The 56,753-nt window shown below is 60.7% G+C and carries 53 protein-coding genes and 1 tRNA gene (2 of these 54 running past the window's edge); 30 read left to right on the top strand and 24 right to left on the bottom strand.

The features are described from left to right. Both BM416_RS23325 and BM416_RS23320 read left to right on the top strand, forming a co-directional pair. Positions 1-711 carry the 3' portion of a peptidoglycan DD-metalloendopeptidase family protein gene (locus BM416_RS23325; protein ID WP_092489594.1) on the top strand. The gene continues 708 nt to the left of window position 1, outside the view, so the window shows 711 of its 1,419 coding nt (coding positions 709-1,419); its start codon lies off the left edge, out of view; it ends in the stop codon at positions 709-711. Positions 712-714: 3 nt separating this feature from the next. Then, entirely contained in the window at positions 715-1,806 is a 1,092-nt protein-coding gene (locus BM416_RS23320; RefSeq protein ID WP_092489593.1) for an anhydro-N-acetylmuramic acid kinase, read from the top strand. A gap of 91 nt (positions 1,807-1,897) precedes the next feature. On the opposite strand, the gene erpA is transcribed toward BM416_RS23320, so the two are convergent. Both erpA and argC read right to left on the bottom strand, forming a co-directional pair. Beyond that, complete coding sequence (gene erpA, locus BM416_RS23315; protein ID WP_003176443.1) at positions 1,898-2,248, bottom strand: iron-sulfur cluster insertion protein ErpA; 351 nt, start codon at positions 2,246-2,248, stop codon at positions 1,898-1,900. Between the two features lie 165 nt (positions 2,249-2,413). Next, on the bottom strand, positions 2,414-3,448 hold the full coding sequence (gene argC / locus BM416_RS23310) for an N-acetyl-gamma-glutamyl-phosphate reductase (RefSeq protein ID WP_065938249.1): 1,035 nt from the start codon (positions 3,446-3,448) through the stop codon (positions 2,414-2,416). Positions 3,449-3,583: 135 nt separating this feature from the next. On the opposite strand from argC, the gene hemJ reads away from it, so the two are divergent. The 6 genes from hemJ (at position 3,584) to coq7 (ending at position 8,031) form a co-directional block, all read left to right on the top strand. Further along, a complete protein-coding gene (hemJ, locus tag BM416_RS23305; RefSeq protein ID WP_027605887.1) occupies positions 3,584-4,012 on the top strand; it encodes a protoporphyrinogen oxidase HemJ in 429 nt (142 codons plus the stop codon). A gap of 23 nt (positions 4,013-4,035) precedes the next feature. Next, positions 4,036-4,998 (top strand): NAD(P)H-dependent flavin oxidoreductase, encoded by a 963-nt coding sequence (locus BM416_RS23300; RefSeq protein WP_092489592.1) that lies wholly within the window; start codon positions 4,036-4,038, stop codon positions 4,996-4,998. 69 nt (positions 4,999-5,067) lie between these two features. Further along, the gene (locus tag BM416_RS23295) at positions 5,068-6,030 is read left to right on the top strand and encodes a DUF805 domain-containing protein (RefSeq protein ID WP_092489591.1); all 963 of its coding nucleotides are present in this window, start codon (positions 5,068-5,070) and stop codon (positions 6,028-6,030) included. A gap of 62 nt (positions 6,031-6,092) precedes the next feature. Further along, positions 6,093-6,881, top strand: coding sequence for an SDR family NAD(P)-dependent oxidoreductase (locus BM416_RS23290; protein ID WP_065938247.1), 789 nt, complete (start codon positions 6,093-6,095; stop codon positions 6,879-6,881). 46 nt (positions 6,882-6,927) lie between these two features. Next, positions 6,928-7,266, top strand: a complete 339-nt coding sequence (locus BM416_RS23285) for a histidine triad nucleotide-binding protein (protein ID WP_005792015.1) — start codon at positions 6,928-6,930, stop codon at positions 7,264-7,266. Between the two features lie 117 nt (positions 7,267-7,383). Continuing rightward, the gene (gene coq7 / locus BM416_RS23280; RefSeq protein ID WP_027605891.1) at positions 7,384-8,031 is read left to right on the top strand and encodes a 2-polyprenyl-3-methyl-6-methoxy-1,4-benzoquinone monooxygenase; all 648 of its coding nucleotides are present in this window, start codon (positions 7,384-7,386) and stop codon (positions 8,029-8,031) included. Between the two features lie 61 nt (positions 8,032-8,092). Here coq7 and BM416_RS23275 read toward each other — a convergent pair whose 3' ends face one another. Further along, the gene (locus BM416_RS23275) at positions 8,093-8,515 is read right to left on the bottom strand and encodes an OsmC family protein (protein ID WP_005792019.1); all 423 of its coding nucleotides are present in this window, start codon (positions 8,513-8,515) and stop codon (positions 8,093-8,095) included. A gap of 245 nt (positions 8,516-8,760) precedes the next feature. Here BM416_RS23275 and crp point away from each other — a divergent pair, with 245 nt between their 5' ends. Beyond that, a complete protein-coding gene (crp, locus tag BM416_RS23270; protein ID WP_027605892.1) occupies positions 8,761-9,405 on the top strand; it encodes a cAMP-activated global transcriptional regulator CRP in 645 nt (214 codons plus the stop codon). Here the strand turns inward: crp and BM416_RS23265 are convergent. From BM416_RS23265 to BM416_RS23200, 14 genes are all read right to left on the bottom strand, one after another. Further along, complete coding sequence (locus tag BM416_RS23265; protein ID WP_065938246.1) at positions 9,402-10,097, bottom strand: lipoate--protein ligase family protein; 696 nt, start codon at positions 10,095-10,097, stop codon at positions 9,402-9,404. The two genes, crp and BM416_RS23265, sit on opposite strands and share 4 nt — an antisense overlap. A 143-nt stretch (positions 10,098-10,240) precedes the next feature. After that, positions 10,241-11,077 (bottom strand): indole-3-glycerol phosphate synthase TrpC, encoded by an 837-nt coding sequence (gene trpC, locus BM416_RS23260; RefSeq protein WP_065925374.1) that lies wholly within the window; start codon positions 11,075-11,077, stop codon positions 10,241-10,243. Then, positions 11,074-12,123 (bottom strand): anthranilate phosphoribosyltransferase, encoded by a 1,050-nt coding sequence (trpD, locus tag BM416_RS23255; protein ID WP_027605895.1) that lies wholly within the window; start codon positions 12,121-12,123, stop codon positions 11,074-11,076. The genes trpC and trpD overlap by 4 nt, the downstream gene beginning before the upstream one ends. Positions 12,124-12,132: 9 nt before the next feature. Next, positions 12,133-12,726, bottom strand: coding sequence for an aminodeoxychorismate/anthranilate synthase component II (locus BM416_RS23250; RefSeq protein ID WP_092489590.1), 594 nt, complete (start codon positions 12,724-12,726; stop codon positions 12,133-12,135). A gap of 10 nt (positions 12,727-12,736) precedes the next feature. After that, positions 12,737-14,218: an anthranilate synthase component I gene (gene trpE, locus BM416_RS23245; RefSeq protein WP_092489589.1), complete on the bottom strand. Its 1,482-nt coding sequence runs from the start codon at positions 14,216-14,218 to the stop codon at positions 12,737-12,739. A gap of 70 nt (positions 14,219-14,288) precedes the next feature. Beyond that, positions 14,289-15,107 carry a phosphoglycolate phosphatase gene (locus BM416_RS23240; RefSeq protein WP_092489588.1) on the bottom strand — a complete coding sequence of 273 codons (819 nt, stop codon included), beginning with the start codon at positions 15,105-15,107 and terminating at the stop codon, positions 14,289-14,291. Beyond that, positions 15,104-15,778, bottom strand: coding sequence for a ribulose-phosphate 3-epimerase (gene rpe / locus BM416_RS23235; protein WP_065938240.1), 675 nt, complete (start codon positions 15,776-15,778; stop codon positions 15,104-15,106). Before rpe ends, BM416_RS23240 begins: the two co-directional genes overlap by 4 nt. 84 nt (positions 15,779-15,862) lie before the next feature. Then, positions 15,863-17,011 (bottom strand): iron-containing alcohol dehydrogenase, encoded by a 1,149-nt coding sequence (locus tag BM416_RS23230; RefSeq protein ID WP_065925379.1) that lies wholly within the window; start codon positions 17,009-17,011, stop codon positions 15,863-15,865. A 117-nt stretch (positions 17,012-17,128) separates the two neighbouring features. Continuing rightward, a complete protein-coding gene (locus BM416_RS23225; protein ID WP_092489587.1) occupies positions 17,129-17,953 on the bottom strand; it encodes an ABC transporter permease in 825 nt (274 codons plus the stop codon). A 12-nt stretch (positions 17,954-17,965) separates the two neighbouring features. Next, the gene (locus BM416_RS23220; RefSeq protein ID WP_027605900.1) at positions 17,966-19,213 is read right to left on the bottom strand and encodes an ABC transporter permease; all 1,248 of its coding nucleotides are present in this window, start codon (positions 19,211-19,213) and stop codon (positions 17,966-17,968) included. Positions 19,214-19,308: 95 nt separating this feature from the next. Beyond that, on the bottom strand, positions 19,309-20,349 hold the full coding sequence (locus tag BM416_RS23215; RefSeq protein ID WP_065925381.1) for an ABC transporter substrate-binding protein: 1,041 nt from the start codon (positions 20,347-20,349) through the stop codon (positions 19,309-19,311). 43 nt (positions 20,350-20,392) lie between these two features. Then, a complete protein-coding gene (locus BM416_RS23210; protein WP_092489586.1) occupies positions 20,393-21,505 on the bottom strand; it encodes an ABC transporter ATP-binding protein in 1,113 nt (370 codons plus the stop codon). 225 nt (positions 21,506-21,730) lie between these two features. Then, positions 21,731-22,360, bottom strand: coding sequence for a response regulator (locus tag BM416_RS23205; RefSeq protein ID WP_027605903.1), 630 nt, complete (start codon positions 22,358-22,360; stop codon positions 21,731-21,733). Positions 22,361-22,378: 18 nt separating this feature from the next. Beyond that, on the bottom strand, positions 22,379-24,373 hold the full coding sequence (locus tag BM416_RS23200; RefSeq protein ID WP_092489585.1) for a PAS domain-containing sensor histidine kinase: 1,995 nt from the start codon (positions 24,371-24,373) through the stop codon (positions 22,379-22,381). 77 nt (positions 24,374-24,450) lie between these two features. Between BM416_RS23200 and BM416_RS23195 the strand changes: the two genes are divergently transcribed. Next, positions 24,451-25,425 carry an alpha/beta hydrolase family protein gene (locus tag BM416_RS23195; RefSeq protein WP_092489584.1) on the top strand — a complete coding sequence of 325 codons (975 nt, stop codon included), beginning with the start codon at positions 24,451-24,453 and terminating at the stop codon, positions 25,423-25,425. A 140-nt stretch (positions 25,426-25,565) separates the two neighbouring features. Here the strand turns inward: BM416_RS23195 and BM416_RS23190 are convergent, their stop codons facing one another. Genes BM416_RS23190 through BM416_RS23180 form a run of 3 tightly spaced genes read right to left on the bottom strand, consistent with a single transcriptional unit; the run spans position 25,566 to position 28,031 of the window. After that, on the bottom strand, positions 25,566-26,333 hold the full coding sequence (locus tag BM416_RS23190) for a TerB family tellurite resistance protein (RefSeq protein WP_027605906.1): 768 nt from the start codon (positions 26,331-26,333) through the stop codon (positions 25,566-25,568). A 1-nt stretch (position 26,334) separates the two neighbouring features. Beyond that, complete coding sequence (gene murU, locus BM416_RS23185; RefSeq protein WP_027605907.1) at positions 26,335-27,009, bottom strand: N-acetylmuramate alpha-1-phosphate uridylyltransferase MurU; 675 nt, start codon at positions 27,007-27,009, stop codon at positions 26,335-26,337. Beyond that, a complete protein-coding gene (locus BM416_RS23180) occupies positions 27,006-28,031 on the bottom strand; it encodes an aminoglycoside phosphotransferase family protein (protein WP_092489583.1) in 1,026 nt (341 codons plus the stop codon). Before BM416_RS23180 ends, murU begins: the two co-directional genes overlap by 4 nt. Before the next feature lie 130 nt (positions 28,032-28,161). Here BM416_RS23180 and BM416_RS23175 point away from each other — a divergent pair, with 130 nt between their 5' ends. The 11 genes from BM416_RS23175 (at position 28,162) to BM416_RS23125 (ending at position 42,209) form a co-directional block, all read left to right on the top strand. Beyond that, complete coding sequence (locus BM416_RS23175; RefSeq protein ID WP_092489582.1) at positions 28,162-30,975, top strand: LPS-assembly protein LptD; 2,814 nt, start codon at positions 28,162-28,164, stop codon at positions 30,973-30,975. Continuing rightward, a complete protein-coding gene (locus tag BM416_RS23170) occupies positions 30,950-32,290 on the top strand; it encodes a peptidylprolyl isomerase (RefSeq protein ID WP_027605910.1) in 1,341 nt (446 codons plus the stop codon). The genes BM416_RS23175 and BM416_RS23170 overlap by 26 nt, the downstream gene beginning before the upstream one ends. After that, positions 32,287-33,276 carry a 4-hydroxythreonine-4-phosphate dehydrogenase PdxA gene (gene pdxA / locus BM416_RS23165; protein WP_065947457.1) on the top strand — a complete coding sequence of 330 codons (990 nt, stop codon included), beginning with the start codon at positions 32,287-32,289 and terminating at the stop codon, positions 33,274-33,276. Before BM416_RS23170 ends, pdxA begins: the two co-directional genes overlap by 4 nt. Continuing rightward, positions 33,273-34,085: a 16S rRNA (adenine(1518)-N(6)/adenine(1519)-N(6))-dimethyltransferase RsmA gene (gene rsmA / locus BM416_RS23160; protein ID WP_092489581.1), complete on the top strand. Its 813-nt coding sequence runs from the start codon at positions 33,273-33,275 to the stop codon at positions 34,083-34,085. Before pdxA ends, rsmA begins: the two co-directional genes overlap by 4 nt. 103 nt (positions 34,086-34,188) lie before the next feature. Further along, the gene (gene apaG / locus BM416_RS23155) at positions 34,189-34,569 is read left to right on the top strand and encodes a Co2+/Mg2+ efflux protein ApaG (protein WP_027605913.1); all 381 of its coding nucleotides are present in this window, start codon (positions 34,189-34,191) and stop codon (positions 34,567-34,569) included. Continuing rightward, positions 34,569-35,420: a symmetrical bis(5'-nucleosyl)-tetraphosphatase gene (locus tag BM416_RS23150; protein WP_092489580.1), complete on the top strand. Its 852-nt coding sequence runs from the start codon at positions 34,569-34,571 to the stop codon at positions 35,418-35,420. The genes apaG and BM416_RS23150 overlap by 1 nt, the downstream gene beginning before the upstream one ends. Before the next feature lie 9 nt (positions 35,421-35,429). After that, a complete protein-coding gene (glpE, locus tag BM416_RS23145; protein ID WP_092489579.1) occupies positions 35,430-35,759 on the top strand; it encodes a thiosulfate sulfurtransferase GlpE in 330 nt (109 codons plus the stop codon). Between the two features lie 284 nt (positions 35,760-36,043). Continuing rightward, positions 36,044-37,966 carry a PrkA family serine protein kinase gene (locus BM416_RS23140; protein ID WP_003194732.1) on the top strand — a complete coding sequence of 641 codons (1,923 nt, stop codon included), beginning with the start codon at positions 36,044-36,046 and terminating at the stop codon, positions 37,964-37,966. Between the two features lie 113 nt (positions 37,967-38,079). Beyond that, the gene (locus tag BM416_RS23135) at positions 38,080-39,351 is read left to right on the top strand and encodes a YeaH/YhbH family protein (protein ID WP_065925392.1); all 1,272 of its coding nucleotides are present in this window, start codon (positions 38,080-38,082) and stop codon (positions 39,349-39,351) included. Continuing rightward, the gene (locus BM416_RS23130; protein WP_092489578.1) at positions 39,348-40,913 is read left to right on the top strand and encodes a SpoVR family protein; all 1,566 of its coding nucleotides are present in this window, start codon (positions 39,348-39,350) and stop codon (positions 40,911-40,913) included. The genes BM416_RS23135 and BM416_RS23130 overlap by 4 nt, the downstream gene beginning before the upstream one ends. 63 nt (positions 40,914-40,976) lie before the next feature. Further along, positions 40,977-42,209: a multifunctional CCA addition/repair protein gene (locus tag BM416_RS23125; RefSeq protein ID WP_092489577.1), complete on the top strand. Its 1,233-nt coding sequence runs from the start codon at positions 40,977-40,979 to the stop codon at positions 42,207-42,209. On the opposite strand, the gene folK is transcribed toward BM416_RS23125, so the two are convergent. Together folK and folB are read right to left on the bottom strand one after the other, a co-directional pair. After that, a complete protein-coding gene (gene folK / locus BM416_RS23120; RefSeq protein WP_092489576.1) occupies positions 42,192-42,722 on the bottom strand; it encodes a 2-amino-4-hydroxy-6-hydroxymethyldihydropteridine diphosphokinase in 531 nt (176 codons plus the stop codon). The two genes, BM416_RS23125 and folK, sit on opposite strands and share 18 nt — an antisense overlap. After that, positions 42,713-43,066 carry a dihydroneopterin aldolase gene (folB, locus tag BM416_RS23115; protein WP_046069798.1) on the bottom strand — a complete coding sequence of 118 codons (354 nt, stop codon included), beginning with the start codon at positions 43,064-43,066 and terminating at the stop codon, positions 42,713-42,715. The genes folK and folB overlap by 10 nt, the downstream gene beginning before the upstream one ends. 72 nt (positions 43,067-43,138) lie before the next feature. Here folB and plsY point away from each other — a divergent pair, with 72 nt between their 5' ends. Beyond that, positions 43,139-43,708: a glycerol-3-phosphate 1-O-acyltransferase PlsY gene (gene plsY / locus BM416_RS23110; RefSeq protein ID WP_027605921.1), complete on the top strand. Its 570-nt coding sequence runs from the start codon at positions 43,139-43,141 to the stop codon at positions 43,706-43,708. Between the two features lie 33 nt (positions 43,709-43,741). On the opposite strand, the gene tsaD is transcribed toward plsY, so the two are convergent. Further along, positions 43,742-44,767 carry a tRNA (adenosine(37)-N6)-threonylcarbamoyltransferase complex transferase subunit TsaD gene (tsaD, locus tag BM416_RS23105; RefSeq protein ID WP_027605922.1) on the bottom strand — a complete coding sequence of 342 codons (1,026 nt, stop codon included), beginning with the start codon at positions 44,765-44,767 and terminating at the stop codon, positions 43,742-43,744. A gap of 203 nt (positions 44,768-44,970) precedes the next feature. Between tsaD and rpsU the strand changes: the two genes are divergently transcribed. From rpsU to BM416_RS23080, 5 genes are all read left to right on the top strand, one after another. After that, the gene (rpsU, locus tag BM416_RS23100) at positions 44,971-45,186 is read left to right on the top strand and encodes a 30S ribosomal protein S21 (protein WP_002551877.1); all 216 of its coding nucleotides are present in this window, start codon (positions 44,971-44,973) and stop codon (positions 45,184-45,186) included. A gap of 445 nt (positions 45,187-45,631) precedes the next feature. Next, complete coding sequence (gene dnaG / locus BM416_RS23095) at positions 45,632-47,602, top strand: DNA primase (protein ID WP_027605924.1); 1,971 nt, start codon at positions 45,632-45,634, stop codon at positions 47,600-47,602. A gap of 67 nt (positions 47,603-47,669) precedes the next feature. Then, positions 47,670-49,520 carry an RNA polymerase sigma factor RpoD gene (rpoD, locus tag BM416_RS23090; protein ID WP_065925398.1) on the top strand — a complete coding sequence of 617 codons (1,851 nt, stop codon included), beginning with the start codon at positions 47,670-47,672 and terminating at the stop codon, positions 49,518-49,520. Positions 49,521-49,641: 121 nt separating this feature from the next. Then, positions 49,642-53,385: an EAL domain-containing protein gene (locus BM416_RS23085; RefSeq protein WP_092489575.1), complete on the top strand. Its 3,744-nt coding sequence runs from the start codon at positions 49,642-49,644 to the stop codon at positions 53,383-53,385. Positions 53,386-53,400: 15 nt separating this feature from the next. Continuing rightward, positions 53,401-53,477, top strand: a tRNA-Ile gene (locus BM416_RS23080). A gap of 74 nt (positions 53,478-53,551) precedes the next feature. Here the strand turns inward: BM416_RS23080 and BM416_RS23075 are convergent. Further along, positions 53,552-53,977 (bottom strand): VOC family protein, encoded by a 426-nt coding sequence (locus BM416_RS23075; RefSeq protein ID WP_027605927.1) that lies wholly within the window; start codon positions 53,975-53,977, stop codon positions 53,552-53,554. Positions 53,978-54,088: 111 nt separating this feature from the next. Here BM416_RS23075 and BM416_RS23070 point away from each other — a divergent pair, with 111 nt between their 5' ends. The 3 genes from BM416_RS23070 to BM416_RS23060 all read left to right on the top strand — a co-directional run. After that, positions 54,089-54,958 (top strand): LysR family transcriptional regulator, encoded by an 870-nt coding sequence (locus BM416_RS23070; RefSeq protein ID WP_092489574.1) that lies wholly within the window; start codon positions 54,089-54,091, stop codon positions 54,956-54,958. A gap of 36 nt (positions 54,959-54,994) precedes the next feature. Next, on the top strand, positions 54,995-55,441 hold the full coding sequence (locus BM416_RS23065; RefSeq protein ID WP_032883895.1) for an Lrp/AsnC family transcriptional regulator: 447 nt from the start codon (positions 54,995-54,997) through the stop codon (positions 55,439-55,441). Positions 55,442-55,609: 168 nt separating this feature from the next. Beyond that, a protein-coding gene (locus tag BM416_RS23060) for a flavin monoamine oxidase family protein (protein ID WP_092489595.1) crosses the window boundary here: on the top strand, positions 55,610-56,753 show its 5' portion. Its footprint extends 539 nt past the window's final position; 1,144 of the gene's 1,683 nt are visible here — the first part of the coding sequence; the start codon lies at positions 55,610-55,612; its stop codon lies off the right edge, out of view.

Below are 56,753 nucleotides of genomic sequence, written 5' to 3'. Positions count from 1 at the left end.
GACTTCGCTCAGGACATCCGCCAGGGTGATGAATTCGACGTGATCTACGAGCAGAAAGTCGCCAACGGCAAAGTGGTCGGCACCGGCAACATTCTCTCCGCACGCTTCACCAACCGTGGCAAGACCTACACCGCAGTGCGTTACACCAACAAGCAAGGCAACAGCAGCTACTACACCGCCGACGGCAACAGCATGCGCAAGGCCTTCATCCGCACTCCAGTGGATTTCGCTCGTATTAGCTCGCGTTTCTCCATGGGTCGCAAGCATCCAATTCTGAACAAAATCCGCGCCCACAAAGGCGTCGACTATGCCGCCCCGCGCGGTACGCCTATCAAGGCGGCTGGCGATGGCAAGGTCCTGCTCGCAGGGCGCCGCGGTGGCTACGGCAACACGGTGATCATCCAGCACGGCAACACCTACCGCACCCTGTATGGCCATATGCAAGGTTTCGCCAAGGGCGTGAAAACAGGCGGCAATGTGAAGCAAGGCCAAGTAATCGGTTATATCGGCACCACTGGCCTGTCCACCGGACCGCACTTGCACTATGAGTTCCAGGTCAATGGTGTGCACGTCGACCCATTGGGACAGAAGCTGCCGATGGCCGACCCGATCGCCAAGGCCGAGCGCGCACGCTTTATGCAACAAAGCCAGCCGCTGATGGCGCGCATGGACCAGGAGCGCTCCACCCTGCTTGCTTCGGCGAAGCGTTAAGGTATGCCGTTCTATATAGGTGTAATGTCCGGGACCAGCCTCGATGGCCTGGACATCGCCCTGATCGAACAAGGTTCGGCGGTCAATCTGATCGCCACCCACTACACACCGATGCCGGACACCCTGCGTGCAGAGCTGTTAAGCCTGTGCGCCAGCGGCCCGGATGAGATTGCCCGCTCAGCGATAGCCCAGCAGCACTGGGTCACACTCGCCGCCCACGGCATTCACACATTGCTCGACCAGCACAACCTCAAGCCTCAAGACATACGTGCGATCGGCAGCCATGGCCAGACCATCCGTCATGAACCCGCCCGAGGCTTTACCGTGCAGATCGGCAACCCGGCACTGCTTGCGGAGCTGACGGGCATCAGCGTAGTCAGCGACTTCCGTAGCCGCGATGTTGCCGCTGGCGGCCAGGGCGCGCCTCTGGTGCCCGCCTTTCATGAAGCGTTGTTTGGCGAAAGCACCGGCAACCGTGCAGTGTTGAATATTGGAGGCTTCAGCAATCTCAGCCTGATCGAAACCGGCAAGCCCGTAGCCGGCTTCGACTGCGGCCCAGGTAATGTGCTGCTGGACGCCTGGATTCAACAGCAGCGCGGCGAACACTTTGACCGTGACGGGCAGTGGGCGGGTAGTGGCAAGGTCGAGCCTCAACTACTCGCCGCACTACTCAGCGATCCATTCTTCCTGACCAAAGGCCCGAAAAGCACCGGCCGTGAAGTGTTCAACCTCGGGTGGCTGCACCAGCATCTTGGCCGCCTGCCCGCCTTTGAACCCCAGGACGTACAGGCCAGCCTGCTGGAACTGACCGTCCTGACCATCGTCGAGGCCCTGCAAACAGCGCAGCCCGAGACAGAAACGTTACTCGTCTGTGGCGGCGGCGCCCATAACACCACAATGATGAATCGTCTGGCCGCGTTGTTGCCATCCACTCAAGTCAGCAGCACCGCCACCCACGGCGTAGACCCGGACTGGGTCGAAGCCATGGCCTTCGCCTGGCTGGCTCACTGCTGCCTGGAAGGCATTGCCGCCAACCGGCCCAGTGTCACCGGCGCACGCGGGCTAAGGGTACTTGGCGCGATCTACCCTGCCTGACGAACACCTCGCCAGAATCGCAGACAGCAAAACGCCGCTTGGCCGATCAAAGCCAAGCGGCGTTTTTATTCGTTGTAGATCAGGCTGTCGATCAGATCGAGAACGAAGAGCCGCAACCACAGGTGGTGGTCGCGTTAGGGTTCTTGATCACGAAACGCGAACCCTCCAGACCCTCCTGGTAATCCACCTCGGCGCCTGCCAAGTATTGGAAGCTCATCGGGTCCACGACCAGGCTAACGCCTTCGCGCTCAACGATGGTGTCATCGTCAGCCACATCTTCATCGAAGGTGAAACCGTACTGAAACCCTGAACAACCGCCGCCCGTAACGAATACGCGCAGCTTCAAGCGATCATTACCCTCTTCATCGACCAGGCTCTTCACCTTGTGCGCAGCACCGTGGGTAAATTGCAAAGCCGTGGGGGTGAAGGATTCAACGCTCATGCTGATAATCTCCCGGCGTAGCGCCGCCATATGCGTAATGGCGGGTATTATCCGCTTCTCCTAGAAAAGCGGTCAACTATTGTTACGGTATATCAATCTGCATCGCCGCCATTAGAAACCCAAAAGGCCCGATCAACGGGCCTTTTGCGCAGTCAGTAAATCGTTTTAAGGCAGCATGCCGGCGTGGGACAGACCCAGCTTTTCATCCAGGCCAAACAGGATGTTCATGTTCTGCACCGCCTGGCCCGACGCGCCCTTGACGAGGTTATCGATCACCGACAACACCACCACCAGGTCACCATCCTGCGGACGATGCACCGCAATCCGGCACACGTTGGCGCCTCGCACGCTGCGGGTTTCCGGATGGCTGCCGGCAGGCATCACATCGACGAACGGCTCGTTGGCATAACGCTTTTCAAACAACGCCTGCAGGTCTACCGAACGATCGACCACGGTGGCGTACAACGTGGAATGAATGCCACGAATCATCGGCGTCAGGTGTGGCACGAAGGTCAGGCCTACGTCTTGGCCGGCGGCGCGCCGCAGCCCCTGACGAATCTCTGGCAGATGGCGATGCCCTTTTACTGCGTAAGCCTTCATGCTTTCCGATGTCTCGGAGTACAAGGAACCTACCGCTGCTCCACGACCGGCGCCGCTGACACCCGACTTACAGTCTGCGATCAGGCGCGAAGCATCCGCCAGCCCGGCCTCGAGCAACGGCAGGAAGCCCAGTTGCGTCGCCGTCGGATAGCAACCCGGCACGGCGATCAGGCGCGCCTGCTTGATCTGCTCCCGATTGACTTCCGGCAGGCCGTACACCGCCTCTTCCAACAGTTCCGGTGCACCGTGAGGCTGGCCGTACCACTTGGCCCATTCGTCGGCGTCTTGCAGGCGGAAGTCCGCCGACAGGTCGATGACCTTGGTGCCAGCGGCCAGCAGTTCGCCAGCCAACGCATGGGCAACGCCATGGGGAGTGGCAAAGAACACCACATCGCAGGCGCCAAGGGTGTTGATGTCCGGAACGCTGAACGCCAGGCCGTCGTAGTGGCCTCGCAGGTTCGGGTACATATCGGCCACGGCCAGACCGGCCTCGGATCGAGAGGTAATGACCACGACCTCAGCTTGCGGATGCTGAGCCAACAGACGCAGCAATTCGACACCGGTGTAACCCGTGCCGCCGACGATACCGACCTTGACCATAAACCTGCCCTCAACGAACCCACTGGAAAGCCGTCGATAATAGGGGCCGTATCGTCCTGCGACAACCGTCAACGTGACGTATGGGCGCATGAGCCACTACTATCTGCGCTACCGTGAACCTGGGAATAACTAAAAATGCTTTATCTATGGGTCAAAGCCTTCCATATCGTCAGCATCGTCTGCTGGTTTGCCGGGCTGTTCTACCTGCCGCGCCTGTTCGTCTACCATGCTCAAAGCGAGGACACTGTCAGCAAGGAACGCTTCAGCGTCATGGAGCGCAAGCTGTACCGCGGCATCATGGGCCCGGCGATGCTGGCCAGCCTGGTGTTCGGTATCTGGCTGATAGCCCTTAACCCCGGCATCTTTCAATCGGGCGCCTGGATCCACGCCAAGTTGACCCTGGTAGTGTTCCTGATTGGCTACCACCATATGTGCGGCGCGCAGGTAAAACGTTTCGCCCGTGGCGAAAACACCCGCAGCCATGTCTTTTATCGCTGGTTCAATGAAGTCCCGGTTCTGATATTGCTGGCTATCGTAATTTTGGTCGTGGTCAAACCGTTCTAACTTCATTACTCGGGGTACCTCCAATGTCGCTGCCCGCTCTGCTTGAACAACGTCTGCGCCTGCCCGTGGTGGTGGCGCCGATGTTTCTGATTTCCAACCCGCAATTGGTGCTGGCCTGCTGCCGCAACGGCGTGGTCGGCAGCTTCCCGGCGCTCAACCAGCGCGAGAGCAGTGGCTTCAAAGCCTGGCTGGAGGAAATCGAAGCGGGCTTGGCGCAGCTGGACAATCCTGCGCCCTACGCCGTCAACCTGATCGTGCACAACAGCAACCCTCGCCTGCAGGCGGACCTGGCGATCTGCGTCGAGCACAAGGTGCCAATCGTGATCACCAGCCTGGGCGCAGTGAAAGAACTGGTAGATGCCGTGCACAGCTACGGCGGCCTGGTGTTTCATGACGTCACTACCCGGCGCCATGCCGAAAAAGCCGCTGAAGCCGGTGTCGACGGCCTGATCGCCGTGGCCGCAGGCGCCGGTGGCCATGCCGGTACCTGGAGCCCGTTTTCGCTGATCGCAGAAATTCGCCAATTCTTCGACAAGACCCTGCTGCTGGCCGGCTGCCTTAACCACGGCCATGAGATACTCGCCGCCCAGTTGCTGGGGGCAGACCTGGCGTATTTCGGCACACGGTTTATAGGTACCACCGAAAGCCACGCCCCGGATGCGTATAAAGAGATGCTGCTCACATCACGCGCCGCCGACATCGTGCACACTCCCGCTGTCTCCGGCGTGCCCGCAAGCTTTATGCGCCAGAGCCTGGAAAATGCCGGTTTCGACCTCGCTGCCCTGCAGGGCAAAGGCGAAGTAAACTTCGGCTCCAAGCTCAAGCCGCTGAGCGACGAAGCCAAGGCCTGGAAGACCGTATGGTCTGCAGGCCAAGGTGTCGGTGAGATTAATGATTTACCCGGCGTCGATGAACTCGTTGCCCGCCTGGATGCCGAATACCGCAAGGCGCGCGAACAGGCGACACAGTTGCGCTGGCCACGCTGACCCAACCGCAAGGCCTGCCGATCGAGCAGGCCTGCACTACCCCACTGATTCAGTGACAAGGATGCCCGCATGAGCGACAACCGTTTCAAGATTGTGTTTGATGGGGCCTTGCTCCCGGGTGTCGAAAGCACCACAGCCAAGCTGAACCTGGCTGAACTGTTCAAGAGCACGGTCGAGGACATCGAGAAACTCTTCACCGGCCGCGTTGTTGCACTGAAACGCGACCTTTCCCGCCCCGACGCCGAAACCTACCTCACCGCGCTGAAAAACGCCGGGGTGGACGCACGTATCGAGGCCGAACAGCCCGTAGCCTTCAGCCTTGCCGAAACCCACGAAACAGATTCCGGCGCAGCTGACCTCTCCCGCCCTGCCGCTTCGCCGTATGCACCGCCGCGTGCCGCCGTAGGTGAAAGCCTGCCGGAATACGCCACCCTCAAGGTCTTCACCATCAATGGCCGTATTGGTCGTCTGCGGTACCTGGCATGGACGCTGGTACTGACCGTCGCCATGCTCGTCGCAGCCGGCATCCTCAGTACTGTGGGCTTTGCCATCGCGACCGCGTCACCGACCATAGCCATTATCCTCGGCTCGCTGCTGGGCTTCGCGCTGTTCGTCGCGGTTGTGGTCGTGAGCGTGCAGATCGGCGTGCAGCGCCTGCACGACCTGGGCTGGTCCGGCTGGTTGTACCTGCTGAACCTGGTACCGCTGGTGAACAGTATTTTCCCGCTGCTGCTGTTGGTCATGCCAGGTAACACCGGCGCCAACCAGTACGGCGCACCGCCACCGCGCAACTCCACCGCGGTGAAGGTCCTGGCCTCACTGTGGCTGGCATTCATCCCGCTGATGCTCATCATCGTGGTGTCGCTGGGCATGAACGGCTACCTGGATCAACTCGAAACCAACGTGGACAGCAGCTACGAGAGCAGCTCCATCACCTCCGATGAAGACGCCGACCAAAGCGTGATCGTCGATGAGGAAGACGCGCAAAGTGCTGACGACGCGGCCGAACCTGTAGACTCTCCAGAACAGTAAAGAAACGCGCCGCGCCTGAGATGCCTCCATCCCAGGCGCGGCGTGTTGCGATGGAGAAAGGCATGACCCGTTACGCTCTGATCACCGGTGCCTCCAGCGGCATCGGCCTGGCTTTGGCCGAAGCCCTGGCCCGTCGCGGCCGCAGCTTGATTCTGGTGGCCCGCCAGCGTGATCAGTTGGAAAGCATTGCAATCGAATTGACCCAACGCTTCGGCGTCGAGGTGCTGTTTCGGGCATGCGATCTCGGCGAGCCATTGCGCTTGTCCGGGTTCCTGCTGGAGCTGGAAGAAGGCGAGCGGCAGATCGATTTGCTGGTGAACTGCGCCGGCATTGGCACCAGCGGGCCATTCCTGGCCCAGGACTGGATGACCGAACAAGACCTCATCGAAGTCAACATCCTTGCCCTCACCCGCATGTGTCACGCCTTGGGCAATACCATGGCGCTGCACGGTGGCGGGCAGATTCTCAACGTTGCCTCGGTCGCCGCGTTCCAACCCGGCCCGTGGATGAGCAGCTACTACGCCAGCAAGGCCTATGTGCTGCATTTCTCCGAAGGCTTGCGCGAAGAACTCAAGACCTGCGGCATCAAGGTCTCGGTGCTTTGCCCCGGTCCTACGCGCACCGCCTTCTTCGGTACGGCGCAGATGGACACCGCCAGACTCGAACGCAGCGAACAATTGATGAGTCCGGAAGAAGTGGCGCTCTATACCGTGCGCGCACTGGAAAAGAACAAAGCCATCATCATTCCTGGACGACGTAATCGCTGGCTGGCCTTCAGCCCGCGTTTCAGCCCGCGCTGGCTGACTCGCAAGATCGCCGGTGCGATCAACAAGGCCTATTGCCCGCGCTGATCGCCTGGGTACACTCACCTTGCACTTTCATAATGGAGAAACAGCTGTGGATACTCTGTTCACCAAGATCATCAACAGAGAAATACCCGCGAAGATTATCTACGAAGATGATCAAGTCCTCGCCTTTCACGATATTGCCCCACAGGCGCCGGTACATTTTCTGGTTATCCCGAAGAAACCTATCCGTACATTGAATGACTTGACCGAAGAGGATAAGGCCCTGGCCGGCCATATTCTGTTCACCGCCCAGCGCTTGGCGGTGGAGCAAGGCTGCGAGAAAGGTTTCCGCGTAGTGATGAACTGCAACGAAGACGGCGGGCAGACCGTTTACCACATCCATATGCATGTGCTGGGCCAGCGCCAGATGAACTGGCCGCCGGGCTGAAATAGCCCGCTACAAGGGGCGCAGCCCAAGGCTGCGACCCCATGCCCTTGACTCAGGGCAAACGCGTTCCTCTCTCTTGCGGTAAACTGGCCGCCGAGATTCTTCCCGGAGGTCAGCATGACTACCCAACGTCACTACTCGCCCATTGACCGTCTGTTGCTGCAAGCCGACATGGCCATGCGCACACTGCTGCCCTTCAGCGGCCAACCGTACCGCCCGTCGCCCGCCATCGTGCAGCCTGACGCGCAGATGAGCGAGACCGAGACCCGCCATGTCGCAGGCCTGATGCGTATCAACCATACCGGTGAGGTCTGTGCCCAGGCGCTGTACCAGGGCCAGGCCCTGACCGCCAAGCTGCCGCAGGTGCGCGCAGCCATGGAGCATGCGGCCGAGGAAGAAATCGATCACCTGGCCTGGTGCGAGCAACGTATTCGCCAGTTGGGGAGCCATCCCAGCGTGCTCAACCCGCTGTTCTACGGCTTGTCATTCGGCATCGGCGCGGCTGCGGGCCTGATCAGCGACAAGGTCAGCCTCGGCTTTGTCGCCGCGACGGAACATCAAGTGTGCAAGCACCTGGATGAACATCTGGAGCAACTGCCGGCCGATGACGAAAAGTCCCGGGCGATTCTTGAGCAGATGCGTATCGATGAGGAGCACCACGCCGAAAGTGCGCTGGATGCCGGCGGTTTCCGCTTCCCGGCGCCAGTACGATTCGGCATGAGCCTGCTGGCCAAGGTCATGACCAAAAGCACCTACCGCATCTGACTAAACCTGCGGCTGCAAAAAAGGGCGCTATCCAGCGCCCTTTTCTTTTGTCGACTGGCGATCAACCCAATTCGATGATCTCGTAGTCATGGGTGATGGCCACACCGGCCGCGCCGAGCATGATCGACGCTGAGCAATACTTCTCGGCCGACAGCTCAATGGCGCGCTTGACCTGGGCCTCTTTCAACGCCCGGCCCTTCACCACGAAATGCATGTGGATCTTGGTGAACACCTTGGGATCTTCAGTGGCGCGCTCGGCTTCCAGGAAGGCTTCGCAGCTTTCCACGGCCTGGCGGGATTTTTTCAGGATGCTGACCACGTCGAAATTGCTGCAACCGCCCACACCAAGCAGGAGCATTTCCATCGGGCGTACGCCCAGGTTACGGCCACCGGCTTCCGGCGGGCCATCCATGACCACAACATGGCCACTGCCCGACTCACCGAGGAACATGGCTTCGCCCGCCCATTGGATGCGTGCCTTCATCGCCCAGACTCCACTGCTAAAAAAGGGTCGCCAGCTTAGCACAGGGCCCGGGCGCAACCGCGCTTCCCATCAAAGCGATCAATAACGGAGCTGACTCGGAAAATTCGCTAATCGAGTCAGAATGTGTCTGTTAAGCTGGCGCCAAAGGAGTGGCGTATTGCCACCCTTTATACAACGTGTATCAATGCCGATACCGCTAAGTACAACAACTCCAACCACCTCGCGCTGCCTTTCGGGATACAACCATGGTTGCTCTTACGCCCATACCCAAGATCAAGAATCTCGACAAGTTGCTGATGCACTGCCAGCGCCGGCGCCATCCCGCCAAGCACAACATCATCTGCGCCGGTGAGCGCTCCGAAACACTGTTTTTCATTATCAAGGGCTCAGTCACCATCCTGATCGAGGATGAAGACGGCCGCGAAATGATCATCGCCTACCTGAACACCGGGGATTTTTTCGGCGAGCTGGGGCTGTTTGAACAAGCAGGCAAGGAGCAGGAGCGCAGCGCCTGGGTGCGGACCAAGGTCGAGTGCGAAGTGGCCGAGATCAGTTACGCAAAGTTTCGCGAACTCGCCCAGCAGGACCCCGACATTCTCTACGCCCTCAGCGGTCAAATCGCCCAGCGCCTGCGAGACACTACGCGCAAGGTTGGCGACCTGGCGTTCTTCGACGTCACCGGACGTGTGGCCCGTTGCCTGCTGGAGCTGTGCAAGCAGCCCGATGCAATGACTCACCCCGACGGCATGCAGATCAAGATCACCCGCCAGGAAATCGGGCGCATTGTCGGTTGTTCACGGGAGATGGTCGGCCGCGTGCTCAAGGATCTTGAAGAGCGCAACCTGGTGCACGTCAAAGGCAAGACGATGGTGGTGTTCGGTACCCGTTAAGCCGGCAGGAAGCTGGCCAGCATCTGACGGTACAAGGTGTCCAGCCGGCTGATTGCGTCCGGCGCGGGGAAGGCTTCGTGCAGGGCAATATGGCTGTCGGCACGAACCCGTTGCTCCAGGCCGCAGGCTTGGTTGAAACGATTGACCGCCGCGATCAGTTCTTCACGATCGTTATCCAGCAACAACGCACCGTGCACCAACCCCACCGGGCGGCCCCCGCTTTGCCGCCAGCGCTGGGCAGTGCCGACCATTTTGCGCCCGTTGAGGTTGACGTTGTAACGACCGTCGCAGAATGCACCGTCGATTTCCCCGACGGAGGCATCGCCGCCCAACTCGATAAGTAAATCGCAGATCGGCTGGCATAGACGCTGGTAACCGGTTTCGATGCGACCTTGATCACCCTCACTGCGCGGCGGAGCGTAGACCAGGGCGATATTGACCGTGGCGCTGGACTGCGGCACCGGTTCGCCGCCGGTTTCGCGCAAGAGCACCGGCCAACCGGCATCCGCAGACACGCGGCTGGCGACATCGAAAGCAGGCAATCGGCTCAAGCGGCGTGGCATCACCAGTGCCTGATCGCTGGGCTGCCAGAACAACAACCCAAACGCCTGCTCACCCGCGCAAACGGCGGCCAACAAGGCTTGCTCGGCGGCAAGGCCTGCTTCAACACGCATCGACACTGGCTGGATCAATGGGCACCTACCTATCTGAATAAACACAAACCCAAATGTGGGAGGGGGCCTGCTCCCGATAGCGGTGTGTCAGTCGAGAATGCTCCAACTGAACCGCCGCCATCGGGGGCAAGCCCCCTCCCACACGTTGATCGCATTTCAAATCAATCGAGAGTGGAACCACTGACCGCCACGCCACGCTCCGGGAAGAACAGACGCTGCAGTTCCGCCCCCGGGTTCTCGGCACGCATGAAGGTCTCACCCACCAGGAACGAATAAACGTCACTGATTTCCATCAGCTCCACATCGGCACGGTTGACAATGCCACTCTCGGTAATCACCAGGCGGTCGCGCGGAATACGCGGCAGCAGGTCGAGGGTGTTTTCCAGGCTGACTTCGAAGGTGTGCAGGTTACGGTTGTTGACCCCCACCAGCGGGGTGTCGAGGGTTTTCAGCGCGCGCTCCAGCTCATCGCCGTCGTGCACTTCCACCAACACATCCAGGCCAACGCTTTTGGCCACGGCCGCCAGCTCGGCCATCTTCACGTCATCCAATGCGGAGACGATCAACAACACACAGTCGGCGCCCAAGGCACGGGCTTCGACGATCTGGTACGGATCGACCATGAAATCCTTGCGGATCACCGGCAACTTGCAGGCCGCGCGGGCCTGCTGCAGGAACAGGTCGGAACCCTGGAAAAAATCGATGTCAGTGAGTACCGACAGGCAAGTCGCCCCACCCTTCTCGTAGCTGACGGCGATTTCCGCCGGTACAAAGTTTTCGCGAATCACGCCCTTGCTCGGCGAAGCTTTCTTGATCTCCGCGATCACGGCCGGCTGCTTGAGCTTGGCCTGGGCAATCAGTGCCTTGGCAAATCCACGTGGCGCATCAGCGGCTTTCGCTTGGGCCTCCAACTCGGCCAGGCTCACACGGGAACGGCGTTCGGCGACTTCTTCAGCCTTGCGGGCCAGGATTTTTTCCAGAACGGTCGGCACACTCATCCTTCATTCTCCATCTTGAATACAGCGGTGAATGCTCCCAGCTCTTCGAGCTTTTCACGAGCCAGACCTGTGTGCAGCGCATCGTGGGCCAATTCGACACCTTCCTTAAGACTATAGGCATGATCGGCTGCGTAAAGTGCCGCGCCAGCATTCAGAACAATCATTTCCGCGGCTTTTTGACCGTTCTCGGTCTTACGACGCCCCAGAGCATCGCGAATCAGCTCCAGGGACGCCGCCGGGCTTTCCACCGCCAGGCCGTGCAGGCTCTGGCTCTTCATGCCCAAGTCTTCCGGTTCGACCCAGTATTCGCTGATCTGGTCATCCTTCAGCTCCGCCACAAACGTTGGCGCGGCCAGGCTGAACTCGTCCAGGCCGTCTTTGGAATGCACCACCAGCACATGCTTGCTGCCCATGCGTTGGAGTACTTCAGCCAATGGCCGGCACAGCGCCTGGCTGAACACGCCTACCACCTGGTGCTTCACACCGGCCGGATTCGTAAGCGGGCCGAGCATGTTGAACAGGGTACGCAGGCCAAGGTCCTTGCGTGGGCCGGCGGCGTGCTTCATCGCACCATGATGGGACTGGGCAAACATAAAGCCGATGCCGACGTTGTCGATGCAGCGCGCCACTTGTACCGGCGTGAGGTTCAGGTAAATGCCGGCCGCTTCCAGCAGGTCGGCACTGCCGCTCTTGCCGGACACCGCACGGTTACCGTGCTTGGCCACGGTGCAGCCCGCCGCCGCCACCACAAAGGACGAGGCCGTCGAGACGTTGAAGATGTTCGCACCGTCACCGCCGGTGCCGACCACGTCGACCACGCCGTCGAGGGTCTTGAGCTCGACCTTGTCCGCCAGCTCACGCATCACCGATACGGCGCCGACGATCTCGTCGATGCTTTCGCTCTTCATGCGCATCGCCATCATGAAGGCGCCAATCTGCGCATCGGTGCATTGACCGGTCATGATTTCGCGCATCACATCGCTCATTTCAGCGGTGCTCAGGTCCAGATGGCCGACGATACGGCTCAGGGCAGTCTTGATATCCATGGAAAGTCCTTAGCGCGTGCCGCCGCTCTGCTTGAGAAAGTTGGCGAACAGCTCGTAGCCCTGCTCGGTCAGGATCGATTCAGGGTGAAACTGCACCCCTTCGATATTCAGTGTCTTGTGACGCAGGCCCATGATCTCGTCGACGGTGCCGTCTTCCAGCTGGGTCCAGGCGGTCAGTTCCAGGCAGTCCGGCAGGGTTTCGCGCTTGACCACCAGCGAGTGGTAGCGGGTCACGGTCACCGGGTTGTTGAGTGCCTGGAATACGCCCAGGTCTTTATGGAATACCGGGCTGGTCTTGCCGTGCATCACCTGGCGCGCGCGCACCACATCACCGCCAAAGGCCTGGCCAATGGATTGATGGCCCAGGCAGACGCCCAGGATCGGCAGCTTGCCGGCGAAGTACTGGATGGCCTCGAGGGAGATACCCGCCTCGGTCGGCGTGCACGGGCCCGGCGAAACCACGATGCGCTCCGGGTTCAGGGCGGCGATTTCGGCCACGGTCAGTTCGTCGTTGCGAACCACCTTGACCTCGGCGCCCAGCTCCCCCAGGTACTGCACAACGTTGTAGGTAAAGGAATCGTAGTTATCAATCATCAGCAACATGGGGGAAACCTCAAGAATTGGGGGTCTGTTCAGCCAGCGCTACGGCGCGGAACATCGCGCGGCGCTTGTTCAGGGTTTCTTCCCATTCGAGGGCCGGCACCGAGTCGGCGACAATCCCGCCACCGGCCTGCACGTGCAGTTCCCCGTCCTTGATCACCGCCGTGCGAATCGCAATGGCGGTGTCCATGTTGCCGTTCCAGGCGAAATACCCCACGGCGCCGCCATAGACACCCCGCTTGACCGGCTCCAGTTCGTCGATGATTTCCATCGCACGAATCTTCGGCGCGCCCGACAAGGTGCCCGCCGGCAGAATCGCCCGCAAGGCGTCCATTGCGGTCAGCCCGGCCTTCAGCTCGCCGGTAACGTTGGACACGATGTGCATCACATTGGAATAGCGCTCAATGACCATCTTCTCGGTCAATTTCACCGAGCCGATTTCCGAGACACGCCCGGTGTCGTTACGGCCCAGGTCGATCAGCATCAGGTGTTCGGCGATTTCCTTGTCGTCGCTGAGCAGGTCTTCTTCGAGCGCCAGATCCGCTTCTTCGGTCGCGCCACGCGGGCGTGTGCCGGCAATCGGGCGCACGGTGATCAGGTTGTCCTCGACACGCACCAGCACTTCCGGCGAGCTGCCCACTACATGGAAGTCGCCAAAGTTGAAGAAGTACATGTACGGCGTCGGGTTGAAGCAGCGCAGCGCCCGGTACAGGTCGATGGGCGCCGCCTTGAAGTCGATGGACATGCGTTGCGACGGCACCACCTGCATGCAGTCACCGGCGAGGATGTATTCCTTGATGGTGTCGACCGCACGCTCATAGTCATCCTGGGTAAAGCTGGAGCGGAACACCGGGTCGGCTGCCGGCGGACGGGTAAGGTCCAGGCCGCGACGCGGGGTGATCGGCTGGCGCAGTTTTTCCAACAGCGCTTCGAGGCTGGCCTGGCCTTGCTCGAAGGCGTCGGCCTGGGACGGGTCGGCGAGCACGATCGCATGCATCTTGCCGGCGAGGTTGTCGAACACCACCACCGCGTCGGAGACCATCAGCAGAATGTCCGGCACGCCCAGGGGGTCCGGGTTCGGGCATTTGCCCAGGCGTTTTTCCACATAGCGCACGCAGTCGTAGCCGAAGTACCCCACCAGGCCGCCATTGAAGCGCGGCAGGCCAGGGATGGTCGGCACGTTGTAGCGCGCCTTGAAGGCTTCGACGAAGGCCAGCGGGTCTTCGACGTCATGACTTTCGATCTCGACGCCATCATGGGTGATGCTCACATGATGGTCGCGCACCCGCAGCACAGTGCGGCATGGCAGACCGATGATCGAGTAACGGCCCCATTTCTCGCCGCCCTGTACCGATTCCAGCAGGTAGGAGTTGGGCTGGTCGGCCAGCTTCAGGTAGATCGACAGCGGCGTGTCGAAGTCGGCCAGGGTTTCGCAGGCCAGGGGGATACGGTTATAGCCGGCAGCGGCCAAACGCAGGAATTCTTCGCGGATCATGAGGTGCCTCGTGGCGTGAGGGTCTAACAGTCAGGTATGCAAACGTGCCGCAGGGCGCGGCCAGGATCAGTCAGGCGCGCCAACGCCAGCGGGCCAGGGCCTTGATGACTTTCATCCAGAGTTTGCGAGTGACCACCACGATGGAATTTCCAGAAGGGGACGGATCGATGTCGGGCAACGTTATCTCAGCGCCAGCTCCCAGGCAACCGGGGATTAGCAGTCGCAGGTCATCAATCACCAGCGACGGCGACTCTTCGGCGATCGGACGACCATGGTTGTAGCCGTAACTCAGGGCCACGCACTGCACGCCGGCCGCTTTCGCCGCCAGCACGTCACTGCGCGAATCGCCGACAAACAGTGACTGGGACGCCGGGATATTGGCCATTTTCATCACGAAAAACAGCGCCGCCGGATCGGGTTTCTTCTGCGGCAAGGTATCGCCACCGATGATCCAGCGGAAATAACGGCCGATTTTCATCTGGTCCAACAGCGGCGCGACGAAGCGCTCCGGCTTGTTGGTGATCAGGGCCATTTCCACGCCCTGCTTGCTCAGCCATTTGAGGGTGTCGCGTACGCCGGGGTAGACCACGGTCAGTTCGTGGCTGCGCTCATAGGCAACATTGAACAGTTCGAGGGCGTGCTCGGCCTCTACATCATCGACACCTTCGGCATCGATGTGATTGGCCAGGGCCCGGCGCACCAGCATCGGCGCGCCATTGCCGACCCATTCGCGTACCGACGCAAGCCCCGCCGGCTTGCGCCCCAGCTTGAGCAGCATCTCGTCCACCGCCGCCGCCAGGTCTGGCACCGAGTCGATCAAGGTACCGTCCAGATCGAACATCACCAGCCGTGGCAGTTTGCCGGGGAACAGCTGCTCAAAGCCGCTCATGGACGCGCCAGCGCCAATTCGGCGCGCATCCTGGCGATGACTTCCTGATAGTCCGGGGCGTTGAAGATCGCCGAGCCGGCCACGAAGGTGTCGGCACCGGCAGCCGCGATTTCACGGATATTGTTGACGTTGACCCCGCCGTCGATTTCCAGGCGGATGTCGCGGCCCGACGCATCGATCAGCGCACGGGCTTCACGCAGCTTGTCGAGGGTACCGGGGATGAACTTCTGCCCGCCGAAGCCTGGGTTGACGCTCATCAGCAGCACCATGTCGACCTTGTCCATCACGTACTTGAGCACGTCCAGCGGGGTGGCCGGATTGAACACCAGGCCGGCCTTGCAGCCGCCCTCGCGGATCAGTTGCAAGGTGCGGTCGACGTGCAGCGAGGCTTCCGGGTGGAAGGTGATGTAGGTCGCGCCAGCGTCAACGAAGTCACCGATGATGCGATCCACCGGGCTGACCATCAGGTGCGCATCGATCGGCGCGGTGATGCCGTACTTGCGCAGCGCCGCGCAGACCATCGGACCGATGGTCAGGTTGGGCACGTAGTGGTTGTCCATGACATCGAAGTGCACGAAGTCGGCACCGGCGGCCAACACCTTGTCCACTTCCTCACCCAGGCGGGCGAAATCGGCGGAGAGAATCGATGGAGCAATAACGAAGGGCTGCATGACGCACCTTTTTTGAGCTAAATCACGATGGCGCGCATTGTATACCTCATGCTTTGCCCTGCGCACCGTGACCTAACTCAACGGCTAGTACGCCGCCCGATAGATTTTCTCGATATCGGCCGCGCTGAGCTTGCGCGGGTTGTTACGCATCAGGCGCTCGATACCCGCCGCTTCCGTGGCCATGGCCGGGATGGCGTCCTCGGGAACCCCGAAACTGCGCAGGCCGGAAGGAATCTCCACGGCGGCACACAATCGCGTCATCGCCTCGACGGCCTGGTCGGCGGCATCGTTGACACTCAGGCCGCTGACATTCACGCCCATGGCCTGGGCAATGTCCTGCATGCGCTCGACACAGGCCAGTTTGTTCCAGTGCATCACATAGGGCAGCAACAGCGCATTGCTGACGCCATGGGCGATATTGAACCGCCCGCCCAGCGGGTAGGCCAACGCATGCACGGCGCCCACCCCGGCATTGCCGAAGGCCATGCCGGCCATCAGGCTGGCGGTGGCCATATCGTCGCGGGCCTGCAGGTTGGCCGGGTTGGCGTAGGCCTTGGGCAGCGCCTTGGCGATCAGCTTGATCGCCCCAATGGCCAGGGCATCCGTGATCGGCGAGGCATTCAGGGAAAGGTAGGACTCAATCGCATGCACCAGCGCATCCACGCCACTGGCGGCGGTGACGCTGCGCGGGCAGGTCAGGGTCATTTGCGGGCTGATCAGCGCGACGTCCGGCAGCAGGTAGTCGCTGACGATGCCCTTCTTCAACTGCGCGACCTTGTCGGAGAGGATCGCCACATTGGTCACCTCCGAGCCGGTGCCGGCGGTGGTCGGGATGGCGATCAGCGGCGGGCCCTTGCGCGGCACCTGGTCGACACCGAATAAGTCCGCCAGGGCGCCGTGGTAACCGGCATAGGCGGCAACGCTTTTGGCAATATCGATGGCACTGCCTCCACCCAGGCCGATCAGGCCGTCGTGGCCACCGTCGCGGTACGCCTGCATGCAGTCTTCGACGATGGAGATTTCCGGGTCGGGCAGCACGCGGTCGAAAATCTCGTAAGGGCGCTCACCCAGGTGTTCGAGTGCCAGCGCCACCGTACCGGACTTGACCAGCGCCGCATCGGTGACAATCAACGGGTTATCCACATCCAGGCGCGTCAACTCGGCGGCCAGTTGCTCAATGGCGCCAGCGCCGGTCAGCAGTTTGTGGGCGATCTTGAATGAGGAAGTACTCATGTGCGCGGCCTCTTATCGGTGATGGGCTGGCACAAGAGTAGCTGACTGGATCGGGTTGTCTTCCATTCAGGCGCTGAATGGTCACAGCCCCCCTGTGGGAGGGGGCTGTGTCGGGCTTTAGACCTGGGCCGTGCGCAGTTTCTCGCTACGCCCACGCAGCCACTCCAGGGTCAGCAACAGCACGACCGAGAAGGCGATCAGCAAGGTCGCCGCCGCCGCAATCGTCGGGCTGAGGTTTTCGCGGATGCCGCTGAACATCTGGCGCGGCAGGGTCGCTTGCTCGGGGCCGGCGAGAAACAGGGTCACCACCACCTCATCGAACGACGTCGCGAAGGCAAACAGCGCGCCGGAGATCACCCCAGGTGCAATCAACGGCAAGGTTACCCGGCGAAACGCCGTCAAGGGCGAGGCCCCCAGGCTGGCCGCGGCCCGTACCAGATTATGGTTGAAACCCTGCAAGGTCGCCGACACGGTGATGATCACAAACGGCACGCCGAGCACCGCATGCACCACGATCAGCGAAAAGAAACTGTTGCCCAGCCCCAGTGGCGCAAAAAACAGGTAGCTGGCCACACCGATAATCACCACCGGCACCACCATCGGCGAAATCACCAGGGCCATCACCAACGCCTTGCCGGGGAAATTCCCACGGGTCAGGCCGATTGCCGCCAGGGTGCCGAACACCATGGCCAATACCGTGGCGGCCGGGGCGACGATGATGCTGTTCTTCAACGCACGCATCCATTCCGCCGAGGCGAAGAAATCCTGGTACCAGTGCAGCGAGAAGCCTTGCAACGGGTACACCAGGAAACTGCCACTGTTGAAAGACAGCGGGATGATCACCAGCACAGGCAAGATCAGGAACAACAGGATCAAGCCGCAAAGGATCCGCAAGCTGTAGAACCACACCCGTTCCACCGGTGACATATAAGGGCTCAGCATCGCAAGGTCTCCTCAGCTCAGGCGCAGGCGGCTGGCGCCCACCAGCCGGTTGTAGATCAGGTACAGCACCACGGTCGCCAGCAGCAGCAAGCCGCCCAACGCCGTCGCCATGCCCCAGTTGATGCTGGTGTTGGTGTAGAAAGCCACGAAGTAGCTGACCATCTGGTCGTTCGGACTGCCCAGCAGTGCCGGGGTGATGTAGTAACCGATCGCCAGGATGAACACCAGCAGGCAGCCGGCGCCGACACCGGCATACGTCTGTGGGAAGTACACGCGCCAGAAGCTGGCGAACGGGTGACAGCCCAGGGAGATCGCCGCGCGCATGTAGGTGGGCGAGATGCCTTTCATCACGCTGTAGATCGGCAAAATCATGAACGGCAGCAGGATATGCACCATGGAGATGTAGACCCCGGTGCGGTTGAACACCAGCTCCAGGGGTTTGTCGATCAGGCCCATGCCCATCAGCGCACTGTTGATCAGCCCGCCGGATTGCAGCAGCACGATCCACGCCGCCACCCGCACCAGGATCGAGGTCCAGAACGGCAGCAACACCAGAATCATCAGCAGGTTGCTTTTGCGCGCCGGCAGGTTGGCCAGCAAATACGCCAGCGGATAAGCCAGCAGCAGGCAGATGGCGGTGATCACCAGGCCCATCCAGAAGGTGCGGGCGAAGATGTCCAGGTAGATCGCCTGGTCCGGGGTGGCCGGGGCCACTTCGCCGAGGTCGTCGATGCGGTGATCGACGGCCGCCAGCAGGTAGAACGGTGTCAGGCTGCTGGTATTGCGCCGGATCGCCTGCCAGTACGCCGGGTCGCCCCAGCGTTCGTCGAGGTTTTCCAGCGCTTCTTTATAAGAGCCAGGCGCTTCGGTAAACGGCAGCGCCCGCGCGGTTTTGGTCAGCAGGCTGCGATAGCCGGCCAGTTCCATGTTCAAGCGTTTGGACAGATCGCCCAGGGTCTGGTTTTTACGCGCCTCGCCCAGGTCTTCACTGAGGGCCTGGTACACCGGCTCACCCGGCAGACCACGACCGTCCCAGGCCGTCACCGCCACCACGGTACGCGGCAGACCACCCACCACTTCCGGGTTGCCGACGCTTTTAAACAGCAGCGCAACAATCGGCACCAGGAACACCAGCAGCAAAAACAGCACCAGCGGCGCAATCAAGGCCTGGGCCTTCCAGCGATTGAGCCGCTCGGCACGCGCCAGGCGCTGCTTGAGGGTGGGGCTGTTGACCTCGTTCGAGGGAACGGCGATGGCCATGGCTGACTCCGAATCTTGAAAATGAATGCAATCTTTCACACACAAGAAATCCCTTGTGGGAGGGGGCAAGCCCCCTCCCACAGGGTTATGCAGTGTTACTTGGCAGCCCAGGAGTTGAAGCGCTGCTCCAGCTGCTCGCCGTTATCCGCCCAGAAGCTCACGTCGATCTGCACCTGGTTGGCGATGTTCTCCGGCGTAGTCGGCATATCCTTGAGGATGTCCTTGGCCAGCAACGGTACCGCCTGGGTGTTGGCCGGGCCGTAGGCGATGTTTTCCGAGTAGGTCTTCTGCTGCTGCGGCTGCACCGAGAAGGCGATGAATTTCTTCGCCGCTTCGGCACGCTCCTTGGACAGGCCTTTAGGGATGGCCCAAGCGTCGAAGTCGTAGATGCCGCCGTTCCACACCACTTTCAGGTTGCTTTCTTTTTGCACCGCAGCGATGCGGCCGTTGTAGGCCGAACTCATCACTACGTCACCCGAGGCAAGGTATTGCGGCGGTTGTGCGCCGGCTTCCCACCATTGGATCGAGGGCTTGAGTTCGTCGAGCTTCTTGAACGCACGGTCCTGGCCATCTTTGCCGGCCAGCACTTTGTACACGTCCTTCGGTGCAACACCGTCGGCCATCAAGGCGAATTCCAGGGTGTACTTGGCACCCTTGCGCAGGCCGCGCTTGCCCGGGAATTTCTTGGTGTCCCAGAAATCCGCCCAACTGGTTGGCGCAGACGCCAGTTTGTCCGCGTTGTAGGCCAGAACGGTCGACCATACGAAGAAGCCCACGCCGCACGGCTGGATCGCGCCCTTCACGTAGTCGGCGCTGTTGCCAAACAGTTTCGGGTCCAGCGGCTCGAACATGTCTTCGTCACAGCCACGGGACAACTCCGGCGACTCCACCTCCACCAGGTCCCAGGACACGCTCTTGGTGTCGACCATGGCTTTGACCTTGGCCATCTCACCGTTGTACTCGCCGGCGACGATCTTGCCGTTGCCCGCGCTTTCCCAAGGTGCATAGAAAGCCTTGACCTGTGCAGCCTTGTTCGCACCGCCAAAGGACACGACGGTCAGGTCCGGGCCAGCCATGGCCTGTGTCGCGCCCATCAAGCTCAGGGCCAGGACGGAATATTTCAGGGATCTCAACATTGTTGTTCTCTCCACGTGCAGGGTTGGTGAAGCCATGGGGCGATCAATTCGCCTCTAGAAGTGGGTCGAGTGCGCGAACGTGCTCGACTTGCCAGCCAATCGGTACCACATCGCCGACCGCCAACGCCGGGTCCAGCTCGGCGATCGGTTGTTTCACAAAAAAATCGGCCTTGCCGCAGACTTCCAGGCGCACGCGCACGTGATCGCCCAGGTAGATGAATTCCGCCACCCGCCCGGAGAAACGGTTAACGCAGCTTTCGCTGGAGCCATTGAGGCTGACACGCTCAGGGCGCACCGACAGGGTCACCGGGCCGCCGATCTGGCCGACGTTCACCGCCAGCGCCTCGACCTTCTCGCCGCGCGCCAGCTCCACCACGCAGCGCTCGCCGGTGTGACTGTGCAGGCGACCATTGAGGCGGTTGTTTTCACCGATGAAGTTGGCGACGAAGGTGTTCTTCGGCTCTTCATACAAGGTACGCGGCGCGGCGATCTGCTGGATCTCGCCCTGGTGGAACACCGCCACGCGGTCGGACATGGTCAAGGCTTCGCCCTGGTCGTGGGTCACGTACACCACGGTCACGCCGAGGCGTTGGTGCAGGTGCTTGATCTCCATCTGCATGTGTTCGCGCAGTTGCTTGTCGAGGGCGCCGAGGGGTTCGTCCATCAGCACCAGTTGCGGCTCGAACACCAGCGCCCGGGCCAAGGCCACGCGCTGCTGCTGGCCGCCGGACAGTTGCGCCGGATAGCGCTGGGCGAAGGCGTCGAGCTGGACCATGCTGAGCACGCGTTTGACCCGCTCGCTGATATCGGTCTTGCTCAAGCTCCGCACCGACAGCGGGAACGCGAGGTTCTCCGCAACGGTCATGTGCGGGAACAACGCGTAGTTCTGGAACACCATGCCGATGTCGCGCTTGTGCGGCGGCACGTTGTTGATCGAGCGCCCGGCCAGCTGGATTTCGCCGGCGGTCGGCGTTTCGAAGCCGGCCAGCATCATCAGGCTGGTGGTCTTGCCCGAACCGGAAGGCCCGAGCAGGGTGAGGAACTCGCCCTTGCGAATCTCCAGGTTGAGGTCTTTGACGATCAGGTTCTCGCCGTCGTAGCTCTTCTGCACGCCACGAAAGCTGACCAGCACATCATTTGAATCCACCTCGCTCATACCCGCACCTTTGTATTTTGGACTGCTGTGGCACAAGCGTAGTCCAGGCGCGAGACCCCGGAAATCGGGGGCCAGGAGAGAATGGCATCAGCCGGATGGAAGGTTTGGGGTAGGGATCGCCCTACACGGATGGCGGGGATGGAACAGGGCAGCGGCAAGAGGCGAGCTGCAAGCGGCAAGAATGGGTTCGGCGGTGTTTTGGGGTTGTCGTTATTGGGTATGTGGTTAGAGGAGCTTGTGCTCCATGGCGTACTTCACCAGCTCCGCCAGGGAGGTGATATTCAGCTTTTGCATCAGCCGCGCCTTGTGGGTGCTGATGGTCTTGCTGCTCAACGCCAGTTGCTGGGCGATGTCATTGACATTGGCGCCCTGGGCCAGGCGCTCGAACACTGAGAATTCACGCTCGGACAGCAGCGAATGCAAGGGCCTCGAGTCAGTCAGGCCGACCTCGAAGACCATGCGGTCCGCCAGGTCAGGGTCGATGTAGCGCCCGCCGGCCGCGACCTTGCGAATCGCCATCAGCAGCAGCGCGGGATCGCTGTCCTTGGTGGCGTAGCCCGCCGCGCCCACCTTCAAGGCGCGGGCGGCCATTTGCGCCTCATCGTGCATCGACAGCACCAGGATCGCCGGCGGATTGCTCAGCGCCCGAATGCGCGCGATCGCTTCCAGGCCATTCACGCCTGGCATCGAGATGTCCAGCAACACCACCTCGCAAGGCACATGGCGCAAGGTCTCGAGCAACTGCTCGCCATTACTCGCCTCCCCCACCACCAGCAGGTCCTTGGCCAGGCCGATCAATTGCTTGATGCCTTCACGAACGATGGTGTGGTCTTCGGCTACCAGTACACGGATCACAAGGGCTTCCTCTTATCGTTATGCATCCAACGGCACCGTGACACTCAGGGTGGTGCCCTCGCCCAATTGACTGTCCAGGCTCAGTTGCCCGCCCATGATCAGCACCCGCTCGCGCATCCCCACCAGGCCAAACGACACCGGGCGCCCCTGGGCCTGGACGAAACCGACGCCATCGTCGCTGATAGTCAGGCGCAGGTCGGTGCCTTCCACCGCCAGGGTCAGTTCGACAGTATGCGCCTGGGCATGGCGCATCACATTGGTCAGTGCCTCTTGCAGGATACGGAACAGGCCGATGGCCTTGGCATCGCTCAAGGTCGGCAGGTTATCCGGCACTTGCACCAGGCAGGGAATCTGCGTGCGCGCTTCGAAACGCCGCGCCTGCCATTCGATGGCCGAGGCAATCCCGGCGTCGAGAATCGGCGGGCGCAGCGCCGTCGCCACGTCCCGCACCAACTGGAACAGTTGGGCGATCAGGCGCTTCATGCTGTTCAAGCGCTCGTGCAGGCCAGGATCCAGTTGCGCATAGGACAGCTCGCACATGGAGGTTTCCAGCTTGAGCACCGTGAGCATTTGCCCGAGTTCGTCGTGCACTTCCCGGGCGATGCGCGCCTTTTCTTCTTCGCGCACGGTTTCCAGGTGGGCGGACAACTCGCGCAGTTGCGCTTCACTTTGCATCAGGGCGGCCAGGGTGCGGCGCAGTTCGGTGACATCGTTCAGGTAGACAACCAGGTATTCGGCCTCGGCAAATCGCAGAAAGCTCAAGGACACGTTGGCCGGCAGGATGCTGCCATCGGCGCGCAAACAATCGGTGGCGAAATTCTGCGCCCCCTCTTCGCTGGCCCGTGCGCGCTTCCACAAATTGAGCCAGCGGTCCATATCCAGGGTCGGGTCGAGGTCGACCAGCGGCCGTTCGATCAGTGCACCGGGCTCGTAACCCAGCATGCTCTCGGCCGCACGATTGGCGTAGCGCACATGGCTGTCCCAGTTGACCCAGAGGATGCCGACGGTGCTCTGGTCGATGGAAAACTGCGTCAATCGCAGCGCTTCGGCACCGGCGGCACGGGCGGCGCTTTCTTCGCGGGCGGCCAGCAGGCCATGCTCCAGCACACGTTGCTGGCGGCGCTGCCAGAACACCACGGCCAGACTGGCGAGCAGCAACAGGCCGAGCAGCAGGCTGAGGTTCTGCCAAAGGCCTTTGGATTCGGATAAACGTGGGTATTTGGGTTGCAGCCAGCGACTGTGCAGTTGATCCAGGTCGCGGGCCGGGATAGCGCTCAGGGCACTTTCCATGATGCCGGCCAGTTCCGGCCAGTCCCGGCGCGTGGCGACCCGCAGCAATTGCGGCAGGCCGATGTCCCCGACCACCGCCAGCCCGCTGAACTCGGCCTCTGCGGACAAGCGGCTTAATTGTGCTTCATCCACCACGGCATAACGCGCCTGCTGGCTGACCAACAGCTGCAAGGCCTGGCGCTCCATGGGCACGCCTTGCAGGTTGAGGCCGGGATAGGTACTGCGCAGGTAATCGGCCACGGCGCTGGGCATGCGCACGGCAACCCGGGATTGATCGTCGAGCTTCTCCAGCTCCACGGCACCACCGCCCTCGCGGATGCCGACAATGTGTTGAGGCACACGCATATACGGGTCGGTGAACTGCCACAGGCGCAAACCGGCCGGGGTTTGCTGCAGGCCAGGGGCAATGTCCACCTCGTCATCGCGTACGGCCGCCTCCAACTGCTCCTGATCAGGGAAGTTGCGCCAGGTCAGCTCGATGTTCAGCGCCTTGGCCAGCCACTGCATCAATTCGACATTCGCCCCGGACAAGCGCTGCAGGCGCCGGTCGTATTGCGCGTAAGGCGCCTGCAACACCACGCCCACCCGCAGCTCCGGGTGCCGGGCCAGCCATTCGCGCTGCGGCGCATTCAGCTGCGCCTGCGGTGTGGCGGGCGCGGGGGAAGCGTTTGCCATCAAGGCAAGGCACAAACAGCCGATAACCAGCAGACAGCGAAAACCCATGATCCACGTCTCACATCACTGACAAATACTGACCAACCCATTAGGCTGCTGGAATCACTTCTGGCCGGAAATCAACGATGTCCTATCGAAACCGTTCGGCACTGCCAGCATTGTGCCTGTCACTGCTGTTTACCAGTGCCTTTTCTGTGCAGGCTGAAGACGCACCGGCACCGGCTGCCGAAAAACCCGTCGAACGCCAACCCCTGCCCGAGCGTAGCCAGGAAGAGGCCAGCGCCCTGGAACGCAAAATCCCGCAGCAAGAGCAGCAACAGTTGCAGGCCGGCAGTGATTCATTCCTTGCCCTGTGGAAACCGGCCAACAGCGCCGAACCCGAAGGCGTGGTGATTATCGTACCGGGCGCCGGCGAAAATGCTGACTGGCCGCAAGCAATCGGCCCGTTGCGACGTAAATTGCCGGATGCCAATTGGGGCAGCCTCAGCCTGTCGTTACCGGACGTGAGCATGGACACCCTGCCACCGCGCGTCATGGAAGCACCCAACGCCACCGTCGACACCAGCAGTAAAGACGCGAGCACCGCCGACAAGCCGATCGAGCAAGCCGCCAGCGCCGAGGCGGAAGGCACCGACCCGGCGGTGGTCCCGGGTGCCGACGAACAGGACAAGACCGATGCCTCGCGCATCTTTGCGCGCATCGATGCCGCCGTGGCCTTTGCCCAGACCCAGAGCGCACGCACGGTGGTGCTGGTGGGCCATGGCACCGGCGCCTGGTGGGCGGCGCGTTACCTGACTGAAAAACAACCCTCCCAGGTGCAGAAGCTCGTGATGGTTGCCGCCCAGACGCCTGCCGGGCGTCATCCGGATGTGCAGCAACTGGCGCCCGCGCTGAAACTGCCGACGGCGGACGTCTTCTATCAAGACACCGCTCAAGCACGCAATAACGCCCTGGCACGCGCCCAGGCTGCGAAGCGCTTGAAAAATGACGGCTATAAGCAGGTGTCATTGAAGACCCTGCCCGGCAACAGCGCGGCCGAGCAGGAACAGTTGTATCGCCGGATTCGCGGCTGGTTGAGCCCGCAGGCCAGCACCGACTGAGGATCAGCACAGAACCAATGTGGGAGGAGGCTTGCTCCCGATAGGGGTGTGTCAGTCGACAGATAGGTAGCTGACCCACCCTAATCGGGGGCAAGCCCCCTCCCACATTGGAATGTGTTTATCCGTGAAAACAGTGACCTCTAACGAAAATCCCGGCGCTCGCGAATCAATGAATAGGCATTGTGCAATTCACGGGTGCGCTCGGTCGCCTCACGCACTTGCGCGGGGCTGGCACCACTGCCGGCCACCTTGTCCGGGTGATGACGGCTCAGCAGGCGGCGATAGGCACGCTTGATGACCGACGGCTCGGTGGTAGCGGTCACGCCGAGCAAGCGCAGCGCTTCCTGGTAGGTCGTGCCACGATTGACCAGCGGCTTGCGCTCAGGTGTGTAATCGGCCGCCAACGCCTGGAGCTGTTGCGGCGTCCAGCCCAACCACTTCCCCCACAGGTCGATCAAATCACGCTCGGCGGCGTCCGCCTTGCCGTCCGCCCAGACCATCCGCCAGCACGCCCGCAACACCCCTTCCGCCGCATGGGGCTGGGCCTTGAGCACACGCAGGTAGCGGCGTACACGGTCGGAACCGGATTTGCCGCGGTTGAACGCCGCAATCGCGCGGCGCTGGGCCGACTCGGTCATGTCCAGTGAGCGCATTTCCTGCCGCGCCTGCTGAATATGCCCGTCCACCACACGCCCGTTGCTTTTGGCCAGGCGCCCGAGCAACACAAACAATAACTCGTCATTGCGTAACGCCGGACGCCCGCCCAAGCGCTCGCGCAACTGTGCCCAACTGTGCAGTTGCAGGCGGCGATCCAGTGCCTGCCCCAACAGCGCACCCAACAAGGCCCCCGGAATACTGGCAATGGCAAAGCCAGCCCCGGCGCCGATCAGCGTCCCTGGCCACAACATGCTACTGCCCCGCTGTCAGCAGGGTTTCGACGTGCGCCAGGCGCTCCAGCGTGCCGACATCAATCCAGCGTCCCGCCATGTGCTCCCCCGTTACCAAACCTTTCGCCATGGCCGCACGCAGCAGCGGCGCCAGCTTGAAGGCACCGGCGCTGCAACCCTCGAATAGCCGGGGGTCGAGCACTGAAATGCCACTGAAGGTCAGGTTATCGGCACCGGGCGCCGCATCATGAAGCAAGCCCTGATCAAGGTAGAAATCACCGCCCGAGGGGTGATGTGCCGGGTTGTCGACCATCACCAGATGAGCCAGGCCCTTAAGCGGCTGCTTGAGTCGGGTGAAGTCGTAGTCGGTCCAGATATCGCCATTGACCACCAGGAACGGCTCATCCCCCAGCAACGGCAGCGCCTGGAAAATCCCGCCGCCGGTTTCCAGCGGTTCGCCCTCCGGGGAGTAGCGGATACGCAAGCCGAACTGCGCGCCATCCCCCAGGTAGCGCTCGATCTGCTGGCCGAGCCAGGCATGGTTGATCACCACATCGGTAAAGCCAGCCTTGGCCAGCGCCTCCAGGTGGTACTCGATCAGGCGCTTGCCGCCGGCCTGCACCAGCGGCTTGGGGGTGTGCAAGGTGAGCGGACGCATCCGCTCGCCTTTGCCGGCGGCCAGGATCATGGCCTTCATACGCAGGCCTCTGCGGGCTGCCGCAGGCTGGTCAGTAACTCAGCCAGTTCGCTCAACTCCGGGCGATCGGCCAGCACCGCCTCTATATAAGCAAAGAAGCGCGGTACGTCGGCCAGGTAGCGTGGCTTGCCGTCGCGATGGCAGATGCGCGCAAAGATACCGATAACCTTGAGGTGGCGCTGCACGCCCATCAGGTCGCTGGCGCGCAGGAAGTCTTCGAAATCCGGCTGTACCGGAATGCCGGCCTGGCCCGCACGTTCCCAGTAGTCGCGCTGCCATTCCCGCACGCGGGCCTGGGGCCAACTGAGGAAGGCATCCTTGAACAGGCAGGTGATGTCGTAGGTGACCGGACCATACACCGCATCCTGGAAGTCCAGCACGCCAGGGTTCGGCTCGCTGATCATCAGGTTGCGTGGCATGTAGTCGCGGTGCACCAGGACTTTGGGTTGCGCCAGGGCGCTGTCGATCAAGTGATCGCTGACACGCTGCCAAAGTGCCTGCTGCCGGGTATCCAGCTCGAGACCCAAGTGTCGGCGCACGTACCATTCGGGAAACAATTCGAGTTCACGTCTCAGCAAGGCGACGTCATAGCTGGGCAGTGGTGCGTCCATCGGCAACTGCTGATAAGCCAGTAAGGCGTCAATGGCATCGGCAAACAATTGATCGGCGTTTTCGTCGTTTATCACGTCCAGGTAGGTTTTTCTGCCCAGGTCATTGAGCAAAAGAAAGCCTCGCGGCAAGTCTTGTGCATAAATTTTTGGAACATTTATTCCCGACGTCGACAACAAATAAGCGATATCGACGAAAGGCTTGCAGTTTTCCTGAGGGGGCGGCGCGTCCATTACCACGAAAGTCCGACCGCCGCCTTCCCAACGGAAATAGCGCCTGAAACTCGCGTCGCTGCTGGCCGCGGTCAATGTGGCCGGGGGTACGGCACCCCAGCCTTGAGCGTTGAAAAGGATCGGCAACTGCTCATCCAGCCAGACTTCCAGCTGCTGTAAACGTAGATCTTGCTCGGGCATTACAAGGGTCTCCGACGGCGCTAGCCGTCAAGCGGGTCATGCTTTATTATCACGCATCTTTTTCAGACCATCGAGAGGCGTGCGGCCCAAACCGCGGGCAGATGGCACGCAGGAAGCCCGGACTAATAAGATGGCATTGAAATCCCCCGCGTTTCGTAGAAAATTTCCGTTGCTGGTAACCGGCAGTCTGCTGGTCATGCAACCCTTCGCCACCTCATTCGTGGTCGCCGCGGAACAGTATGACTGCTCAGTCTCTGCTTCGGGTGCCTGGGACTGCGCGCCGAAGACCGCCGCAGCCCCCTTGCCACCGCGCCCGGTGCATGACGGCGCAGCCGTCAGCTCGGCCAACAGCACGGCGCAGGCCGACGCTGGCGGCAGTGCCGAAGCCGAGCCGAAGACCGCACTGGTCACCGAGTCCAAGGGCCGTGGCCTGCGTTCGCGCAGCGCCGACTACAGCCACTTGGACTGGGTGCCTCGCGAAAAGTTGACCGCAGCCCAGCTGGCGGAAACCGGTCCTTACTGCGGCGGTGCGTACATCGAGCCAACGCGTCCCGGCATGAACGACAAGACGAACAAGAGCGATGCGCCCACCTTCATCGGTGCCAAGGCCTCTCGTTACGAGCAGGAACAACAAGTCGCAACCCTGGCCGGTGACGTCGTCATGCGCCAGGGCAGCATGCAGCTGGAGTCGGAAGAAGCCAGCCTGTACCAGGCCGAGAACCGTGGCGAGCTGAACGGTAACGTGCGGCTGCGCGACAACGGCGCCTTGATCGTCGGCGACCACGCCCAGGTTCAACTGGACACCGGCGCGGCGCAGATCGACAACGCCGAATACGTGCTGCACAAGTCGCGTATCCGCGGTAACGCGCTGTACGCCAAGCGCGCCGAAAACGCGATCATCCGTCTCAAGGACGGTACGTACACCACCTGCGAGCCGGACAGCAACGCCTGGCAGCTCAGGGGCAACAACATCACGTTGAACCCGGCCACCGGTTTCGGTACGGCCACCAACGCGACGTTGCGGATCAAGAACATTCCGATCCTGTACACCCCTTACATCTACTTCCCGATCGACGACCGTCGTCAGTCCGGCTTCCTGCCACCGAGCTTCAGCACCGGCGGCGAAACCGGCTTTACCCTGGTCACGCCGTACTACTTCAACCTGGCACCAAACTACGACGCCACGTTGTACCCGCAATACATGACCAAGCGCGGCATGATGATGGAAGGCGAATTCCGCTACCTCACCAAGTCCAGCGAAGGCCAGTTCGGCGGCGCGTACCTGAACGACGACAACGACGAACGCAAGAAGCAGACCGACTACGAAAAAACCCGCTACATGCTCAATTGGCAGCACAAGGGCGGGCTGGATTCGCGTGTACTGACCCAGGTCGACTACACCAAGATCAGCGACCCGTACTACTTCCAGGACCTCAAGTCCTACCAGGAAGGTGTCGAGAGCCGCGACTACGTCAACCAGCAGGGCTCCGTGGCTTATCGCGGAGACACCTTCCAGGCACGCCTGAACCTGCAGGCTTACCAGTTGGCGACGATTTCCCAGGTCACCCCGTATGACCGACTGCCGCAGATCACCTTCAACGGTACCCTGCCTTATCATCCGGGTGGCTTGAACTTCAGTTATGAGACCGAAGCCGTACGCTTCGATCGCGACCTGCAGAACGGTACCTTCAGGGATCAGGACGGCGTGGAAAGCGCTCGACTGGATACCTATGTGCGCGGTCTGACCCGTGCCAACGGTACGCGCCTGAACGTAGCGCCGGCTGTCGACTACCCGATGAACTGGACCTACGGCTTTGTAACGCCGAAGCTCAAGTACGTGTACACCAAGTACGACCTGGACCTGGATAACATTGGCAAGAACCAGATCCTTGTTGATCAGGCTGCAGCAGTGGCAGCCGGTACCCAGTACGCGGGCGGCACCTTCAAGAGCTCCCAGGACCGTGCGGTTCCGGTGGCCAGCGTCGACAGCGGCCTGTACTTCGATCGCAATACCAACTGGTTCGGCAAGGATTATCGCCAGACCCTCGAGCCGCGTGCGTTCTACCTGTACGTGCCGAACAAGGACCAGGCCGATATCCCGGTCTTCGACACCAGCGAATACTCGTTCAGCTACGCGTCCCTGTTCCGCGACAACCGCTTCAGCGGCTCCGACCGTATCGGCGACGAGAACAAGCTGTCCCTGGGCTTGACCAGCCGGTGGATCGAAGAAAACGGTTTCGAGCGTCAACGCGTATCCGTGGGGCAGGCTGTGTACTTCAAGGATCGTGAAGTACAACTGCCTGGTATCCTGGCGGCCGACCGTGCCGATGCACAGTCCGACGTATCGCCCGTTGCCCTGGACTACGAGTTCCGCTTCAACCGCGACTGGCGCGCCACGGCCGACTACAACTGGGACACCGAGGAGCACAGCCCTCGTTCCGGTAGCGCGATGCTTCACTACCAGCCGGAAGACAACCCGAACAAGATCATCAACGTCGGTTATCGCTATCGTAACGACCAGGTCGTCTACAACCAGTTGACCGGCAAATGGCAGTTCGGTGGCGACTACGGCCAACCAGGCGATCAGAACTACGTGAAGGATTACTACAAAATCCAACAACACGATTTCTCGATGATGTGGCCGATCATTCCCCAGTGGAACCTGATCACCCGCTGGCAGTATGACTACGCTCGCAACCGTACCCTGGAAGCCTTCGGTGGTTTCGAGTACGACAACTGCTGCTGGAAACTGCGCGTCATCAACCGTTACTGGGTTTCCAACGACGAATACAGCCAGATCGCCCCGCTTAACGAAAAGGGTGACCACGGGCTCTTCCTGCAGATCGTCCTCAAAGGACTCGGCGGCCTGACCGGCGCCAAGGTAGAGAGCTTCCTCGACAAAGGCATTGAAGGTTATCGTGAACGTGAAGACCAAGCTTTCTGATTGTCTGCGCCCGCTAGTGCTGGGCGCGCTGTTCCTGGGCACCGTATCGGCTCACGCTGCGGTTCAGCAACTGGATAAAGTAGTGGCCATCGTCGATAACGACGTGATCATGCAAAGCCAACTGGACCAGCGCGTCAAGGAAGTGCAGCAAACCATCGCCAAGCGTGGCGGTGGCGTGCCACCGACCAGCGTGCTGGACCAGCAGGTACTGGAACGCCTGATCGTCGAAAACCTGCAACTGCAGATCGGCGAGCGTTCCGGCATCCGCATTTCGGACGAAGAACTGAACCAGGCGGTCGGCACCATCGCTCAGCGCAACAACATGAGCATTGATCAATTCCGCGCGGCCCTGGCCCACGATGGTCTTTCGTATGAAGACGCCCGTGACCAGATCCGCCGCGAAATGATCATCAGCCGTGTGCGCCAGCGTCGCGTTGCGGAGCGGGTCCAGGTATCCGAGCAGGAAGTGAAGAACTTCCTGGCCTCGGACCTGGGCAAGATGCAGCTTTCCGAAGAACTGCACCTGGCCAATATCCTGATCCCGACCCCGGACAGTGCCAACTCCGAGCAACTGAATGCGGCAGCGGCGAAAACCCAGGCTATCTATGATCGCCTGAAAGCCGGCGCTGACTTTGCCCAGATGGCCATCGCCCAGTCCGGCAGCGACAACGCCCTTGAAGGTGGCGATATGGGCTGGCGTAAAGCTGCTCAACTGCCACCTCCGTTCGACCGTGAACTGAGTGCCATGGAAGTGGGCGGTATCACCCAGCCAGCCCGCACCCCAGGTGGCTTCATCATCCTGAAATTGCTGGAACGTCGCGGTGGCGAGACCTCGCTGAAAGACGAAGTGCATGTTCGTCATATCCTGGTCAAACCAAGCGAAATCCGTACCGAGGCACAAACCAAGGAACTGGCCCAGAAAATCTATGACCGCATCGAAAGCGGTGAAGACTTCGCCACCCTGGCCAAGAGCTTCTCGGAAGACCCGGGTTCCGCCCTCAACGGCGGCGACCTGAACTGGATCGACCCGAAAGCCCTGGTGCCTGAGTTCCAGCAGGTAATGGCCGATACTCCGCAAGGCGTACTGTCCAAGCCGTTCAAGACCCAATATGGCTGGCATGTACTGGAAGTCCTTGGTCGTCGCGCCACCGACAACACCAGCCAGGCCCGCGAACAGCAGGCGCTGAACGTACTGCGTAACCGCAAATACGACGAAGAGCTGCAAACCTGGCTGCGTCAGATCCGTGACGAAGCCTACGTGGAAAACAAGCTGCCAGGCGCCGAGCAAACAGGCACCGACCAGGCAGCTCCGTGAAACCCCAGCGTTTCGCCGTGACACCCGGTGAGCCGGCCGGCATTGGTCCAGACCTGTGCCTGCTGCTCGCCTCGCACCCCCAGCCGCACCCCCTGATTGCCATTACCAGCCGCGACCTGCTCCTTGAGCGGGCCGCGCAGCTGGGTGTGGTCGTCAGTCTGCTGGACGTGGCACCGGGCAACTGGCCCGACCTGCCGGCGCCCGCCGGCAGCTTGTATGTGTGGAACACCCCACTGCAAGCCAAGGTCGTTGCCGGGCAACTCGACAAGGCCAACGCGGCGTTCGTCCTGGAAACCCTGACCCGCGCGGGCCAAGGCTGCATCGACGGCGACTTCGCCGGCATGATCACCGCGCCGGTCCACAAGGGCGTGATCAACGAATCGGGCATTGCGTTTTCCGGCCATACCGAGTTCCTGGCCGAGCTGACCAACACCGCTCAAGTCGTCATGATGCTGGCCACACGCGGCCTGCGGGTCGCCCTGGTGACCACGCACCTGCCACTGCGCGACATTGCCGACGCCATCACCGCCGAGCGTGTGGAGCGCGTTACGCGCATCCTGCATGCCGACCTGCAACAAAAATTCGGCATCGCCCAACCGCGCATCCTGGTCTGCGGGCTCAACCCCCACGCCGGCGAAGGCGGACACTTGGGCCATGAAGAAATAGACATCATTGAACCAACCCTGGAGCGTCTGCGCCTAGAAGGCATGGACCTGCGCGGCCCACTGCCAGCAGACACTCTGTTTACCCCCAAATATCTGGAGCACTGCGACGCAGTGCTGGCGATGTACCATGACCAGGGGCTGCCCGTGCTGAAGTACAAAGGCTTCGGCGCCGCAGTCAACGTGACACTGGGCCTGCCGATCATCCGCACCTCCGTCGACCATGGCACCGCCCTGGACCTGGCAGGCAGCGGCAAGATCGATACCGGCAGCCTGCACGTGGCCCTGGAAACCGCCTATCAGATGGCCGAGACCCGTATATGACCGAGCATTACCAACACCGGGCGCGCAAGCGCTTCGGGCAAAACTTCCTGCACGACGCTGGCGTGATCGACCGTATCCTGCGCTCCATCCGTGCCAAGCCAGAAGACCGCCTGCTGGAAATCGGCCCGGGCCAGGGCGCGTTGACCCAAGGCTTGCTCGCCAGTGGCGGCCAACTAGACGTGGTGGAACTGGACAAGGACCTGATCCCGATCCTCAACCAGCAGTTCGCCGGCAAGCCCAACTTCAACCTGCATCAGGGCGATGCACTGAAGTTCGACTTCAATACCCTCAACGCCGCGCCTAACAGCCTGCGTGTGGTGGGTAACCTGCCGTACAACATCTCCACTCCACTGATTTTCCACCTGCTGAATAACGCCGGGATCATCCGCGACATGCACTTCATGCTGCAAAAAGAAGTGGTGGAACGCCTGGCTGCAGGCCCTGGTGGTGGTGATTGGGGCCGATTGTCGATCATGGTTCAGTACCACTGCCGCGTCGAACACCTGTTCAATGTCGGCCCGGGTGCGTTCAACCCACCACCGAAGGTCGACTCGGCCATCGTGCGACTGGTGCCTCACGCCGTGCTGCCACACCCGGCCAAGGATCACAAATTGCTGGAACGCGTGGTGCGTGAGGCGTTCAACCAGCGCCGCAAGACCCTGCGCAACACACTCAAGGCGCTGCTGAGCAACGCCGAGATCGAAGCAGCCGGCGTCGACGGCAGCCTGCGCCCCGAGCAACTGGACCTGGCCGCGTTCGTGCGCCTGGCCGACCAGCTTGCCATCCAGCCTGCGCCAGTCGCCGACTGAAACACCCAGGCATGGCCAGACACATGTCTGGCCTAGTGCCCACCTCTTGGCCTAGACTGATCCGCATCTGCTGTCCTCCGCTTTTGCTTTTAAGGCCTCTTGCATGTCCGATCCTCGCTATCAGATCGACGTCAGCGTCGTCACCCGCTTCCTCGCGGACCAATCGCAACCTGAACAGAACCGCTTCGCCTTTGCCTACACCATCACGGTGAAAAACAACGGCCAGGTGCCGGCCAAGCTGCTGTCACGCCACTGGGTGATCACCGACGGTGACGGTCAGGTCGAGGAAGTTCGCGGCGCAGGCGTTGTCGGCCAGCAACCGTTGATTGACATTGGCGCCAGCCACACCTACAGCAGCGGCACGGTAATGACTTCCAAGGTCGGCACCATGCAAGGCTCGTATCAGATGAAAGCCACTGACGGCAAACTGTTCGACGCCATCATCAAGCCTTTCCGCCTCGCCGTACCAGGCGCCCTGCACTGATGGCAACGTACGCGGTCGGCGACCTGCAAGGCTGTCTGGAGCCTCTCAAGTGCCTGCTTGAACGGGTGGCCTTCGATCCGGCGAACGATCGCCTGTGGCTGGTCGGCGACCTGGTCAATCGCGGCCCCGAGTCCTTGAAGACGCTACGTTACCTGTATAGCCTGCGGGATTCCCTGGTGTGCGTACTGGGCAACCATGACCTGCACCTGCTGGCCGCCGGCAATAACATCGAGCGCCTGAAAAAGGGCGATACCCTGCGCGAAATCCTCGAAGCGCCAGATCGCGCTCCACTGCTTGACTGGCTGCGTCGGCAAAAGATCATGCATTACGACGAAAGCCGCAATATGGCCTTGGTCCATGCCGGTATCCCGCCGCAGTGGACGCTGAAAAAAGCCCTCAAGTGCGCCGCCGAAGTCGAAAACGCCCTGGCCGATGACAGCTTGTACACCGCCTACCTCGACGGCATGTATGGCAACGAGCCAGTGAAGTGGGACAACGACCTCGCCGGCGTCGCCCGCCTGCGGGTGATTACCAACTATTTCACACGCATGCGCTTCTGCACCGCCGAGGGCAAGCTGGACCTCAAGAGCAAGGAAGGCGCCGACACGGCACTGCCCGGCTACAAACCATGGTTTGCCCACAAGGAACGCAAGACCCGCGACACCAGGATCATCTTTGGTCACTGGGCAGCCCTTGAGGGCAAGTGCGACGAACCGGGCGTATTCGCCCTCGACACCGGCTGCGTATGGGGCGGCGCCATGACCCTGATGAACATCGACACCGGCGAGCGCCACGGCTGCCAGTGCCCACCCACTCTCCCCGTTACCCTGCCGGCTGCAGCCAGGCCATAGGAGCCCGCCATGAGCGAATTCAAACGTATCCCTCCCGAACAAGCCAAGGCCCTGCGCGAGCAAGGTGCAGTGGTGGTCGATATCCGCGACCAACCTACTTACGCCGCCGCCCATATCGCTGGCGCCCAGCATCTGGACAACGTCAACATCGCCGACTTCATTCGTGCCGCCGACCTTGATGCACCGCTGATCGTGGCCTGCTACCACGGTAATTCCAGCCAGAGCGCAGCCGCCTACCTGGTCAGCCAGGGCTTCTCCGACGTCTACAGCCTGGACGGCGGCTTTGAGCTGTGGCGTACGACGTATCCTGCAGAAATTGCCTCCGGCGATTCGCAATAATTTTTTTCACACCCCGCTACCCCGCGTGACGCTTGGGCTCGCGCCGTTTCTGACGAACGGCGCAGCCAAACTAATTGCTCATCATCCCTTGCCCTCTCCGATTCCGACTATCCTTAAGCGCAGGCCATCCGAATCAGGGGAGAGCCGGTACACCGGCGTACGGGTCATCGGTAGCGTTTCAGGGTGTTCTGGGGGGAAAACAGCCATTGGCGTTCGTCAATGACTGCCAGCATCGACTGATAGATCCGGCGTCGGCTCCACGTATCGAGCGAGGTGACGACGTCATGAGTATTTTCAGCCACTTCCAACAACGCTTCGCGTCCACACAGCAGGAAGAACTCACGCTGCAAGAGTATCTCGAGCTGTGCAAGCAGGACCGCAGCACCTACGCATCTGCCGCCGAACGCCTGTTATTGGCGATCGGCGAGCCGGAGCTGGTGGAAACCGCCAATAATTCGCGCCTGTCGCGAATATTTTCCAACAAGGTGATCCGTCGCTATCCGGCCTTTGAAGACTTCCATGGGATGGAAGAATGCATCGACCAGATCGTCTCCTACTTCCGCCACGCCGCCCAAGGCCTGGAAGAGAAGAAACAGATCCTCTACCTGCTCGGCCCCGTTGGCGGTGGTAAATCGTCCCTGGCCGAAAAACTCAAGCAACTGATCGAGAAGGTGCCCTTCTACGCCATCAAGGGCTCGCCGGTCTTCGAGTCGCCCCTGGGCCTGTTCAACGCCACGGAAGATGGCGCGATCCTCGAGGAAGACTTCGGTATCCCACGACGCTACCTCAACACCATCATGTCGCCCTGGGCCACCAAGCGCCTGGCCGAGTTCGGCGGCGATATCAGCCAGTTCCGCGTGGTGAAACTCTACCCGTCGATCCTCAACCAGATCGGCGTGGCCAAGACCGAACCGGGCGACGAGAACAACCAGGACATCTCGGCGCTGGTGGGCAAGGTCGATATCCGCAAACTGGAGGAATTCCCGCAGAACGACGCCGACGCCTACAGCTACTCGGGCGCACTGTGCCGGGCCAACCAGGGCCTGATGGAATTCGTGGAAATGTTCAAGGCGCCGATCAAGGTGCTGCATCCACTGCTCACCGCCACCCAGGAAGGCAACTACAACAGTACCGAAGGCCTGGGCGCGATTCCGTTCACCGGGATCCTGCTGGCCCACTCCAACGAATCGGAATGGCACACCTTCCGCAACAACAAGAACAATGAAGCCTTCATCGACCGGATCTACATCGTCAAGGTGCCGTACTGCCTTCGGGTCAGCGATGAAATCAAGATCTACGACAAGCTGCTGTTCAACAGCTCGCTGGCCAAGGCCCATTGCGCACCGGACACCCTGAAGATGCTCGCCCAGTTCACCGTGCTGTCGCGCCTCAAGGAGCCGGAAAACTCGAATATCTATTCGAAGATGCGCGTGTACGATGGCGAGAACCTCAAGGACACCGATCCCAAGGCCAAGTCGATCCAGGAATATCGCGACACAGCGGGCGTGGATGAAGGCATGAACGGCCTGTCGACGCGCTTTGCGTTCAAGATCCTGTCCAAGGTCTTCAACTTCGACCCCCATGAGATCGCCGCCAACCCGGTGCACCTGCTGTATGTGCTGGAGCAGCAGATCGAACAGGAACAATTCCAGGCCGAAACCCGCGAACGCTACCTGCGCTTCCTCAAGGAATACCTTGCGCCGCGCTACATCGAGTTTATCGGCAAGGAAATCCAGACCGCGTACCTGGAGTCCTACAGCGAGTACGGCCAGAACATCTTCGACCGCTACGTGCTGTATGCGGACTTCTGGATCCAGGACCAGGAATACCGTGACCCGGAAACCGGCGAAATCCTCAACCGCGTAGCCCTCAACGAAGAATTGGAGAAGATCGAAAAACCCGCCGGCATCAGCAATCCGAAGGATTTCCGCAACGAAATCGTCAACTTCGTACTGCGTGCCCGCGCCAACAACAACGGCAAGAACCCTACCTGGCTCAGCTACGAGAAGCTGCGGGTGGTCATCGAGAAGAAAATGTTCTCCAACACCGAGGATCTGCTGCCGGTCATCAGCTTCAATGCCAAGGCCAGCAAGGAGGACCAGCAAAAACACAACGACTTCGTCACACGAATGGTCGAGCGCGGCTACACCGACAAACAGGTACGACTGCTCTCCGAGTGGTACCTGCGGGTGCGCAAATCGCAGTAAGGCAGCGATGGGCGTCAACTGCCAGGTCATGGGCCTGGCAGTTGACCGCTTGTCTCTAAGCTTCCAGCTCGCCGCTTGAAGCTTGTAACGTGAAGCTGCCCGGAGGGCTCCTCATGAGCTATGTGATCGACCGACGCCTTAATGGCAAGAACAAGAGCACGGTAAACCGCCAGCGTTTCCTGCGGCGTTACCGTGACCACATCAAAAAGGCCGTTGAAGAGGCCGTCAGCCGCCGCTCCATTACAGACATGGAGCATGGCGAACAAATCAGCATTCCCGGACGCGACATCGACGAACCGGTGCTGCACCACGGCCGGGGCGGCAAGCAGACTGTCGTGCACCCCGGCAATAAAGAGTTCACCACCGGCGAGCATATCCAGCGCCCGCAGGGCGGTGGCGGTGGCAAAGGCCCGGGCAAGGCCGGCAACTCCGGCGAAGGCATGGACGAGTTCGTGTTCCAGATCACCCAGGAAGAATTCCTTGAATTCATGTTCGAAGACCTGGAACTGCCCAACCTGGTCAAGCGTAACCTGACCGGCACCGATACCTTCAAGACCGTACGCGCCGGGATCAGCAACGAAGGCAACCCCTCTCGAATCAACATCATCCGCACGCTGCGCTCGGCCCATGCGAGGCGTATCGCCCTCTCGGGCAGCAGTCGTGCCAAATTGAGGACGGCAAAGGAAGAGTTGGCGCGTTTAAAGCGCGAAGAACCAGACAACTTCGGCGATATCCAGGAAATCGAGGCGGAAATAGAGAAACTCAGCGCGCGTATCCACCGCGTGCCGTTCCTCGATACCTTTGACCTCAAGTACAACCTGTTGGTCAAACAACCCAACCCCAGCTCAAAAGCCGTGATGTTCTGCCTGATGGACGTGTCAGGCTCGATGACCCAGGCGACCAAGGACATCGCCAAGCGTTTCTTTATCCTGCTGTACCTGTTCCTGAAGCGGAACTACGACAAGATCGACGTAGTGTTCATCCGCCATCACACCAGCGCACGGGAAGTGGATGAGGAGGAGTTCTTCTACTCGAGGGAAACCGGCGGCACCATCGTGTCCAGCGCCTTGAAGCTGATGCAGGAGATCATGGCCGAGCGCTACCCGGCCAACGAGTGGAATATCTACGCGGCCCAGGCCTCCGACGGCGACAACTGGAACGACGATTCGCCGATCTGCCGCGACATCCTGATCAACCACATCATGCCGTTTGTGCAGTACTACACTTACGTCGAAATCACCCCCCGTGAGCACCAGGCCCTGTGGTTCGAATACGAGCGCATCGGCGAAGCCTTTGCCGACACGTTCGCCCAGCAGCAACTGGTCTCGGCCGGCGATATCTATCCGGTCTTCCGTGAACTCTTCCAGCGCAGGTTAGTGACATGACCGCCAAAAAAGAGACTAAGCGCCAACCCATTTCCACCGGCTCCGAGTGGACCTTTGAACTGATCCAGGCCTATGACCGGCAAATCAGCCGCATCGCGGCGGGTTATGCCCTGGACACCTACCCCAACCAGATCGAAGTGATCACGGCCGAACAGATGATGGATGCCTATGCTTCCGTTGGTATGCCCCTGGGTTACCACCACTGGTCGTACGGCAAACATTTCCTCAGTACCGAAAAGTCGTACACCCGGGGCCAGATGGGCCTGGCCTACGAGATCGTGATCAACTCCGACCCGTGCATCGCCTACCTGATGGAAGAAAACACCATCTGCATGCAGGCGCTGGTGGTGGCCCATGCCTGCTATGGGCACAACAGTTTCTTCAAGGGCAACTACCTGTTCCGCACTTGGACCGACGCCAGCTCGATCATCGATTACCTGGTGTTTGCCAAGCAGTACATCATGCAGTGCGAGGAGCGCCACGGTATCGACGCCGTGGAGGACTTGCTCGACTCCTGCCATGCCCTGATGAACTATGGCGTCGACCGCTACAAGCGCCCATACCCTATTTCTGCCGAGGAAGAGCGCCTGCGCCAGAAGGAGCGCGAAGAGCACCTGCAGAAGCAGATCAACGACCTGTGGCGCACCATTCCCAAACGCGCCGGCAAGAACAGCGACAAGGACAACGCGCGGTTCCCTTCCGAACCCCAGGAAAACATCCTGTACTTCCTGGAAAAGCACGCACCGCTGCTGGAGCCGTGGCAACGGGAAATCGTGCGTATCGTACGCAAGATCGCCCAGTACTTTTACCCACAGCGCCAGACCCAGGTGATGAACGAAGGTTGGGCGACGTTCTGGCACTACACGCTCATGAACGACCTGTACGACGAAGGCCTGGTCACCGACGGCTTCATGATGGAGTTCCTGACGTCCCACACCAGCGTGGTGTTCCAACCCGGCTTCGACAGCCCGTATTACAGCGGGATCAACCCTTACGCGCTGGGTTTTGCCATGTACCGCGATATTCGGCGCATGTGCGAACACCCCACCGATGAGGACCGCCGCTGGTTCCCGGAAATCGCCGGCAGTGACTGGCTGTCGACGATCAAGTTCGCCATGAGCAGCTTCAAGGATGAGAGCTTTATCCTGCAGTACCTCTCACCCCAGGTGATCCGCGACCTCAAACTGTTCAGCATCCTGGATGATGACCTCAAGGATGACCTGGTGGTGCCGGCCATCCACGATGAACCCGGCTACCGCACCATCCGTGAAACCCTGGCGGCGCAATACAACCTGGGCAACCGTGAGCCCAACGTGCAGATCTACAGCATCGATGTGCGCGGCGACCGCTCGCTGACCCTGCGCCACCAGCAGCACGACCGCAAACCCTTGGGCGAATCCACCGAAGAAGTGCTCAAGCACCTGCATCGGCTCTGGGGCTTCGACATCCACCTGGAAACCCTGCAAGGCGACCAAGTGATGAAGACCCACCATGTGCCACCGCGCAACGATCACAACGACAACGACTACGGTCGCCTGGACCTGGCCGTCGTTCATCTCTGAAACAGCAAAGCCTCCATTGGCCAGGCACAGGCGGTATCCTGTGCCGCTAATGGAGGCTTTTTCATGAAAATCTACAAAGTCGGCGGCGCCGTGCGTGACCGCCTGCTGGGCATCAAGGTCACCGATGTCGACCGCGTGGTCGTCGGCGCGAGCACCGAAGAAATGCTCACCAAGGGTTTCAAGCCAGTGGGTTCGGACTTCCCGGTGTTCCTGGACCCGAAAAACGGCGATGAGTACGCCCTGGCCCGCACCGAGCGCAAGAGTGGTCGGGGTTACGGTGGTTTTGTGTTTCACGCCAGCCCCGAGGTGACGCTGGAAGAAGACCTGATCCGTCGCGACCTGACCATCAACGCCATGGCCGAAGACGACGACGGTAACCTGACTGATCCGTATCACGGCCAGCGCGACCTTGAGTCCCGCATACTTCGTCACGTTTCCCCCGCATTCGCCGAAGATCCCCTCCGAGTCCTCCGCGTTGCCCGTTTTGCCGCGCGCTACGCACACCTGGGTTTTACGGTAGCACCGGAGACACTGGAGCTGATGCGTCAACTCAGCGAGTCCGGTGAATTGGAAGCCCTGACCCCAGAGCGCAGTTGGAAAGAAATCTCCAGGGCGTTGATGGAAGATCAGCCCCAGGTATTTATCCAGGTACTTCGGGACTGTAATGCGCTGAAAACCTTGATGCCGGAAGTCGATGCATTGTTCGGCGTGCCACAGCCCGAAGCCCATCACCCCGAGATAGATACTGGCGTGCACACCTTGAGCGTGCTGGAACAAGCTGCGTTGCACAAACAGCCCCTGACCGTACGCTGGGCCTGCCTGCTGCATGACCTGGGCAAGGGCCTGACGCCTGTGGATAAGTTACCGCAGCACATCGCTCATGAGCATCGAGGCTTGAAGCTGATCAAGGCCGTCAATGAGCGCTTCAAAGTGCCGAGGGACTGCCAGGAATTGGCGCTGTTGGTGGGCCAGTATCACACCCACGGTCATCGCGCACTGGAGCTGAAAGCCTCGACGCTGCTGGAGTTGCTGCAAAGCTTTGACGTATACCGCAGGCCACAGCGCTTTGAGGAGTTTGTGGTCGCCTGCGAAATGGATGCCCGGGGCCGCAAGGGACTGGAGCAAAGAAGTTATCCACAGGCGGATTACTTACGCGGCGCGGCGAAAGCAGCGCGCGAGGTTGCCGTGGCGCCACTGCTTGAGCAGGGATTCAAGGGGCCGGAGTTGGGCGAGGCGCTCAAGCGCGAACGACTCAGGGCACTCAAAGCCTACAAGGAACTACACAAACCCTTGTAGGAGCGAGTCCGGGGTGAGCTGCTGGCCCTGCCATTCAAACCCGACAGGCGCCAGCACCTGATCAATCCGAGCATCACGCCACAACGCAGCCATCGTCTTGCCCGCTTCAGGGTGCACCCGGTCCGGCGCCATCATCGACAGCGGCCACAGCACAAAGGCATTTTTCAGGATCTCCGCCCGCGGCAGGATCAAACCATCGAAGTCACCCACCAACTCGCCATACAGCAGCACGTCGATATCCAGCGGCAGGCCTTTGCGATCCGGCGCATAGCGGCCATTGTCAGCCTCGATGGATTTCAACCGACGATCCAACTCCATCAATGACAGGTCGGTATAGGCCGACACCACCAGATTGAAGAACGGCCCGCTTTTGATGCCCACCGGCTGGCTCTCGAACACCGCCGAGCAGCGCATATCCGTCAGGAAACTCGCCAACGCGTCGAGTCCGGCGCGCAGGTGGGGCTCGCGCTCGATATTGCTACCGAGGCCAAGGTAAACCTGAGTCAGCGACATCCGCGCTCAATCTCCACGCCTACACCCTTGGCAGCCGGCACTGCGCCGGGTTTGGTCAGCTTGAGGTGCAGCCAGGGAATCTGGAACTCGCTCATCAGCACTTCGGCCAGGCGTTCGGCAAAGGTCTCGACCAACTGGTACTGGGACTGCTCGGCAAAGGCCTGGATCCGCGCGGACACGCTGGCGTAATCCAGCGCCAGGGCCAGGTCGTCGCCAGCTGCAGCCGGGCGATTATCCCAAGCGAAGCTCAGGTCCAGGCGCAGGCATTGGCGGATCCCGCGCTCCCAGTCGTAGGCCCCGATCACGGTGTCGACTTCCAGGCCTTCGATAAACACTCTGTCCAAGCTCTTCTCCGCAGCACGACAAGGGCGCGATGCCCCGTTAGAATCAGGGCATCCTCGCCCGGAATAGTTAGCATGTTTTGGTCACTGGCGATTCTCGCCTACCTGCTCGGCTCGCTGTCCTTCGCCATTTTGCTCAGCCGCCTGACGGGAAATCCCGACCCGCGAATGAGTGGTTCAGGCAATGCCGGCGCCACCAATATGTTGCGCCTGGCCGGCAAGAAGCTCGCCGTACTGACGCTGCTTGGCGACGTATGCAAGGGCCTGTTGCCCGTACTGATCGCCAACCTCGCCGGCCTGCCCCTGCAGCAGCAGGCCTGGGTGGGCGTGTGCGCCGTCCTCGGCCATTTGTTTCCCCTGTACTTCCGTTTTCGCGGCGGTAAAGGTGTCGCCACGGCAGCCGGCATGCTGCTGGGAATCTACCCGCCGGCGGCGTTGCTGGCCGTGCTCGCCTGGCTGCTGACGTTCTACCTGACCCGCACCAGCTCGCTGGCGGCGCTGATCGCCACACCGCTCACCCTGCCGTTGCTGGCCTGGCAGGAACCGGCGGCGCTGCTGCCGATGAGCGTGCTGACCCTGCTGATCGTCTGGCGACACCGGGGCAATCTACGCGACCTGTTTGCCGGGCGCGAACGGCATTTTTAAATACCGTCAATGAGCCCCACTCACGTTGCACCCTTACAAGGGCGGCAGTTGCTCCATCGGCCAGCGCGCCTGCACGCTGATCGCCAGGCTTTCGTGCTGCCCCGCCTGCAGGCGCTGACAACCGGCATAGGCGATCATCGCGCCGTTGTCGGTGCAGAACTCAGGGCGGGCGTAGAACACATCCCCCTTCATATCACCGAGCATCTTTTCCAATGAACTGCGCAACGCCTTGTTGGCGCTGACGCCACCGGCGATCACCAGGCGCTTCATGCCGGCCTGTTTCAGGGCACGCTTGCACTTGATGGTCAAAGTCTCCACCACGGCCTGCTGGAACGCCAGCGCGATGTCGCAACGGGCTTGCTCACTGTCGTCCCCGGCGCTGACACTGTGCTGCCAGGTATTCAACGCGGAGGTTTTCAAGCCGCTGAAGCTGAACATCAGGCCAGGGCGATCGCACATCGGGCGCGGAAAGGTGTAGCGACCGACAACGCCTTTTTCGGCAAGGCGGGCGATTTCCGGCCCACCCGGGTAATTGAGGCCCATCATCTTCGCGGTCTTGTCGAAAGCTTCGCCGGCGGCGTCGTCCAAGGACTCGCCCAACAGCGTGTATTGACCGATTCCGTCGACCTGGACCAGCTGCGTATGCCCGCCCGAAACCAACAAAGCGACGAACGGGAACTGCGGCGGGTTTTCTTCCAGCATCGGCGCCAGTAAATGGCCTTCCATATGGTGCACGCCGAGGGCCGGAATGCCCCAGGCAAAAGCCAGCGCCTGGGCACAAGAGGCGCCAACCAGAAGGGCTCCGACCAATCCGGGGCCCGCCGTATAGGCAATCGCATCGATCTCGGTCGGCACGCAACCGGCCTCGTCCAACACCTGGCGAATCAACGGCAGCATACGTTTGACGTGATCACGACTGGCCAGCTCCGGCACAACGCCGCCATAGGCCCGATGCAAGTCGATCTGACTGAACAGTGCATCGGCCAAAAGCCCGCGTTCACTGTCGTAAAGTGCGACACCGGTTTCGTCGCAGGAGGTTTCAAGTCCCAGTACTAGCATGGGTTTGCGCCTTGTAGAGGCTGAATTCGAAGGCGCGCATAATAGTCGCCACTCCCCCTCCCGACTAGCGGTTTTCGATCAGAGGCTTTGCATTCCTGCCAATGAGGGGTTAACATCCGCAACCCTTAAAAACCGACGACCTCAGCCGCGAATTTTTTGCGACGAGAACGTTGATTCCCGGTAATGAAAGAAGGTAGCTCTGGATGCCAGCCGTCAAAGTAAAAGAGAACGAACCCTTCGACGTAGCTCTGCGTCGTTTCAAGCGCTCCTGCGAAAAAGCCGGTGTTCTGGCTGAAGTTCGTAGCCGCGAATTTTATGAGAAGCCAACTTCTGAGCGTAAGCGTAAAGCAGCAGCCGCTGTTAAGCGTCACGCCAAGAAAGTTCAGCGCGAACAGCGCCGCGCCGTTCGTCTGTACTAATACACAGACGTTCGTAGCAAGCTTCTGCCAAGCCCGGCCCTCAGCCGGGCTGTTGGCATTTGCGGACATCGCTTGATGCTTCATCGTTGACGCCGCACACGCGACTGATACACCTGCTTCAAACGTCAGGACTGGCTCTTTTGCCAGCGGTGCACGTCTCTTCTGACGAGCCTAACAAGGCTACTGACGAGCACACTCATTTTGTAAGCAGACGATCAACTGTATCGGCTGTGCCCAGCGACGAGCATCCGAGGCCACGATTGGCCCGCGCCGGACTCGAGGGCAACATTTCCAGGCCGACACACTGATTGAAACTAACGTCAGTGAATGTTCGGCAGATACACTTCCTGACAGCCCAAGCAGACGATTGATGGTCAAGCCATTCGATACGTGCGCCTGAGCACTTCACGGGCACTCATTTACACGCAGTGATGACGAGAACGCCATGGCCGGGCTGATTCCCCAGAGCTTTATTGACGACCTTCTGAACCGCACCGACATTGTCGATGTTGTCAGCTCGCGCCTGCAATTGAAGAAAGCCGGCAAAAACTACACGGCCTGCTGCCCGTTCCACAAGGAAAAAACCCCGTCATTCAGCGTCAGCCCCGACAAGCAGTTCTACTACTGCTTCGGCTGCGGCGCAGGCGGCAACGCCCTCGGCTTCCTGATGGACCACGACAACCTGGACTTTCCCCAGGCGATCGAGGACCTGGCGAAAGCCGCCGGCATGGAAGTCCCCCGCGAAGAAAGTGGCCGCCCGCATAAACCACGGCAACCCACCGACTCGCCGCTGTACCCGCTGCTGACTGCCGCTGCCGACTTCTACCGTCAAGCCCTTAAAAGCCATCCGCAGCGCAAGGCCGCCGTCGACTACCTGAAGGGACGCGGCCTGACCGGCGAAATCGCCCGCGACTTCGGACTCGGCTTTGCCCCACCGGGCTGGGACAACCTGTACAAACACCTGAGCAGCGACACCCTGCAGCAAAAAGCCATGATCGACGCCGGCCTTCTGGTTGAGAACGCCGAGACCGGCAAGCGCTACGACCGCTTCCGCGACCGCGTGATGTTCCCGATCCGCGACAGCCGCGGTCGCATCATCGCCTTCGGTGGCCGGGTGCTGGGGGATGACAAACCCAAGTACCTGAACTCCCCGGAAACCCCGGTATTCCACAAGGGCCAGGAACTCTATGGCCTGTTCGAGGCGCGCAAGAACAATCGAAACCTCGATGAAATCATCGTGGTCGAAGGCTATATGGACGTGATCGCCCTGGCCCAGCAGGGCTTGCGCAACGCCGTGGCCACCCTCGGCACCGCCACCAGCGAAGAACACTTGAAGCGCCTGTTTCGCGTCGTGCCAAGCGTGCTGTTCTGCTTCGACGGCGACCAGGCCGGCCGCAACGCCGCCTGGCGGGCGCTCGAAGCCACGCTGTCGAGCCTGCAGGATGGGCGCCGCGCACGCTTTCTGTTCCTGCCCGAAGGGGAAGACCCGGATACCCTGGTGCGCTCCGAAGGCACCGACGCATTCCGCGCCCGCATCAATCAACATGCGCAGCCGTTGGCGGACTATTTCTTCCAGCAACTGACCGAAGAAGCCGACCCACGCTCCCTCGAAGGCAAGGCCCATATGGCCACCCTCGCGGCCCCCTTGATCGACAAGGTTCCAGGCGCGAACCTGCGCACCCTGATGCGCCAACGCCTGCTGGAAATTACAGGACTGAGTGGCGAAGCCGTCAGCCAGCTGGTGCACAGCGCGCCGCAGGACGCGCCGCCTGCCTACGACCCAGGCATGGATTATGACGCCATGCCGGACTATGCCGACTTCCATCAACCCCAGGAGGCGTATGCCCCCCAGCAGGAATGGACGCCGAAGAAGCCCGGTGCCGGCGGCAAGAAATGGGACAAGAAACCCTGGAGCAAAAACGGCAAGCGCGGCGATCGCGATGAGGCCTACGCCCCGCGCACGCCGGTCGCCGTAGAAGCGCCCACATTGATTGCCCTGCGCACGCTTATCCACCACCCGCAATTAGCGAGCAAGGTTGAAAGCGCCGACCATTTTGCCAACGCGAGCAATACCTACGCTCAGGTGCTGATCGCACTGATCGAGGCCGTGCAGAAAAATCCTAAGCTAAACTCCATTCAGCTGATGGCTCGCTGGCATGGCACAGAACAGGGTCGTTTGTTGAAGGCGCTCGCGGAAAAGGAGTGGCTAATTGACGGCGATAACCTTGAACAACAGTTTTTAGACACCATTACTAGGTTATCCGCGGGCCAGCACACGCAGACCCTCGATGAACTCATCAAGAGAGCAAGACAGCCGGGATTATCGGCTGAAGAGCAAATTCAGATAGCAAAACAGATGCGCGACCTCTTAAAACAGAATGTTTCCGCATCAAACCCGACCTCAGCTGGCGTGTGAGGTCATAGCTCGGGTATAATCCTCGGCTTGTTTTTTGCCCGCCAAGACCTTCAGTGGATAGGGTGTTATGTCCGGAAAAGCGCAACAGCAGTCTCGTATCAAAGAGTTGATCACCCTTGGTCGTGAGCAGAAGTATCTGACTTACGCAGAGGTCAACGATCACCTGCCTGAGGATATTTCAGATCCAGAGCAGGTGGAAGACATCATCCGCATGATTAATGACATGGGGATCCCCGTACACGAGAGTGCTCCGGATGCGGACGCCCTTATGTTGGCCGACGCCGATACCGACGAGGCAGCCGCTGAAGAAGCCGCTGCCGCGTTGGCCGCGGTGGAGACCGACATCGGTCGCACGACTGACCCTGTGCGCATGTATATGCGTGAAATGGGTACCGTCGAGTTGCTGACGCGCGAAGGCGAGATCGAAATCGCCAAGCGTATCGAAGAGGGTATCCGTGAAGTGATGGGCGCAATCGCGCACTTCCCTGGCACGGTTGACCACATTCTCTCCGAGTACACTCGCGTCACCACCGAAGGTGGCCGCCTGTCCGACGTCCTGAGCGGTTATATCGACCCGGACGACGGCATCGCGCCGCCTGCTGCCGAAGTACCGCCGCCTGTCGATGCCAAAGCCGCGAAAGCGGACGATGACACCGAAGACGACGAGGCTGAAGCCAGCACCGACGACGAAGACGAAGTCGAAAGCGGCCCAGACCCGATCATTGCTGCCCAGCGTTTCGGCGCGGTTTCCGATCAAATGGAAATCACCCGCAAGGCCCTGAAAAAGCACGGTCGCTCCAACAAGCTGGCAATTGCCGAGCTGCTGGCGCTGGCTGAGCTGTTCATGCCGATCAAGCTGGTCCCGAAGCAATTCGAAGGCCTGGTTGAACGGGTTCGTAGCGCCCTTGAGCGTCTGCGTGCACAAGAGCGCGCGATCATGCAGCTCTGTGTCCGTGATGCGCGCATGCCGCGTACCGACTTCCTGCGCCAGTTCCCGGGCCACGAAGTTGACGAAAGCTGGAGCGACGCCCTGGCCAAAGGCAAGGCGAAGTACGCTGAAGCCATTGGTCGCCTGCAGCCGGACATCATCCGTTGCCAGCAGAAGCTGACCGCACTCGAGACCGAAACAGGTCTGACGATTGCCGAGATCAAGGACATCAACCGTCGCATGTCGATCGGTGAGGCCAAGGCCCGCCGCGCGAAGAAAGAGATGGTTGAAGCGAACTTGCGTCTGGTGATCTCCATCGCCAAGAAGTACACCAACCGTGGCCTGCAATTCCTCGATCTGATCCAGGAAGGCAACATCGGCTTGATGAAGGCTGTGGACAAGTTCGAATACCGTCGCGGCTACAAGTTCTCGACTTATGCCACCTGGTGGATCCGTCAGGCGATCACTCGCTCGATCGCCGACCAGGCCCGCACCATCCGTATTCCGGTGCACATGATCGAGACGATCAACAAGCTCAACCGTATTTCCCGGCAGATGTTGCAGGAAATGGGTCGTGAACCGACCCCGGAAGAGCTGGGCGAACGCATGGAAATGCCTGAGGATAAAATCCGTAAGGTATTGAAGATCGCTAAAGAGCCGATCTCCATGGAAACCCCGATCGGTGATGACGAAGACTCCCACCTGGGTGACTTCATCGAAGACTCGACCATGCAGTCGCCAATCGATGTCGCCACTGTTGAGAGCCTTAAGGAAGCGACCCGCGACGTACTGTCCGGCCTCACTGCCCGTGAAGCCAAGGTACTGCGCATGCGTTTCGGCATCGACATGAATACCGACCACACCCTTGAGGAAGTCGGTAAGCAGTTTGACGTGACCCGCGAGCGGATCCGCCAGATCGAAGCCAAGGCGTTGCGCAAGTTGCGCCACCCGACGCGAAGCGAGCATCTGCGCTCCTTCCTCGACGAGTGACACCAGAACCCCCGGCCCAGGCCGGGGGTTTTGCTTTGTACAGATAAAATCCTGCGCAAATCCCCTCCCCCGCAATGCCCGTCTACACTCGAAACATTCCCCGTGCCATAACGAGACCGTTATGCCCAGATTGCCGACTGTGTTACTGCTGTCGCTGCTGACCTGGACCGCAACGGCTGGCGCGTTGACTCTTAGCGATGATGAGCGTGGCTGGCTGGCGGACCATCAGGAGTTGCGCGTGGGGGTGGACGCCTCCTGGCCACCCTTCGAATACCGTGATGAAGAGGGCCGCTACCAAGGCCTGGCGGCGGACTACGTACGCCTGATCCAGGAACGCCTGGGGGTCAGGATCAAACTGATTGAGCCGGTCAATTGGAGTGCCTTGCTGGAGCAGGCACGCCACAACCAACTCGACCTGCTGCCGGGCATCATGTCTACCCCCGAACGCCAGGACTTCATGGCATTCACACGTCCTTACCTGGACTTTCCCATTGTCATCCTCGCCCATGAAGGCGGCGCCCGACCACGCAACCTCAAAGACCTTTATGGGTTGAAGATTGCCGTGGTGGAAAATTATGCCCCCCATGAACTGCTACGCACCCACCATCCAGACCTCAACCTAGTGACCCTGCCCAATGTCAGTTCGACGCTGCAGGCCTTGGCCACCGACGAAGTCGACGCCGTGGTGGGCGACCTCGCGTCGAGCGTCTGGAGTCTGCGCCAGCTCAAGCTCGATGGCCTGTACGTAAGTGGCGAAACGCCGTACCGCTATCAATTGGCGATGGGTGTACCACGGGACAACAAAATACTGGTGGGTATCCTGGACAAGGTTCTCGCCGACCTCAGCCCTGCTGAAACAGAAGCCATCCAGCAACACTGGGTGGGCAGCCTCACCGGCCATCGTACGTTCTGGACCGACCTGCTGATGTACGGCCTGCCCGCGGTGCTGTTGTTGAGCACCGTATTGGCCATCGTCATTAGGATCAATCGCCGGCTGAGTTCGGAAATCTCCCGCCGCGTCGCCCTCGAACAGGAACTGCGCAGCAGCGAATACCACTATCGCGGCCTGGTGGAGAGCCTGTCCGCCATCGCCTGGGAAGCCAGCGTTAGCGATTTCACCTACAGCTATGTGTCACCCCACGCCGAGGATCTGCTCGGTTACCCGCGCGCCCATTGGCTGATTCCGGGCTTCTGGCGCAACATCATTCACCCCGCCGACCTCATCCGCGCCGAAGCCTATTGCTACCGGGAAACCCGCGCCAACCGCGACCACAGCATCGACTATCGGGTGATCACGGCGGACGGCCGCTGCCTTTGGGTGCGCGACATTGTGAGCCTGATCGAACACGGCCATGAGCCAGTGTTGCGGGGCTTGATGATCGACATCAGCGAAGCCAAACGTACTGAAGAGGCGCTGCAGCTTTCCGAGCAAAAGTTTGCTTCCGTGTTTCAGCAATGCCCGGACATCCTGGTGATCGCGCGGCTGTCCGATGGCTGCCTGCTTGAGGTCAACAAAGCATTTGAGGATCAAGTAGGCCTGAAAGCCGCAGAGGTGATCGGAAAAAACGCGACCGCCCTGAATATCTGGGGCATCCCCGGTATCTGTCCCGACCTGTTGCAACGCGTGCAAACCACCAGCATTCGCAACCTGGAAATGCCCTTTCTGCGCAGCAATGGCCAGGCCTTTATCGGGCTGATTTCCGCCGAGCCGTTTCAACTCGACACCACTGAAGCCATTGTGGTGGTGGTCCGCGATATCACCCAGCTCAAGGAAACCCAGCAACAACTGCAAATCTCCGAAGAGAAATTCGCCAAGGCCTTCCACGCCTCTCCCGATGGCTTGCTGCTGAGCCGCCAGCGGGATGGCCTGCTGATTGAAGTGAACGATGGTTTCAGTCGCATCACCGGCTTCAACAGTACGACATCCCTCGACCAATCGACCCTTGACCTGGGCATCTGGGTCGATCTTAACGAACGCAAGCACATGCTGGAGTTGATGCATCGAGATGGATACGTGCGTGACTTCATCTGCCATATACGCCGCAGCGACGGGCAGATCCGGCTGTGCGAAGTCTCCAGCCGGCCACTGCCAATTGCCGGTGAAGACTGCATGCTCACCATCGCCCGGGACATCACCGAGCGCCAGTTGATGCAGGAAAAACTGCAACAGGCCGCCACGGTATTCGAGAGTACCGCCGAGGGCGTATTGATCACCGACACGCGCCAGAACATCAGCGCCGTCAACCGCGCCTTCAGCGAGATCACCGGCTACAGCGAAGCCGAAGCCCTTGGCCAGACACCGCGCCTGCTCGCCTCCGGCCTGCATGACAGTGCCTTCTACGCCGCCATGTGGCACCAGTTGACGGCCCAAGGGCATTGGCAGGGCGAAATCTCCAACCGCCGCAAGAACGGTGAGTTGTACCCCAGTTGGCTGACCATCAGCGCCGTGCGCAACCGCGACCAGTTGATCACGCATTTTGTCGCGGTGTTTGCCGACATCTCCAGCCTCAAGCTGGCCCAGGCGCGCCTCGACTATCAGGCGCACCACGACCCACTGACCGGCCTGCCGAACCGCACGCTGTTTGAAAGTCGGCTGCAGGCGGCCCTCAACGGCCATCAGGAAACCGGCAAACAAGGCGCGGTGCTGTTTCTCGACCTGGATCGGTTCAAACACATCAATGACAGCCTCGGCCACCCGATCGGCGACCTGCTGCTCAAAGACATCGCCGTACGCCTCAAGGAGCAACTGCGTGACATCGACACCGTCGCGCGCCTGGGCGGCGATGAATTCATCATCCTTCTACCCGGCCTGCAACACGCCAGCGACGCCGAGCAACTGGCCAATAAGCTGCTGGCCTGCTTCACCCCACCGTTCCAGGCCGGCGAACACGAGTTCTTCATCAGCGCCAGCATCGGCACCAGCCTGTACCCCCAGGACGGTACCGACGTGGCCACCCTGGTCAAGAACGCCGACGCCGCGATGTACCGCTCCAAGGCCAAGGGGCGTAACCGGGTCGAAAGTTACACCCGCGACCTGACAGCCCAGGCCAACGAGCGCGTGGCACTGGAGCACGAACTGCGGCGAGCCATCGAACGTGATGAGTTGGTCCTGTATTACCAGCCAAAACTGAGCCTGCTGACACAAGGATTGATCGGCGCCGAAGCCTTGATCCGCTGGCACCACCCCACCTTTGGCGACGTCTCGCCCGAACACTTCATTGCCCTGGCCGAAGAGAACGGCATGATCCTGCAGATTGGCGACTGGGTGCTGGAGCACGCCTGCCTGCAAATGCACACCTGGCAAAGCACTTTCGATGGTTTTGGCCCGCTATCGGTCAACCTCGCCGGCGCGCAACTGCGTCACCCTGGTTTACTGGCTCGTATCGAACAGCTACTGCGCGACTACAGCCTCGAACCGGGCTGCCTGCAACTGGAGATCACTGAAAACTTCATCATGAGCCAGGCCGAAGAAGCGCTGGCAGTCCTGCACCAACTCAAGCGCCTGGGCGTACAGCTGGCGATCGACGATTTCGGCACCGGCTATTCGTCCCTCAGCTATCTCAAGCGCCTGCCCCTGGATTTCCTGAAGATCGACCAGTCCTTCGTCCGCGGCCTACCTGACGATCCCCACGACGTCGCCATCGTGCGCGCCATCATCGCCCTGGGCCACAGCATGCAATTCACCATCATCGCAGAAGGCGTGGAGAACCCCGCGCAGCAAGCCTTCCTGGCCGCTGAAGGCTGCGAACAGATGCAGGGCTACATCGTCAGCCTGCCGCTACCGCCCGAGCTTTTTGCGGCTACCTTCCTTCACAGGAGCATTGAGGATTTTTCGGATAGCACAGTGGAGAAACCATCGTTATAATCCGCGACCTACTGAGGGCCTATAGCTCAGTTGGTCAGAGCAGAGGACTCATAATCCTTTGGTCCACGGTTCAAGTCCGTGTGGGCCCACCAATTCGAAAGCCGCGCATTGCGCGGCTTTTGTGTGTCTGGCCTAGACGTTTTGCGTGGGTGGGTTGCCCACAACCTTACTTCGCAAACAACTGCCCAATATCCCTGAACGCCTTGAACTCCAACGCATTGCCGCACGGGTCGAACAGGAACAATGTCGCCTGCTCCCCCACCTGTCCCTTGAACCGAATATGCGGTTCCAACACAAACGTCGTCTGCCGCGCCTGTAAACGGTCTGCCAGGGCGTGCCAATCCTCCCAGCCCAGCACCACGCCAAAATGCGGCACGGGCACGTCGTGGCCGTCGACGGCGTTGGTGTGGGCGGCTTCCTGGGAGGCGGTTTTCGGGTGTTCGTGGATCACCAGTTGATGGCCGAAGAAGTTGAAGTCGACCCAGTGTTCGCTGGAGCGGCCCTCCTCCAACCCAAAGACGTCGCCGTAGAAGTGCCGTGCAGCGGCGAGATCGAATACCGGAATTGCCAGGTGAAAGGGCGCGAGTGTCATCAGTTCAAACCTCTATGGGCGTTAGTAAGCCGAGTTTAGCCTTGCTCCCAACGATGAAAAGACGATAGTTTTTGCGTCGAGCTCAAAAAAATTTGATGAATCGGGACATCCATGCTGCGTGAATTGAAGACCTTTATTGCGGTAACGCGCCACGGGACGTTTGCGGCAGCGGGCATGCATATCGGGCTGACGCAGTCAGCGGTGAGTGCCCAGATTCGTCAATTGGAGCAAGCGCTGGGCGTGCAGCTGTTCGACCGCACCGGCCGCCAGGCCACCCTGAATGCCGCCGGTTTGCGCGCATTACCCTTGGCCAAGGAGATTCTGGAAACCTTCAACCGCATTGCGGTGCCGGTGAATACCAATGAATACCGGGGTGAGTTGAAAGTCGGTGCTATCACTACGGCTCAAACCGGTTTGCTGCCCCAGGCGTTGGTGCGCTTGCGCCAGGCCGCGCCAACGGTTGAGTGCAAGTTGGTGCCTGGTGTCTCCCTGGAGCTGTTGAACCAGGTCGACGCTGGAGAGTTGGATTCGGCAATCATCATTCGACCGCCCTTCGACCTGCCCAAGGAGCTGTATGTGCAGGTGCTGCGCAAGGAGCCGTTCGTGTTGGTCGTGCCGAACACATTGGTGGGCGACGACCCTTTGCACCTACTCAACACCCAGCCCCATGTGCGCTATGACCGTGCTTCGTTTGGCGGCCGACTCGTGAGCCGGTTTCTGCGCGAGCAGAAGCTTGAGGTGCAAGTGGCGCTGGAGCTGGATGAACTCGAAGCCATCGTCAGGATGGTGGAGTGTGGCCTGGGCGTATCGTTGATTCCAAAGGCAGGCTTGTGGCTGGAGCGCTCGCCCCAAGTAAGAATAATCCCGCTGGGCAAGCTGACATTTTACCGCGAGATCATCCTGCTGAGCCGCTACAGCCAACGTCACCTGCCGGTGCCACAACTGTTTGCCCGCTGCCTGCTGGCCGATCCAAGCCTGTAGCATGCGTTCCTATTGCCGCCCGTCACGGAGCCCCACGTGCCTGTTCTAGATGAAATCGATCGCCAGTTGATCGCCGCCCTGCAGATCAACGCCCGCGAAAGCGTGGCCATGCTCGCCCGGCAGTTGGGCATTGCGCGCACCACGGTGACGTCGCGCCTTGCGCGCCTGGAGAAAACCCAGGTGATCACCGGTTATGGTGTGCGCCTGGGTCAACGCGTTGCAGATGGCGGCTTGCAGGCCTATGTGGGGATCACCGTGCAACCGCGCTCGGGCAAAGAAGTGCTGCGCAGGCTGAGCGCCATGGCCCAGGTTCAACAATTGTGCGCGGTCAGCGGCGAGTTCGATTACGTGGCCTGGTTGCGCACCGATTCGCCGGAACAGCTCGATCAATTACTGGACCAGATCGGCAGTGTCGATGGCGTGGAGAAAACCACCACATCGATCATCCTCAGTAACAAATTGGATCGCGGCCAACCAATCTGACCACCTAATTCGTCACTATGACTAAAAACAATTCATTCCGACGACACTTTGCGTCTTATTAACGAACGCAACGCTCCCTAAACTGGCTGCCATCTTTTCCTATACTCAGCGGGTTACTTCCCGCCGAGTCGTCAGCAAGGGCCCGCCATGAGCATTCCGTCCAGCACCATCAGCAAGACCCATCGCCACCCTGCCGACGGTAAAAAACCCATCACCATCTTTGGCCCGGATTTTCCGTTCGCCTTCGATGACTGGATCGAACACCCCGCCGGACTCGGCAGTATCCCCGCCGCCAACCATGGTGCTGAAGTGGCCATCGTCGGCGCCGGTATCGCCGGGCTGGTCGCCGCCTACGAGCTGATGAAGCTGGGCCTCAAGCCCGTGGTGTATGAGGCCTCGAAGATGGGCGGCCGTTTGCGTTCCCAGGCCTTCGAAGGCGCCGAAGGCATCATCGCCGAGTTGGGCGGGATGCGTTTTCCGGTGTCATCTACCGCGTTCTATCACTACGTCGACAAGCTGGGCCTGGAAACCAAACCCTTCCCCAACCCACTGACGCCAGCGTCCGGCAGTACGGTGATCGATCTCGAAGGCCAGACCCACTACGCACAAAAGCTATCCGATCTGCCTGCGCTGTTCCAGGAAGTGGCTGACGCCTGGGCCGACGCCCTGGAAGCCGGCTCGCAGTTCGGCGATATCCAGCAAGCCATCCGCGACCGTGATGTGCCGCGCCTCAAAGCGCTGTGGAACAAGCTGGTGCCCTTGTGGGACGACCGCACCTTCTACGACTTCGTAGCCACCTCCAAGGCCTTCGCCAAGTTGTCGTTCCACCACCGCGAGGTCTTTGGACAAGTGGGCTTCGGCACCGGTGGCTGGGACTCGGATTTCCCCAACTCCATGCTGGAAATATTCCGCGTGGTCATGACCAACTGTGACGATCACCAGCATCTGGTGGTCGGCGGCGTAGCCCAGGTGCCGATGGGCATCTGGCGCCATGTGCCGGAACGATGCGCCCACTGGCCCGCCGGTACCAGCCTGAGCTCGCTGCACCGCGGTGCACCACGGGCCGGGGTAAAACGCATTGCCCATGCTGCCGATGGCCGTTTCGCGGTGACCGACAACTACGGCGATACCCGCGAATACGCGGCCGTGCTCACCACCTGCCAAAGCTGGCTGCTGACCACCCAGATCGAGTGCGATGAAACCCTGTTCTCGCAAAAGATGTGGATGGCCCTGGACCGTACGCGCTACATGCAATCGTCAAAGACCTTCGTGATGGTCGACCGCCCATTCTGGAAAGACAAAGACCCGGAGA

Source organism: Pseudomonas sp. NFACC42-2 (assembly GCF_900116055.1).
Lineage (GTDB): Bacteria > Pseudomonadota > Gammaproteobacteria > Pseudomonadales > Pseudomonadaceae > Aquipseudomonas > Aquipseudomonas marginalis.
Note: the sequence above shows the minus strand (reverse complement) of the source record. Positions and strands in the feature narration are given on the sequence as shown.

What these genes read in the sequence shown, in the direction of transcription:
- BM416_RS23320 (WP_092489593.1), top strand. Translation starts at nt 715, where the DNA reads ATGCCGTTCTATATAGGTGTAATGTCCGGGACCAGCCTCGATGGCCTG.
- erpA (WP_003176443.1), bottom strand. Translation starts at nt 2,248, where the DNA reads ATGAGCGTTGAATCCTTCACCCCCACGGCTTTGCAATTTACCCACGGT.
- argC (WP_065938249.1), bottom strand. Translation starts at nt 3,448, where the DNA reads ATGGTCAAGGTCGGTATCGTCGGCGGCACGGGTTACACCGGTGTCGAA.
- hemJ (WP_027605887.1), top strand. Translation starts at nt 3,584, where the DNA reads ATGCTTTATCTATGGGTCAAAGCCTTCCATATCGTCAGCATCGTCTGC.
- BM416_RS23300 (WP_092489592.1), top strand. Translation starts at nt 4,036, where the DNA reads ATGTCGCTGCCCGCTCTGCTTGAACAACGTCTGCGCCTGCCCGTGGTG.
- BM416_RS23295 (WP_092489591.1), top strand. Translation starts at nt 5,068, where the DNA reads ATGAGCGACAACCGTTTCAAGATTGTGTTTGATGGGGCCTTGCTCCCG.
- BM416_RS23290 (WP_065938247.1), top strand. Translation starts at nt 6,093, where the DNA reads ATGACCCGTTACGCTCTGATCACCGGTGCCTCCAGCGGCATCGGCCTG.
- coq7 (WP_027605891.1), top strand. Translation starts at nt 7,384, where the DNA reads ATGACTACCCAACGTCACTACTCGCCCATTGACCGTCTGTTGCTGCAA.
- BM416_RS23275 (WP_005792019.1), bottom strand. Translation starts at nt 8,515, where the DNA reads ATGAAGGCACGCATCCAATGGGCGGGCGAAGCCATGTTCCTCGGTGAG.
- crp (WP_027605892.1), top strand. Translation starts at nt 8,761, where the DNA reads ATGGTTGCTCTTACGCCCATACCCAAGATCAAGAATCTCGACAAGTTG.
- trpC (WP_065925374.1), bottom strand. Translation starts at nt 11,077, where the DNA reads ATGAGTGTGCCGACCGTTCTGGAAAAAATCCTGGCCCGCAAGGCTGAA.
- trpD (WP_027605895.1), bottom strand. Translation starts at nt 12,123, where the DNA reads ATGGATATCAAGACTGCCCTGAGCCGTATCGTCGGCCATCTGGACCTG.
- BM416_RS23250 (WP_092489590.1), bottom strand. Translation starts at nt 12,726, where the DNA reads ATGTTGCTGATGATTGATAACTACGATTCCTTTACCTACAACGTTGTG.
- trpE (WP_092489589.1), bottom strand. Translation starts at nt 14,218, where the DNA reads ATGATCCGCGAAGAATTCCTGCGTTTGGCCGCTGCCGGCTATAACCGT.
- BM416_RS23240 (WP_092489588.1), bottom strand. Translation starts at nt 15,107, where the DNA reads ATGAGCGGCTTTGAGCAGCTGTTCCCCGGCAAACTGCCACGGCTGGTG.
- rpe (WP_065938240.1), bottom strand. Translation starts at nt 15,778, where the DNA reads ATGCAGCCCTTCGTTATTGCTCCATCGATTCTCTCCGCCGATTTCGCC.
- BM416_RS23230 (WP_065925379.1), bottom strand. Translation starts at nt 17,011, where the DNA reads ATGAGTACTTCCTCATTCAAGATCGCCCACAAACTGCTGACCGGCGCT.
- BM416_RS23225 (WP_092489587.1), bottom strand. Translation starts at nt 17,953, where the DNA reads ATGCTGAGCCCTTATATGTCACCGGTGGAACGGGTGTGGTTCTACAGC.
- BM416_RS23220 (WP_027605900.1), bottom strand. Translation starts at nt 19,213, where the DNA reads ATGGCCATCGCCGTTCCCTCGAACGAGGTCAACAGCCCCACCCTCAAG.
- BM416_RS23215 (WP_065925381.1), bottom strand. Translation starts at nt 20,349, where the DNA reads ATGTTGAGATCCCTGAAATATTCCGTCCTGGCCCTGAGCTTGATGGGC.
- BM416_RS23210 (WP_092489586.1), bottom strand. Translation starts at nt 21,505, where the DNA reads ATGAGCGAGGTGGATTCAAATGATGTGCTGGTCAGCTTTCGTGGCGTG.
- BM416_RS23200 (WP_092489585.1), bottom strand. Translation starts at nt 24,373, where the DNA reads ATGGGTTTTCGCTGTCTGCTGGTTATCGGCTGTTTGTGCCTTGCCTTG.
- BM416_RS23195 (WP_092489584.1), top strand. Translation starts at nt 24,451, where the DNA reads ATGTCCTATCGAAACCGTTCGGCACTGCCAGCATTGTGCCTGTCACTG.
- BM416_RS23190 (WP_027605906.1), bottom strand. Translation starts at nt 26,333, where the DNA reads ATGTTGTGGCCAGGGACGCTGATCGGCGCCGGGGCTGGCTTTGCCATT.
- murU (WP_027605907.1), bottom strand. Translation starts at nt 27,009, where the DNA reads ATGAAGGCCATGATCCTGGCCGCCGGCAAAGGCGAGCGGATGCGTCCG.
- BM416_RS23180 (WP_092489583.1), bottom strand. Translation starts at nt 28,031, where the DNA reads ATGCCCGAGCAAGATCTACGTTTACAGCAGCTGGAAGTCTGGCTGGAT.
- BM416_RS23175 (WP_092489582.1), top strand. Translation starts at nt 28,162, where the DNA reads ATGGCATTGAAATCCCCCGCGTTTCGTAGAAAATTTCCGTTGCTGGTA.
- rsmA (WP_092489581.1), top strand. Translation starts at nt 33,273, where the DNA reads ATGACCGAGCATTACCAACACCGGGCGCGCAAGCGCTTCGGGCAAAAC.
- apaG (WP_027605913.1), top strand. Translation starts at nt 34,189, where the DNA reads ATGTCCGATCCTCGCTATCAGATCGACGTCAGCGTCGTCACCCGCTTC.
- BM416_RS23150 (WP_092489580.1), top strand. Translation starts at nt 34,569, where the DNA reads ATGGCAACGTACGCGGTCGGCGACCTGCAAGGCTGTCTGGAGCCTCTC.
- glpE (WP_092489579.1), top strand. Translation starts at nt 35,430, where the DNA reads ATGAGCGAATTCAAACGTATCCCTCCCGAACAAGCCAAGGCCCTGCGC.
- BM416_RS23140 (WP_003194732.1), top strand. Translation starts at nt 36,044, where the DNA reads ATGAGTATTTTCAGCCACTTCCAACAACGCTTCGCGTCCACACAGCAG.
- BM416_RS23135 (WP_065925392.1), top strand. Translation starts at nt 38,080, where the DNA reads ATGAGCTATGTGATCGACCGACGCCTTAATGGCAAGAACAAGAGCACG.
- BM416_RS23130 (WP_092489578.1), top strand. Translation starts at nt 39,348, where the DNA reads ATGACCGCCAAAAAAGAGACTAAGCGCCAACCCATTTCCACCGGCTCC.
- BM416_RS23125 (WP_092489577.1), top strand. Translation starts at nt 40,977, where the DNA reads ATGAAAATCTACAAAGTCGGCGGCGCCGTGCGTGACCGCCTGCTGGGC.
- folK (WP_092489576.1), bottom strand. Translation starts at nt 42,722, where the DNA reads ATGTCGCTGACTCAGGTTTACCTTGGCCTCGGTAGCAATATCGAGCGC.
- plsY (WP_027605921.1), top strand. Translation starts at nt 43,139, where the DNA reads ATGTTTTGGTCACTGGCGATTCTCGCCTACCTGCTCGGCTCGCTGTCC.
- tsaD (WP_027605922.1), bottom strand. Translation starts at nt 44,767, where the DNA reads ATGCTAGTACTGGGACTTGAAACCTCCTGCGACGAAACCGGTGTCGCA.
- rpsU (WP_002551877.1), top strand. Translation starts at nt 44,971, where the DNA reads ATGCCAGCCGTCAAAGTAAAAGAGAACGAACCCTTCGACGTAGCTCTG.
- dnaG (WP_027605924.1), top strand. Translation starts at nt 45,632, where the DNA reads ATGGCCGGGCTGATTCCCCAGAGCTTTATTGACGACCTTCTGAACCGC.
- rpoD (WP_065925398.1), top strand. Translation starts at nt 47,670, where the DNA reads ATGTCCGGAAAAGCGCAACAGCAGTCTCGTATCAAAGAGTTGATCACC.
- BM416_RS23085 (WP_092489575.1), top strand. Translation starts at nt 49,642, where the DNA reads ATGCCCAGATTGCCGACTGTGTTACTGCTGTCGCTGCTGACCTGGACC.
- BM416_RS23075 (WP_027605927.1), bottom strand. Translation starts at nt 53,977, where the DNA reads ATGACACTCGCGCCCTTTCACCTGGCAATTCCGGTATTCGATCTCGCC.
- BM416_RS23070 (WP_092489574.1), top strand. Translation starts at nt 54,089, where the DNA reads ATGCTGCGTGAATTGAAGACCTTTATTGCGGTAACGCGCCACGGGACG.